At 41.8% G+C, this 57,671-nt stretch carries 62 protein-coding genes and 1 other RNA gene (2 of these 63 only partly in view); 46 read left to right on the forward strand and 17 right to left on the reverse strand.

All coding sequences use genetic code 11. The features are described 5' to 3' along the window. From ABDZ72_RS11225 to ABDZ72_RS11260, 8 genes are all read left to right on the forward strand, one after another. Nucleotides 1-291, forward strand: partial view of a ReoY family proteolytic degradation factor gene (locus tag ABDZ72_RS11225; RefSeq protein WP_343753096.1) — the 3' portion only. The gene continues 276 nt to the left of window position 1, outside the view; 291 of the gene's 567 nt are visible here — the last part of the coding sequence; its start codon lies beyond the left edge, outside the window; it ends in the stop codon at nucleotides 289-291. 97 nt (nucleotides 292-388) lie between these two features. Then, on the forward strand, nucleotides 389-865 hold the full coding sequence (locus ABDZ72_RS11230; RefSeq protein WP_343753099.1) for a DUF2487 family protein: 477 nt from the start codon (nucleotides 389-391) through the stop codon (nucleotides 863-865). Between the two features lie 125 nt (nucleotides 866-990). After that, complete coding sequence (locus ABDZ72_RS11235; RefSeq protein ID WP_343753101.1) at nucleotides 991-1,506, forward strand: QcrA and Rieske domain-containing protein; 516 nt, start codon at nucleotides 991-993, stop codon at nucleotides 1,504-1,506. Between the two features lie 6 nt (nucleotides 1,507-1,512). Next, complete coding sequence (qcrB, locus tag ABDZ72_RS11240) at nucleotides 1,513-2,187, forward strand: menaquinol-cytochrome c reductase cytochrome b subunit (RefSeq protein ID WP_343753104.1); 675 nt, start codon at nucleotides 1,513-1,515, stop codon at nucleotides 2,185-2,187. Between the two features lie 17 nt (nucleotides 2,188-2,204). Beyond that, a complete protein-coding gene (locus ABDZ72_RS11245) occupies nucleotides 2,205-2,975 on the forward strand; it encodes a menaquinol-cytochrome c reductase cytochrome b/c subunit (RefSeq protein ID WP_343753106.1) in 771 nt (256 codons plus the stop codon). A gap of 140 nt (nucleotides 2,976-3,115) precedes the next feature. Continuing rightward, nucleotides 3,116-3,706, forward strand: a complete 591-nt coding sequence (gene lhaT / locus ABDZ72_RS11250; protein WP_343753108.1) for a lipoprotein heptaprenylglyceryl N-acetyltransferase LhaT — start codon at nucleotides 3,116-3,118, stop codon at nucleotides 3,704-3,706. A gap of 62 nt (nucleotides 3,707-3,768) precedes the next feature. Then, nucleotides 3,769-4,029: a sporulation protein YpjB gene (locus ABDZ72_RS11255; RefSeq protein WP_343753110.1), complete on the forward strand. Its 261-nt coding sequence runs from the start codon at nucleotides 3,769-3,771 to the stop codon at nucleotides 4,027-4,029. A gap of 63 nt (nucleotides 4,030-4,092) precedes the next feature. After that, nucleotides 4,093-4,776, forward strand: coding sequence for a zinc metallopeptidase (locus ABDZ72_RS11260; protein ID WP_343753112.1), 684 nt, complete (start codon nucleotides 4,093-4,095; stop codon nucleotides 4,774-4,776). Between the two features lie 89 nt (nucleotides 4,777-4,865). Here ABDZ72_RS11260 and ABDZ72_RS11265 read toward each other — a convergent pair whose 3' ends face one another. Next, on the reverse strand, nucleotides 4,866-5,738 hold the full coding sequence (locus ABDZ72_RS11265; protein WP_343753114.1) for a YitT family protein: 873 nt from the start codon (nucleotides 5,736-5,738) through the stop codon (nucleotides 4,866-4,868). A gap of 182 nt (nucleotides 5,739-5,920) precedes the next feature. Here ABDZ72_RS11265 and ABDZ72_RS11270 point away from each other — a divergent pair, with 182 nt between their 5' ends. The 11 genes from ABDZ72_RS11270 to nth all read left to right on the forward strand — a co-directional run bounded on the left by ABDZ72_RS11270 (nucleotide 5,921) and on the right by nth (nucleotide 17,116). After that, nucleotides 5,921-6,265: a nucleotide pyrophosphohydrolase gene (locus ABDZ72_RS11270; RefSeq protein WP_343753116.1), complete on the forward strand. Its 345-nt coding sequence runs from the start codon at nucleotides 5,921-5,923 to the stop codon at nucleotides 6,263-6,265. 34 nt (nucleotides 6,266-6,299) lie between these two features. Then, a complete protein-coding gene (gene dapB / locus ABDZ72_RS11275) occupies nucleotides 6,300-7,106 on the forward strand; it encodes a 4-hydroxy-tetrahydrodipicolinate reductase (protein WP_343753118.1) in 807 nt (268 codons plus the stop codon). Nucleotides 7,107-7,117: 11 nt separating this feature from the next. Beyond that, nucleotides 7,118-7,540 carry a methylglyoxal synthase gene (locus ABDZ72_RS11280; protein ID WP_343753120.1) on the forward strand — a complete coding sequence of 141 codons (423 nt, stop codon included), beginning with the start codon at nucleotides 7,118-7,120 and terminating at the stop codon, nucleotides 7,538-7,540. Then, on the forward strand, nucleotides 7,537-8,658 hold the full coding sequence (gene bshA / locus ABDZ72_RS11285; RefSeq protein ID WP_343753122.1) for an N-acetyl-alpha-D-glucosaminyl L-malate synthase BshA: 1,122 nt from the start codon (nucleotides 7,537-7,539) through the stop codon (nucleotides 8,656-8,658). Before ABDZ72_RS11280 ends, bshA begins: the two co-directional genes overlap by 4 nt. 9 nt (nucleotides 8,659-8,667) lie before the next feature. Continuing rightward, nucleotides 8,668-9,882, forward strand: coding sequence for a CCA tRNA nucleotidyltransferase (locus ABDZ72_RS11290; RefSeq protein WP_343753124.1), 1,215 nt, complete (start codon nucleotides 8,668-8,670; stop codon nucleotides 9,880-9,882). After that, nucleotides 9,858-10,847, forward strand: coding sequence for a biotin--[acetyl-CoA-carboxylase] ligase (locus ABDZ72_RS11295; RefSeq protein ID WP_343753126.1), 990 nt, complete (start codon nucleotides 9,858-9,860; stop codon nucleotides 10,845-10,847). The genes ABDZ72_RS11290 and ABDZ72_RS11295 overlap by 25 nt, the downstream gene beginning before the upstream one ends. 49 nt (nucleotides 10,848-10,896) lie before the next feature. Continuing rightward, a complete protein-coding gene (dinG, locus tag ABDZ72_RS11300; RefSeq protein WP_343753128.1) occupies nucleotides 10,897-13,701 on the forward strand; it encodes an ATP-dependent DNA helicase DinG in 2,805 nt (934 codons plus the stop codon). Between the two features lie 233 nt (nucleotides 13,702-13,934). Further along, nucleotides 13,935-14,471, forward strand: a complete 537-nt coding sequence (locus ABDZ72_RS11305; RefSeq protein WP_343753130.1) for a cell wall elongation regulator TseB-like domain-containing protein — start codon at nucleotides 13,935-13,937, stop codon at nucleotides 14,469-14,471. An 11-nt stretch (nucleotides 14,472-14,482) separates the two neighbouring features. Further along, nucleotides 14,483-15,679: a pyridoxal phosphate-dependent aminotransferase gene (locus ABDZ72_RS11310; protein WP_343753132.1), complete on the forward strand. Its 1,197-nt coding sequence runs from the start codon at nucleotides 14,483-14,485 to the stop codon at nucleotides 15,677-15,679. 88 nt (nucleotides 15,680-15,767) lie between these two features. Further along, entirely contained in the window at nucleotides 15,768-16,448 is a 681-nt protein-coding gene (locus ABDZ72_RS11315) for a DnaD domain protein (protein ID WP_343753134.1), read from the forward strand. Nucleotides 16,449-16,453: 5 nt separating this feature from the next. Beyond that, nucleotides 16,454-17,116, forward strand: a complete 663-nt coding sequence (nth, locus tag ABDZ72_RS11320; RefSeq protein ID WP_343753136.1) for an endonuclease III — start codon at nucleotides 16,454-16,456, stop codon at nucleotides 17,114-17,116. A 42-nt stretch (nucleotides 17,117-17,158) separates the two neighbouring features. Here nth and ABDZ72_RS11325 read toward each other — a convergent pair whose 3' ends face one another. Then, a complete protein-coding gene (locus ABDZ72_RS11325) occupies nucleotides 17,159-19,921 on the reverse strand; it encodes a PBP1A family penicillin-binding protein (RefSeq protein WP_343753138.1) in 2,763 nt (920 codons plus the stop codon). An 18-nt stretch (nucleotides 19,922-19,939) separates the two neighbouring features. Further along, the gene (gene recU, locus ABDZ72_RS11330) at nucleotides 19,940-20,533 is read right to left on the reverse strand and encodes a Holliday junction resolvase RecU (protein ID WP_343753139.1); all 594 of its coding nucleotides are present in this window, start codon (nucleotides 20,531-20,533) and stop codon (nucleotides 19,940-19,942) included. 80 nt (nucleotides 20,534-20,613) lie between these two features. Here recU and ABDZ72_RS11335 point away from each other — a divergent pair, with 80 nt between their 5' ends. The 9 genes from ABDZ72_RS11335 (at nucleotide 20,614) to ABDZ72_RS11375 (ending at nucleotide 27,109) form a co-directional block, all read left to right on the forward strand. Beyond that, a complete protein-coding gene (locus ABDZ72_RS11335) occupies nucleotides 20,614-21,582 on the forward strand; it encodes a DUF2515 family protein (RefSeq protein WP_343753141.1) in 969 nt (322 codons plus the stop codon). Between the two features lie 314 nt (nucleotides 21,583-21,896). Next, entirely contained in the window at nucleotides 21,897-22,181 is a 285-nt protein-coding gene (locus tag ABDZ72_RS11340) for a hypothetical protein (protein ID WP_343753143.1), read from the forward strand. Nucleotides 22,182-22,255: 74 nt separating this feature from the next. Next, complete coding sequence (locus ABDZ72_RS11345; protein WP_343753145.1) at nucleotides 22,256-22,612, forward strand: DUF1798 family protein; 357 nt, start codon at nucleotides 22,256-22,258, stop codon at nucleotides 22,610-22,612. Between the two features lie 57 nt (nucleotides 22,613-22,669). Continuing rightward, complete coding sequence (gene cdd, locus ABDZ72_RS11350) at nucleotides 22,670-23,083, forward strand: cytidine deaminase (RefSeq protein ID WP_343753147.1); 414 nt, start codon at nucleotides 22,670-22,672, stop codon at nucleotides 23,081-23,083. Between the two features lie 188 nt (nucleotides 23,084-23,271). Beyond that, nucleotides 23,272-23,565 carry a cell division regulator GpsB gene (gene gpsB / locus ABDZ72_RS11355; RefSeq protein WP_343753149.1) on the forward strand — a complete coding sequence of 98 codons (294 nt, stop codon included), beginning with the start codon at nucleotides 23,272-23,274 and terminating at the stop codon, nucleotides 23,563-23,565. 70 nt (nucleotides 23,566-23,635) lie between these two features. Next, nucleotides 23,636-24,020, forward strand: an RNA gene (rnpB, locus tag ABDZ72_RS11360) — RNase P RNA component class B. A 153-nt stretch (nucleotides 24,021-24,173) separates the two neighbouring features. Continuing rightward, a complete protein-coding gene (locus ABDZ72_RS11365) occupies nucleotides 24,174-25,307 on the forward strand; it encodes a THUMP domain-containing class I SAM-dependent RNA methyltransferase (RefSeq protein WP_343753151.1) in 1,134 nt (377 codons plus the stop codon). Between the two features lie 195 nt (nucleotides 25,308-25,502). Then, complete coding sequence (locus tag ABDZ72_RS11370; protein ID WP_343753153.1) at nucleotides 25,503-26,603, forward strand: type III polyketide synthase; 1,101 nt, start codon at nucleotides 25,503-25,505, stop codon at nucleotides 26,601-26,603. Further along, nucleotides 26,600-27,109, forward strand: coding sequence for an isoprenylcysteine carboxyl methyltransferase family protein (locus ABDZ72_RS11375; protein ID WP_343753155.1), 510 nt, complete (start codon nucleotides 26,600-26,602; stop codon nucleotides 27,107-27,109). The genes ABDZ72_RS11370 and ABDZ72_RS11375 overlap by 4 nt, the downstream gene beginning before the upstream one ends. A 66-nt stretch (nucleotides 27,110-27,175) precedes the next feature. Here ABDZ72_RS11375 and ABDZ72_RS11380 read toward each other — a convergent pair whose 3' ends face one another. Next, nucleotides 27,176-27,376 (reverse strand): cold-shock protein, encoded by a 201-nt coding sequence (locus ABDZ72_RS11380; protein ID WP_343753157.1) that lies wholly within the window; start codon nucleotides 27,374-27,376, stop codon nucleotides 27,176-27,178. A gap of 347 nt (nucleotides 27,377-27,723) precedes the next feature. After that, nucleotides 27,724-28,776 (reverse strand): C40 family peptidase, encoded by a 1,053-nt coding sequence (locus tag ABDZ72_RS11385; RefSeq protein ID WP_343753159.1) that lies wholly within the window; start codon nucleotides 28,774-28,776, stop codon nucleotides 27,724-27,726. A 140-nt stretch (nucleotides 28,777-28,916) separates the two neighbouring features. Between ABDZ72_RS11385 and ABDZ72_RS11390 the strand changes: the two genes are divergently transcribed. The 9 genes from ABDZ72_RS11390 to ABDZ72_RS11430 all read left to right on the forward strand — a co-directional run bounded on the left by ABDZ72_RS11390 (nucleotide 28,917) and on the right by ABDZ72_RS11430 (nucleotide 34,390). After that, a complete protein-coding gene (locus tag ABDZ72_RS11390) occupies nucleotides 28,917-29,873 on the forward strand; it encodes a thymidylate synthase (RefSeq protein ID WP_343753161.1) in 957 nt (318 codons plus the stop codon). Between the two features lie 21 nt (nucleotides 29,874-29,894). Then, the gene (locus ABDZ72_RS11395) at nucleotides 29,895-30,386 is read left to right on the forward strand and encodes a dihydrofolate reductase (protein ID WP_343753163.1); all 492 of its coding nucleotides are present in this window, start codon (nucleotides 29,895-29,897) and stop codon (nucleotides 30,384-30,386) included. Between the two features lie 17 nt (nucleotides 30,387-30,403). Next, on the forward strand, nucleotides 30,404-30,982 hold the full coding sequence (mobA, locus tag ABDZ72_RS11400) for a molybdenum cofactor guanylyltransferase (protein WP_343753165.1): 579 nt from the start codon (nucleotides 30,404-30,406) through the stop codon (nucleotides 30,980-30,982). Nucleotides 30,983-31,111: 129 nt separating this feature from the next. Then, nucleotides 31,112-31,327 carry a twin-arginine translocase TatA/TatE family subunit gene (gene tatA / locus ABDZ72_RS11405; RefSeq protein ID WP_343753167.1) on the forward strand — a complete coding sequence of 72 codons (216 nt, stop codon included), beginning with the start codon at nucleotides 31,112-31,114 and terminating at the stop codon, nucleotides 31,325-31,327. An 18-nt stretch (nucleotides 31,328-31,345) separates the two neighbouring features. After that, nucleotides 31,346-31,540, forward strand: coding sequence for a twin-arginine translocase TatA/TatE family subunit (tatA, locus tag ABDZ72_RS11410; RefSeq protein WP_343753169.1), 195 nt, complete (start codon nucleotides 31,346-31,348; stop codon nucleotides 31,538-31,540). Nucleotides 31,541-31,606: 66 nt separating this feature from the next. Then, on the forward strand, nucleotides 31,607-32,371 hold the full coding sequence (gene tatC, locus ABDZ72_RS11415; RefSeq protein ID WP_343753171.1) for a twin-arginine translocase subunit TatC: 765 nt from the start codon (nucleotides 31,607-31,609) through the stop codon (nucleotides 32,369-32,371). Between the two features lie 262 nt (nucleotides 32,372-32,633). Then, on the forward strand, nucleotides 32,634-33,098 hold the full coding sequence (gene vrrA / locus ABDZ72_RS11420; protein ID WP_343753173.1) for a VrrA/YqfQ family protein: 465 nt from the start codon (nucleotides 32,634-32,636) through the stop codon (nucleotides 33,096-33,098). A gap of 89 nt (nucleotides 33,099-33,187) precedes the next feature. Beyond that, nucleotides 33,188-34,141, forward strand: a complete 954-nt coding sequence (msrA, locus tag ABDZ72_RS11425; protein WP_343753175.1) for a peptide-methionine (S)-S-oxide reductase MsrA — start codon at nucleotides 33,188-33,190, stop codon at nucleotides 34,139-34,141. A gap of 42 nt (nucleotides 34,142-34,183) precedes the next feature. Continuing rightward, nucleotides 34,184-34,390 (forward strand): DUF6501 family protein, encoded by a 207-nt coding sequence (locus ABDZ72_RS11430; RefSeq protein ID WP_343753177.1) that lies wholly within the window; start codon nucleotides 34,184-34,186, stop codon nucleotides 34,388-34,390. 42 nt (nucleotides 34,391-34,432) lie between these two features. On the opposite strand, the gene ABDZ72_RS11435 is transcribed toward ABDZ72_RS11430, so the two are convergent. Further along, complete coding sequence (locus tag ABDZ72_RS11435) at nucleotides 34,433-35,623, reverse strand: M14 family metallopeptidase (protein ID WP_343753178.1); 1,191 nt, start codon at nucleotides 35,621-35,623, stop codon at nucleotides 34,433-34,435. A 147-nt stretch (nucleotides 35,624-35,770) separates the two neighbouring features. On the opposite strand from ABDZ72_RS11435, the gene ABDZ72_RS11440 reads away from it, so the two are divergent. Beyond that, nucleotides 35,771-36,010 carry a 4Fe-4S dicluster domain-containing protein gene (locus ABDZ72_RS11440; protein ID WP_343753180.1) on the forward strand — a complete coding sequence of 80 codons (240 nt, stop codon included), beginning with the start codon at nucleotides 35,771-35,773 and terminating at the stop codon, nucleotides 36,008-36,010. 150 nt (nucleotides 36,011-36,160) lie between these two features. Here the strand turns inward: ABDZ72_RS11440 and ABDZ72_RS11445 are convergent, their stop codons facing one another. Then, complete coding sequence (locus ABDZ72_RS11445; RefSeq protein ID WP_343753182.1) at nucleotides 36,161-36,430, reverse strand: acylphosphatase; 270 nt, start codon at nucleotides 36,428-36,430, stop codon at nucleotides 36,161-36,163. Nucleotides 36,431-36,729: 299 nt separating this feature from the next. Here ABDZ72_RS11445 and ABDZ72_RS11450 point away from each other — a divergent pair, with 299 nt between their 5' ends. The 8 genes from ABDZ72_RS11450 to ABDZ72_RS11485 all read left to right on the forward strand — a co-directional run bounded on the left by ABDZ72_RS11450 (nucleotide 36,730) and on the right by ABDZ72_RS11485 (nucleotide 46,000). Then, nucleotides 36,730-37,146, forward strand: a complete 417-nt coding sequence (locus ABDZ72_RS11450; protein ID WP_343753184.1) for a hemerythrin domain-containing protein — start codon at nucleotides 36,730-36,732, stop codon at nucleotides 37,144-37,146. A gap of 32 nt (nucleotides 37,147-37,178) precedes the next feature. After that, complete coding sequence (locus ABDZ72_RS11455) at nucleotides 37,179-37,499, forward strand: hypothetical protein (RefSeq protein WP_343753186.1); 321 nt, start codon at nucleotides 37,179-37,181, stop codon at nucleotides 37,497-37,499. 21 nt (nucleotides 37,500-37,520) lie between these two features. Beyond that, complete coding sequence (locus ABDZ72_RS11460) at nucleotides 37,521-37,808, forward strand: hypothetical protein (RefSeq protein WP_343753188.1); 288 nt, start codon at nucleotides 37,521-37,523, stop codon at nucleotides 37,806-37,808. Then, nucleotides 37,795-41,478: a nitrate reductase subunit alpha gene (locus tag ABDZ72_RS11465; RefSeq protein WP_425542377.1), complete on the forward strand. Its 3,684-nt coding sequence runs from the start codon at nucleotides 37,795-37,797 to the stop codon at nucleotides 41,476-41,478. Before ABDZ72_RS11460 ends, ABDZ72_RS11465 begins: the two co-directional genes overlap by 14 nt. After that, complete coding sequence (gene narH / locus ABDZ72_RS11470; RefSeq protein ID WP_343753190.1) at nucleotides 41,468-43,006, forward strand: nitrate reductase subunit beta; 1,539 nt, start codon at nucleotides 41,468-41,470, stop codon at nucleotides 43,004-43,006. Before ABDZ72_RS11465 ends, narH begins: the two co-directional genes overlap by 11 nt. Next, on the forward strand, nucleotides 43,006-43,608 hold the full coding sequence (gene narJ, locus ABDZ72_RS11475) for a nitrate reductase molybdenum cofactor assembly chaperone (RefSeq protein ID WP_343753192.1): 603 nt from the start codon (nucleotides 43,006-43,008) through the stop codon (nucleotides 43,606-43,608). Before narH ends, narJ begins: the two co-directional genes overlap by 1 nt. A gap of 58 nt (nucleotides 43,609-43,666) precedes the next feature. Further along, nucleotides 43,667-44,365, forward strand: a complete 699-nt coding sequence (narI, locus tag ABDZ72_RS11480) for a respiratory nitrate reductase subunit gamma (protein ID WP_343753194.1) — start codon at nucleotides 43,667-43,669, stop codon at nucleotides 44,363-44,365. A gap of 108 nt (nucleotides 44,366-44,473) precedes the next feature. Then, nucleotides 44,474-46,000 (forward strand): FAD-dependent oxidoreductase, encoded by a 1,527-nt coding sequence (locus ABDZ72_RS11485; protein WP_343753196.1) that lies wholly within the window; start codon nucleotides 44,474-44,476, stop codon nucleotides 45,998-46,000. A gap of 345 nt (nucleotides 46,001-46,345) precedes the next feature. On the opposite strand, the gene ABDZ72_RS11490 is transcribed toward ABDZ72_RS11485, so the two are convergent. From ABDZ72_RS11490 to parC, 10 genes are all read right to left on the reverse strand, one after another. Further along, nucleotides 46,346-46,978, reverse strand: a complete 633-nt coding sequence (locus tag ABDZ72_RS11490) for a DUF3889 domain-containing protein (protein WP_343753198.1) — start codon at nucleotides 46,976-46,978, stop codon at nucleotides 46,346-46,348. A 103-nt stretch (nucleotides 46,979-47,081) separates the two neighbouring features. Then, nucleotides 47,082-48,002, reverse strand: a complete 921-nt coding sequence (cysK, locus tag ABDZ72_RS11495) for a cysteine synthase A (RefSeq protein ID WP_343753200.1) — start codon at nucleotides 48,000-48,002, stop codon at nucleotides 47,082-47,084. A gap of 128 nt (nucleotides 48,003-48,130) precedes the next feature. Next, nucleotides 48,131-49,018 carry a 5'-3' exonuclease gene (locus ABDZ72_RS11500; protein ID WP_343753202.1) on the reverse strand — a complete coding sequence of 296 codons (888 nt, stop codon included), beginning with the start codon at nucleotides 49,016-49,018 and terminating at the stop codon, nucleotides 48,131-48,133. Nucleotides 49,019-49,020: 2 nt separating this feature from the next. Further along, a complete protein-coding gene (locus tag ABDZ72_RS11505) occupies nucleotides 49,021-52,671 on the reverse strand; it encodes a dynamin family protein (protein ID WP_343753204.1) in 3,651 nt (1,216 codons plus the stop codon). A gap of 71 nt (nucleotides 52,672-52,742) precedes the next feature. Then, nucleotides 52,743-53,210 (reverse strand): CBS domain-containing protein, encoded by a 468-nt coding sequence (locus ABDZ72_RS11510; protein WP_343753206.1) that lies wholly within the window; start codon nucleotides 53,208-53,210, stop codon nucleotides 52,743-52,745. Between the two features lie 188 nt (nucleotides 53,211-53,398). Continuing rightward, the gene (locus ABDZ72_RS11515; protein ID WP_343753208.1) at nucleotides 53,399-54,928 is read right to left on the reverse strand and encodes an acyl-CoA carboxylase subunit beta; all 1,530 of its coding nucleotides are present in this window, start codon (nucleotides 54,926-54,928) and stop codon (nucleotides 53,399-53,401) included. Nucleotides 54,929-54,946: 18 nt separating this feature from the next. Continuing rightward, a complete protein-coding gene (locus ABDZ72_RS11520) occupies nucleotides 54,947-55,729 on the reverse strand; it encodes an enoyl-CoA hydratase (RefSeq protein ID WP_343753210.1) in 783 nt (260 codons plus the stop codon). 55 nt (nucleotides 55,730-55,784) lie between these two features. Further along, on the reverse strand, nucleotides 55,785-55,997 hold the full coding sequence (locus ABDZ72_RS11525) for an acetyl-CoA carboxylase biotin carboxyl carrier protein subunit (protein WP_343753212.1): 213 nt from the start codon (nucleotides 55,995-55,997) through the stop codon (nucleotides 55,785-55,787). A 47-nt stretch (nucleotides 55,998-56,044) separates the two neighbouring features. Then, on the reverse strand, nucleotides 56,045-57,187 hold the full coding sequence (locus ABDZ72_RS11530; protein ID WP_343753214.1) for an acyl-CoA dehydrogenase family protein: 1,143 nt from the start codon (nucleotides 57,185-57,187) through the stop codon (nucleotides 56,045-56,047). A gap of 247 nt (nucleotides 57,188-57,434) precedes the next feature. Continuing rightward, nucleotides 57,435-57,671, reverse strand: the final stretch of a protein-coding gene (gene parC, locus ABDZ72_RS11535; RefSeq protein ID WP_343753216.1) for a DNA topoisomerase IV subunit A. It continues 2,205 nt past the right edge of the window; 237 of the gene's 2,442 nt are visible here — the last part of the coding sequence; its start codon lies beyond the right edge, outside the window — the gene reads right to left on this strand; it ends in the stop codon at nucleotides 57,435-57,437.

The raw sequence follows: 57,671 nt of genomic DNA on the forward strand, positions 1-57,671 counted from the left end.
CGGCAAGATTCATTATATATTCAATTAAATTTCAAAAAATCCCATCAGAACAGTCGTTATGCGGCCGTTCTTGAGGAGAATCCGTTTATTTCGGATGACTATTTCATTACCAACCATGATAAAGATGCAGCGAAACAAATACTTGATTTCACCATATATACGTATCGACGCACAGTTTTGGAGAAAAGAATTGATTATGCACTTGATAAAAGAGACCGACATACGTTTTTCGACCTTGTCGACCAGCTTAATCATGTCGATAATAGCAGATTAAATCAGCCTGATTTCTGATTGGATAGGTTGATTTTTTTTTGGTTCCTTCGCATAATAGACAATAATGATCATTTTCCATGATGGAGAGAATAGATACTGAAGCAGGGAGGACACTATGGAATGGATGAAAAATGATTTGCAGCAATTTGTTCAGGCAAAGGAATATGTGGATACAGCCATTGTACCATTGCTTCCTTTTCAATTATCTTATGATGCAAGTCTTGAAAAGGATGCATTTCAATCTGAAGCACAGGCGGTGTTTTTACGCGAATTGGAAAGAGAACTTACCGGCAGAATAATGATGATACCTGGTTATCGGTATTTAAAATCCGCCGATAAAGAATCGGAATTGAATCGTCTGCGTACTTGGATTCGGGATATACAAGCTCAGCCGTTTTTCCATGTTTTTTTTATAACGTCCGATTCCGGTTGGAAAAAGCATGAACAAGCACTTCCTGGAACCTTGATCTGGTTGCCTTTAACAGCTGGTAATGATTCCGATCCTGAGAATATGCAACCAATTATTAAAGAGCAGGTGGGAGAGGTCAGTGATCTTATTAAAAGTTATTGGCATGACGATCTGAAAACATAGCTCAATCGTCATCCGTAACAATGAATTTATATTGACCCGCCACATCGTTTGCGCTATCATGGTAGTGTCCTAGTAAACTGATTTCATAATTTTGTCCGTGAAAAATGTATAGAGGGGGGAAAATCATGAGTGAAGACAAAAAATCGGTATCCCGCCGGCAGTTTCTGAACTATACACTTACTGGAGCAGGAGGCTTCATGGCTGCCGGATTGATTGTTTCACCACTTCGCATGGCGATTGACCCGGTACTTCAGAAAAGTTCCGCATCCGGTGACTACACAAACGTAAAACTGGCTGTTGAGGACATTACAAACGAACCGCAGCGTGTCGAGTGGAAGATCGATCAAGTGGATGGATGGTATGAATCCAAAGTGACGAAAGCCGCTTGGGTTTATAAGAAGGAAAATGGAGATATCGTTGCACTTTCCCCGATTTGTAAACATTTAGGCTGTTTTGTTTCATGGGAAGGCAGTGATGATTATCCCGATGAGTTTTATTGCCCTTGTCATGGCGGGCGCTATTACAAGAGCGGTGTGAACGTCCCGAATACGCCACCGACCGCAGGATTGGACATCTATGAACATAAAGTCGAAAACGGGATGTTATACCTTGGTAAAGCACAGCCAAGAGAGGAGGAGTAGAAAGCGATGCTGCAAAAGATCTATGACTGGATAGACGAGCGTGTTGACGTTACGCCCATATGGCGTGATATTGCGGACCACGAAGTTCCGGAACATGTTAATCCGGCCCACCACTTTTCTGCCTTTGTTTATTGCTTTGGAGGATTGACATTTTTCGTGGTAGTCATCCAAATTATATCAGGTATGTTTTTGACCATGTATTATGTACCGGATATTGAAAACGCATGGCGTTCTGTTTATTATTTACAGACAGAAGTTGCACATGGACAAATCGTTCGGGGCATGCATCATTGGGGAGCCAGTGTTGTTATCGTGATGCTCTTGTTACATACATTGCGTGTATTTTTCCAGGGAGCCTACAAAAAGCCGCGTGAATTGAATTGGATTGTAGGAGTACTTTTGTTCTTCATCATCCTCGGTCTTGGTTTTACGGGTTATCTGCTGCCTTGGGATAACAAAGCCTATTTCGCAACTGAAGTCGGTTTGAACATTGCAGAAGATGTTCCTATTGTTGGTCAAGAAATCAGGTCACTGTTGGCTGGAGATGAAGAAATTGTTGGCGCACAGACGCTTGCCCGATTCTTCGCCATTCATGTTTTCTTCCTGCCTGCAGCAATGTTCGTCCTGTTGGGCGCACACTTCATATTGATCCGCAGACAAGGAATATCCGGACCATTATAAATAAAGGAGGTTAAGCTGTGCATAAGGGTAAAGGAATGAAGTTTGTCGGGGATTCACGTATATCCTCTGAACGCAAATCAAATATACCAAAAGACTATTCAGAGTACCCTGGAAGAACGGAAGCGTTCTGGCCCAACTTTTTGTTAAAAGAATGGCTGGCAGGTTCTGTATTTTTGGTCGGTTTCTTGTGTATGACACTTGCCAATCCTCCTTCGTTGGAAGGTTTGGCGGACCCAACTGCTGCCGGATACATTCCATTACCGGACTGGTATTTTCTGTTTCTGTATGAATTGCTTAAGTTTGATTTTGCCAGTGGACCTTATGTTTTAATCGGTATTCTGGTTATACCCGGATTGGCATTTGGTGGACTGCTCCTGGCTCCATTTCTTGATAAAGGGCCGGGAAGAAGGCCGCATCAGCGACCGATTGCAGTCGGTATGATGCTTTTGGCACTCACCTCCGCCATGTGGCTAACATATAAATCAGCGGCGGATGTTGATTGGGAACAACGTGCCGAAGCTAACAAGCCGATCCCTCCATCCGAACAAGCTAAAATTGATAAAGATTCCGAAGGTTATGGCCTCTATAAAAACAATTGCATGAGTTGTCACGGTAAAGAACTTCAGGGAGGTATGGGACCCTCGCTTGTCGGTGTCGACCAATCCGCTGACGAAGTTGCTAAGATTGCACGAGATGGTATAGGTGATATGCCGCCCGGGCAATTCACAGGGTCGGATGAAGAACTGAAAAAATTGGCAGATTTCATTGTATCTGTCGGAAAAGAATAGAATGAACGGACGTATTATGATGGGAAACACCTTTGCCAAACTGATTGGTGAAGGTGTTTTTTAAGGTTGATCTGATCATTCATGAGAACGTTAGCAATGCTGTTTCTTATTATGCTTATCATAAAGAAGGGATTTGAAACATGATACGGTACATTACACGTTACATCCTCGTCGATAAACGTTTTTTGTTTACTCTGTTTTGGATAAATTTATTAGGCACTATTTATGGCTTTTACTGGTATCGTTATCAAGTATATGAAACACCGGACATCTTTGTTCCGTTTGTTCCGGATAGTCCGGCAGCCAGCCTATTTTTTACCATATTTTTGCTATTTTTTCTGTTTAACCGGAATATCCCCTATATCGAAGCCCTTGCAATGATAACGCTATTCAAATATGGCATTTGGGCTGTTCTCATGAATGGGTTGACATTAATTATTGACGGCTCACTTGAATGGACAGGTTATATGCTTATGGTTTCGCATGGAGCTATGGCTGTTCAAGGATTGCTCTATGCACCGTTTTATGCCATTAAATGGCGTCATATTGTTGTCGCCGCAATCTGGATACTGCACAACGATGTCATTGATTATGTGTTTGAACAAATGCCTGTTTATGAATCTATTCAAATGTATATGAATGAAATTGGCTATGTCACTTTTTGGCTTAGTATTTTGTCAATTGGGGTCGCTTACTGGCTCACCATTAAACGAAAAAATGTGTTGGCTTAACTGTTATATATTGGTGAATCCGCTCATACATTAGTGTTGAAGATGTTATGTGAGGTGACACCATGAATAGAATGTTTGTTGTCAGGTGCATACTGATTGCTGTTTCAGGCGTATACATCAGTTTGCTGTTACGTACACCATTACTTGTTTCTGCAGAGCATTCGTATACCGCATCGAAAGCAGCCGGCGATGTTAAGATGATCCCCTTTTACTGGATTGTCGGAATCGTTGGCGGGTCCATTGCTATCACATTAACCTATGTCGGCTGGAAAAAATATAAGGCAGAAGCAAAAAAGCAAACAGATGACGATGAAAATAGTTGACTTACGTTCATTGTTTGACTATAATTGACCATATAGAATTCGCATTACAATGGAGGAATGACAATGCTTGGTGGACTGGGTGGCTATTTAATATACATTGCACTATTGATGATTATACCTTTATGGGCGCAATCCAAGGTAAAAAGCACGTATAAAAAATACTCCAAAAAAGCGACATCATCCCATATGACCGGTGCAGAAGTTGCCCGTCAAATTCTTAATGATAATGGTATTTTTGATGTAACGGTAAAGGAAACAAAGGGGTTTCTTTCCGATCATTATGACCCAAGGAAAAAAACAGTGAACCTTTCACAGGATAATTATCATGGTCAGTCAATGGCATCTTCGGCCATCGCAGCGCACGAAGTTGGTCATGCTATTCAGGATGCACGGGATTACGCGTTTCTGCGTTTTCGATCTTCATTGGCTCCTATCGCGTCAACAGGGTCGAATATGGCTATTTTCCTGATTATTGCTGGAATGATTTTCAGTCAGGGACTCTTTCTATTGGGCATTGTGTTCTTTTCGGTTGCTGTGTTATTTCAATTGGTCACATTGCCAGTTGAATTTGATGCGTCCAATCGGGCCATGACACAACTTGTTTCCACAGGCATCATACGAAATAATGAAGAACGGGAAACGAAAAAAGTGCTTAATGCTGCAGCGATGACATATGTAGCTGCTGCACTTGTAGCTGTTGCTGAATTACTTCGGTTTATTTTACTTTACGCAGCAAGTGGTGAATAATCCCCTGCTAAACGTTATGGGTTATATATGCAACAAAGTGCCGTGTTCTGTTCAGGATTGCGGCACTTTTTAAATATAAGCGACCATTCTCAGTCGTTCAACGGATTTTTGTTTTCATCAAGCGTGAACCCTTCCCCTGCAACATCGTGTACGGAACTTATCGCAACAAACGCATGGGAATCGATATCCGTGATAATGTTCTTCAGCTTGACAATCTCATTTCTTCCGACGATGCAATACAGCACTTCCCGGTCTTTACCTGTGAAGCTTCCTTTGCCATTTAACACTGTTACACCGCGATCCATTTCTTTAAGAATATTCTCCGCTATTTGCTCACTTTTGCTGGAAATGATGGTAGCCCCGCGTGCTGCATACGCACCTTCTTGGATAAAATCAATGACCCTTGCACCAATATAGACCGCCACAAGCGTATACATCCCTTGTACCATATCAAGAAATGTAAAAATCGACGTAGCAATAACACAAAAGTCAAAAAGAAACATTGTCCGTCCCATGGTCCAGCCTGCGTACTTATGAACAATTCGGGCGATAATATCTACACCGCCTGTTGTTCCGCCATAACGGAATATGATACCAAGGCCTATGCCGATAAATACGCCTGCGAACAAAGCGACAAGTGTCATATCGGATTCCAAATCCATGTCAAATGGATTAATTTGAAAAATAGAGAGAAATAATGATACAGCCAACGTTCCAATAATTGTATACAAAAATGCGTTGCGTCCAAGATACTTCCAACCGATAAAAAAGATAGGCACGTTCAGGACGATATTTGAAATAGCAGGATCCCATCCCCAGAGAAAATAAAAGAGGAGTGTAATACCGGTGAAGCCGCCCTCACCAAGGCTATTTTGCATGTTAAAATGAACGATGCCAAATGCAAATATTGCTGAACCCAATAAAATAAAAGCAATATTTTTAACGTTTAAACCAAAAATCAATGGGTCATACCTCCGTTCAGCTGCGTTTCCATTAGGATTTACGTGCGCTTTTCCTATTATAGCCAATTTAAAGCAAAAGAACAACGCGATGCTGATCAAGTGTATGATTTGTCAAATGGACGCCTTTTAGCTACCATAATAGAAGATTGTATATCCAAAAAAACAGATGAGGAGCGATACAGATGTCATCGTCTGAGAAATCGTTATACCGTACCAATGACATACAGAATCGGGTTCATCAGTACATAGGACAATTCAAAGAGGGATATTTCTCACCGCTCAGTTTAATGGCACGACTGAGTGAAGAAACCGGAGAACTTGCCCGGGAAGTCAATCACTTGTATGGGGAAAAACCGAAAAAAGCGTCTGAGCATCCAAAAGCGATGGAAGAAGAACTTGGCGATGTTCTGTTTGTTCTTACATGTTTTGCCAATTCACTTGATATAGATATGTCAAACGCATTCGATCGGTCCATGCAAAAGTTCGAAACGAGGGACAGTGACCGGTGGACGAAAAAGGATTCATAAAGGCACGATATGCTGTTCAGCAGGAGGGTAATCAATGACTAAAAAAATAATTATAGCAGGACCAAGAGGGAAGATGGGAGCCGAGGCCGTCCAGATGGTTGATAAAGAACCATCCTACGATCTTATCGCCTGTATTGATCGCAAAAACGGTGGGAAAAGCATAAAGGATATTCAAGATACTAATGGACTTCCAGCACTGGATGTTCCTATATTTGAAAATCCGGAAACATGTTTTCAAGAAATGGATGCTGATGTGTTTGTTGATTTAACGGTTCCCGGCGCAGGTTTTGAACATACAAAACTGGCTTTATTGTACGGCATCCGCCCAGTTGTGGGCACATCAGGTTTTTCGGATGACCAATTGGCTGCGTTACAGGATTTATCAATGACACATGGGACGGGGTGTATCATCGCACCAAACTTTGCTGTTGGAGCGGTGTTAATGATGCAATTTGCCAAAACAGCCGCCAAGTATTTGCCTGATGTGGAAATTATCGAGAAACATCATGATCAAAAGCTGGATGCACCATCGGGAACGGCTGTTAAAACAGCTGCTATGATGCAGGAAAATCGGGAAAACAAGCAGCAGGGCCATCCCGATGAAAAAGAAACACTTGACGGTGCACGGGGTGCCGAAACAGACGGCATTCATATTCATAGCGTCCGTCTTCCAGGGCTTGTCGCTCATCAGGAGGTACTGTTCGGCAGTCCCGGGCAAGGGCTCACCATTAAGCATGATTCTTATAATCGTGCCTCATTTATGGAAGGGGTGAAACTTTGTATCCGAAAAGTGGAAGATTTGGACAGGCTGGTTTATGGATTGGAAAACATACTTGATTAGGCGGGATGCCCATGAATATTGCATTGATTGCACATGATAAAAAGAAAGAAGACATCATTCATTTTACTGTGGCGTACCGTGATGTACTATGGAACCACCGCCTTTTTGCCACCGGAACGACAGGCAAACGAATTGGTGAAGAAACCGGCCTTTCAGTACATTGTTTTCAGTCAGGTCCGCACGGTGGTGATCAGCAAATTGGAGCTAAAATTGCGAGCAAAGAAATGGATGCTGTTATTTTTTTCAGGGACCCGCTAACAGCACAGCCGCATGAGCCTGATGTCAGTGCATTAATGCGTCTTTGTGATGTTCATTTAATCCCACTGGCTACGAATCGTGCTGCGGGTGAGATTTTGATTGCTGCGTTAGAACGCGGTCAAATCGTTTCGTCTGAAGAAACAAATATAACTGAACGAGAAGGTAATGACCCATGAAAAAAATAGGAATAACGTGTTATCCGACGCTGGGGGGATCGGGTGTGATTGCCACAGAATTAGGGATGAAAATGGCTGAACTCGGTCATGAGATTCATTTTATCACAACGAGTCTACCATTTCGGTTGAATCATATTCATCCCAACATTTTTTACCATGAGGTGGAGGTCAGTCATTATCCTGTTTTTCAATACCCTCCGTTTGACCTTGTCCTGGCCAATAAGATGGCTGAGGTGATCGATCAGGAAAAACTGGATATTTTGCATGTTCACTATGCTATGCCGCATGCTATTTGTGCGATTTTAGCAAGAGACATTGCTGAACGTGATGTGAAAATTGTAACCACCTTGCATGGAACTGATATTACAGTTCTTGGTATTGACAACGCGCTTCAGAAAATGATTCAGCATGGCATTGAACAGTCTGATGGTGTCACAGCTGTTTCTAAAAGTCTTGTCAACCAAACAAAAGAGATGCTCGGAGTAAGTAAAGACATTGACGTTATTTATAATTTTGTCAATGAGGAAAACTATGAGAAAAAAACGTTGCCCGGAATACGCCGGCAATATGGCATACAACCGAATGAAAAAGTAATTATCCATACATCTAATTTCCGAAAAGTGAAACGTGTTCAGGATGTTATTTATACATTCCGCGATATCCATGATAAAATGAGTGCTAAGTTGCTTTTAGTTGGGGATGGTCCGGAATATTCATCCATGTACCAGTTAGTCCGTCAGTTGGGTTTAACAGAAAGTGTTCTGTTTTTAGGCAAACAAAAAAATGTCAGTGACTTATTTTCCATTTCCGATTTAAAATTGCTTATGTCTGAAAAGGAAAGTTTCGGTCTGGTTCTCCTGGAAGCGATGTCGTGTCAAGTACCCTGCATCGGAACCAACGTCGGCGGGATACCTGAAGTGATTAAACACAATGAAACCGGATTTGTTGTTGAATTAGGTGATACAAACAGCGCCGCTGATTATGCCGTTTATTTGCTTCGAAACGAAAGCGAACTGGAACGCTTTTCTCAAAATGCATTGCTACATGCCAGGGAAAACTTCTATTCACAATCAATTGTGCAGCAGTATGTTGATGTATATGATAGACTGATGGATTAAGAAAGAAAAATGGGTGATACGGTGATATTTCCTGAACGATTGACCCAAGCAATGGATATACTAATGATCTTACAAAACAATGGGTATAAAGCGTATTTTGTGGGTGGATGTGTCCGTGATTTATTGAATGGTCAGGATATAGGCGATATTGACATTGCGACTTCTGCTTCTCCGGAAAACGTTCGACAGATTTTTGATAAAGTGATCCCGGTCGGATTAGAACATGGCACAGTTATCGTTCGTTATGCCCATCAGTCCTATGAGGTGACCACATTCCGTACGGACGGTGATTATTCGGATCAGCGCCATCCCGACACCGTTCGGTTTATGCAAACAATTGATGCAGATCTAAAACGGCGAGATTTCACCATAAACGCACTTGCTATGGATATAGACGGCCATATTGTTGATTTATTTAACGGGCGTGAAGATATTCGGAAAGGGTTGATACGCACCGTTGGCAATGGAGTGGACCGATTCCGGGAAGATCCTTTGCGCATTATTCGTGCCATTCGCTTCTCCGGTCAACTCGGATTTTCGATTGCTCCGGAAACACGGGATGCCATGATAGCCGTTAAACAAGACATTGAAACAGTCGCTGTGGAACGGATTGCTGAAGAAATGGGAAAATTTTTTTCTGGTGCTTGTGTACAAATGGGAATGGACGATTTACGTGTAACCGCCATTCACAACCATATGCCCATTATTGGCGCTTACCCCAATCTAATAGATAAACTACCGGAACCGGTTATGCCATTACAAACGTTTGGTGCCGTTATTACGATGTTTTACAGACTGGAGCCCGATGTCTCCATTCACGAATGGGTTAAGAGATGGAAATGTTCCAATAAAGTGAAACACCAAGCGAGTGAACTGCATGAAGCGATGAGTCGTTTTGAGACTGACGGGCTGAGTCGGTGGCTTGTCTATTGTTTGCCTGCTGGTTGTTATAAAGATTTCACAGTATTGATAAGGATGTTTTTCGACTCAATTTATTGTCAGCAGGATATTACGGCTATCGAACACGAATTGCCAATTGACTCCAAACGTAATCTGGCAATAGATGGCACAGATATTCGAGCGCTTTTTCCAAATAAAGAACCAGGTTCCTGGATAGGCGATCTGTTGAACAAAATTGAAAAACATGTCGTTACCGGTCATTTGCACAATGATAAATATGGAATAAGGGACTGGATAAAATGGCATCAACACGTTATCGATTGATTGAATTGTTAAATATGAATGAACATCATTATATTTCCGGTCAAAAGCTATCCGAGGAATTGCATATTTCCCGCAGTGCCATTTGGAAACATATGAAGGAATTAGAAAAGGATGGCTATGTCATTGAAGGGGTTCGTCGAAAAGGGTACCGGATTGTCAGATCACCGGATAAAGTCAGTGAAAACACCATTTTTTGGGGTTTGAAAACACAATGGCTCGGAAAAAATATGACGCATAAAAAAGTCATGGATTCCACACAATCCGCTGCTCATCAAGAAGCACTCCATGGAGCGCCGAATGGAACAGTAGTCATAGCTGATGAACAGACATGGGGAAAAGGAAGAATGGACAGACAATGGCATTCCGCAAGCCATCAGGGCATTTGGATGAGTGTCATACTGCGGCCGGGAATCCCCCCTGTCCATGCTCCTCAGCTAACCTTGATGACAGCTGCTGCTATTGCCGATGTTCTGGCGTCATACACGGATGCAGAACCAAGCATTAAATGGCCGAATGATATTCTCATTAATCATAAAAAGGCAGCGGGCATATTGACTGAAATGCAGGCGGAAGAGGACAGAGTACAATATGTCGTTATCGGGATAGGTGTCAATGTGAATCACACACAGGGTGACTTCCCAGCGGAACTGAATGAAAAAGCAACATCAATTAAGCGGGAAACAGGGGACCATTACCAAGTCAAAGGCTTAATTCAACATATGTTACTGCGCTTGGAACAATTGTATGATACGTTTATGCAATCTGGGTTTCAACCGATCAGGGCCAAATGGGAATCTTACGGGTATAGGTTAGGGGAAACCATCCGCATCCGAACAGCACGGAATGTATGGACTGCAGTATTTTCCGGAATTGCGGATGATGGTGCGCTACTGGCACAGATGGATGATAATGAACCAAAAAAGATATATTCGGGTGAAATGGAATGGTTCCCCGATGACGCATAAATCATTCTAAATTAGCGGCAACATGTATGAAAGAGAGTAAGGTGGCGTTATGGATAATAGATACGTGGTAATGGACTTGGAAACGACAGGCCATTCACCGGCAAATGGTGATAAAATTATTGAAGTTGGCATCGTTGTTATTGAGGGGGATGTTATTTCAGACGAATTTTCTACATTTTTGAATCCAGATATGTCTATCCCACCTTTTATTACGAATCTAACAGGGATTACAGATCGGGATGTGGAACATGCCCCATTTTTTCAAAATAAAGCGTCCGACATAACGGCCCTTTTAAGCAGTAGTTGGCTGGTGGCACATAATGTGACTTTTGACTCGGGCTTTCTAAATGAGGAACTGGCAAACCATGGATTCTCCTGTCTCCAAAATCCGATCATTGATACAGTAGAACTGTCACGCATCCTTTATCCGGAGGCACCAAGCTATAAACTGGCACAATTGGCCGCTTATTTGGACATTGGACATGATGATCCTCATCGTGCTTTGATGGATGCCTATGTAACGGCTGAGCTGTTCCTTGCTTTAAAAAATAAACTGCAATCATTACCGTATGAAACGATTGCTCATCTATTTGAACTGGAAAAAGGGTTACATTCCGATTTATATCAGTTGTTGGACTGGCAAAAACAAAAACGGATGTTCTCCATTCACGAAGATAAAGCCATAGAAATAAATAGAGGATTGGCCATTAAAAAACAAACGAATGTCAAACAGGAAGCAATGCATCCGGATATGTCTTTCGGATTCTTTCTGGACGGGATTTATGAGACAGGCGGATCAATGCAGCAGCATATGCCCCATTATGAGAAACGAAGCGGTCAGCGTGACATGTCCGAAACCGTTTATGATGCATTTCAGTCGCACCATCATGCACTGATCGAAGCGCAAACAGGGACAGGCAAAACACTTGCATACATGCTCCCTGCCATATACGAAGCCATCAGCCAACGGAAGCGGCTAGTTATTAGTACATACACGACACAGTTGCAATCCCAACTTCTGGATGATGAAATTCCATTAATCAGGCATCTCGTGCCTTTTCCATTTCGTATTGCGCTGCTGAAAGGAAAACAACATTATATCAGCCTTGAAAAATTTGCACAGTCCTTAGTGATGGACCAGGGGGATAACTATGATATCATTCTGACCAAAGCAATGATCCTCATCTGGCTGACCGAGACGGATACAGGTGATATTGATGAAATTCAGCTCCCGTCCAATGGTTATTTGTTTTTTAAAAAAGTGTCCAGCGCCATGGAAGAGACAACGCATCGTTCATCACAGGAATTCACCAGATCTTATTATCAGCGGGCCCACCAAAAAGCACAGCAGGCCGATATTTTAATTACTAATCACGCGTTCTTATGCACTGATATCGTTAATAAATATCAGTTGCTTCCTGCATACAACAAAGCGATCATTGATGAGGCCCATCATTTGGAAGAAACGGCGGCCAAACATTATGGTGCTGCACTGGATTATGTATCTGTGCAAAATATATTGAACCAAGTGGGGGAGACATCCGATCATTCGTGGCTCGGACAATTGCTTAAGGGCAGGCCGGAATTATGGGATATGTTCGCAGCTGAATACTGGGATGATATGTTTATCAAGGCCAAGCATGAAACAGATGACGTATTCCGTATGCTATTTCAGTATGTATTGGATCGAAGACAAAAGGATAAATCGTTAAGCGACATTGGCCGGGTTCAATATCGATTTGAAAGTGAAAACGAACGATCAGATAAATGGACCGCTATTACCGAAATGGCAACAAGGCTTACCTATTATTTGCGCGATTTAATTCATGCACTTTCACCGCTCACACAGCTGAAAACATTCGATTCCGGGGAAGATGATGAATTAAACAAGCATATGGATGATATCCAGATGGTCATTGATAAGATGGAACACTTGTTTTTAACCGCTGAAACCGGTCAGGAAGTGAAATGGATTGAAATTGAGGCGTACGGTGCGAAAAATGCTGTATATCTTTACAGTGAACCCGTGTCGATGGCACCGTTGTTGAACAATGACTTTTTCCAGAAAAAGGAAAGCATCATTTTGACTAGTGCCACATTAACGATGAAAGATTCCTTCAATTTTATGCAACAGAGACTTGGTTTGTCGACAGAAAATGTGCTGACAGCTAATATTAAATCACCGTTTTCGTATCCATCTCAGGTTCAGCTTATGATACCGAATGATTTCCCTGATATTAAACACGGGAACCCAGATGATTTTGTTGAAGCTGTAAGTGAAGCTGTTATTTCCATGGCACATATAACAGGCGGACGAATGCTTGTGTTGTTTACATCTTATGATATGCTTAAGAAGTCTTATTATTTGCTAAAAGAATTGTTAGATGTGCATGAATATATGCTGATTGCCCAAGGTATTTCTAGTGGGAGCAGATCCCGACTGAAGAAAAATTTTCAAACCTTTGAAAAATCTATTTTGCTGGGCACAAGCTCCTTTTGGGAAGGAGTTGATATCCCCGGAGATGATCTGTCCTGTGTTATGATTGCGAGGCTCCCATTCCAGCCACCAAACCATCCTGTGTATGAAGCCAAATCCAATCATTTAAAACAGGAAGGGAGAAACCCTTTTGTGGAATTAGCTCTTCCGGATGCTGTTATCCGGTTTAAACAGGGGTTTGGCCGTTTGATTCGTTCAGCCGAGGATCGCGGTATTGTTTTTGTTTGTGATGCACGTATCAAAAAAGCACGCTACGGCCATTATTTTACGGCGTCCATACCGGACGTACCTGTGACATATGATTCCACACAAACCATTATGGAAAAAGCAGACGAATGGTTTAGAAATCATGATTGAGCAGACGTTTTCCAATTTATTCAATATGGAAAAAACTGATGCACCTTAGTGATGCATCAGTAAAATAATGGAATGAGGCTGGAATTTTTAGTTCATGAGTTATACGGTCCATTGCCGTATGCTTAGTATTGGATTGATTGGCGATACTATAAGCGGCAAAATGTGATAAAACATGAAGCTTCTGACTGGGAGCGGAAAAAGATGAGGCATCATGTTTCTGAATGGTGGTCGTTATGAACAAACGTCTTTTACGAATGACTGTTCCGGCATGGCTGAAATGGCTGACAGGTATAACATGTTTAATGACTGTTGTCTTACTTATTGCCGGCATCTATCTATACTCGGCTGTACAGGGAGAACGGACAGCTGAGTTTGATCAAATAAAGCAAAAAGTGGAGAATGAAACTGACATAACCAACGTCAATCGAATAGAACGATTTCACGGACGGAAAGCTTATTATGTTATTTATGGTGAAACAAACGATCAGCAGGACGCCATTATGTTTTACCCTTTTACTGAGAATAATGCGGAAACGAAACTGATTAAGCATTCTGAAATCGTACCGGAAAAAACGGTGCAGAAAAAATGGCGCAATGATTGCCATCATTGCACCCTTTTCTCCGTCAAACCAGCTCTTATTACCGAAAACAAGCTTCCTGCATGGGAAATGACTTATGAAAATGAAGACGGTCGTTATATCATGGAGTATGTCTCCATTTATGATGGTGAATTAATCGAAATGATTGGATTTAAACAAAAGTTTAACTAGGAGTTGATTGAATGGAACTGGCAAACAGAGTGAAAACACTTTCACCTTCATCAACATTGGCCATTACTGCCAAAGCGAATGAATTGAAAAAACAAGGACATGATGTGATTGGCCTTGGTGCCGGAGAGCCGGATTTCAACACACCGGATTATATTCTGGATGCAGCGATGAACGCCATGAAAAATGGCCACACCAAATATACACCATCCGGCGGGATCCCGGAGTTGAAGCAAGCCATTGCGGACAAATTTAAGACGGATAATGGTCTTTCTTATACACCGGAAGAACTCATCGTCACTACGGGAGCGAAACATGCTTTGTATACGCTTTTTCAAGTGTTATTGAATGAAGGAGATGATGTTATTGTTCCTGCTCCATATTGGGTAAGCTACACGGAACAAATCAAATTAGCCCAAGGCAACCCAGTGATTGCTCATGCAACAGAACAGACCAATTTTAAAATAACACCGGAACAACTTGAAGCCACTATAACACCAAATACAAAGGCATTAATTATTAATTCACCGAACAACCCGACCGGCATGGTTTATAGCAGAGAAGAATTGCAAAAACTAGGCGAGGTCTGTTTAAAGCATGGTGTTCTCATTGTATCTGACGAAATTTATGAAAAACTGATTTATACGGATGACAGTCATGTTTCCATTGCAGAACTTTCGCCATCATTGAAAGCCCAAACGATTATTATCAATGGGGTTTCCAAGTCCCACGCCATGACAGGATGGCGTATCGGATATGCCGCGGGTCCGATGGAGATTATAAAGCCAATGACCAATCTCGCATCTCATTCAACATCAAACCCGACATCGATCGCTCAGTATGCAGCGCTCGCCGCTTATCGTTCCAATAAAGATTCCAGCAAGGACATGCGACGCATTTTTGCCGAACGATTGGAATTATTGTATGACCTGTTAAACGATATTCCGGGCATCTCCTGTGTTAAACCAAAAGGAGCTTTTTATTTGTTTCCAAATGTGCGTGAAGCAATGAATATGAATGGGTTTAAGACAGTAGATGAATGGGTGAAAGCGTTGCTGGAAGAGGAGAAGGTAGCCCTTGTTCCCGGAACCGGATTTGGAGCACATGAAAATGTTCGCCTATCTTACGCAGTGTCCACTGACGCCTTGAAAGAGGCAAGTAAGCGCATCAAACGTTTTGTCATGAATCACCAATCGTCAACGCAACAATAATCAGTAAAATCCCTTGCGAATGCAAGGGGTTTTAACATCTCGGGAAAATGATGCGTTATAGATAGTAAGAAATGAGGTGTGCACGTATATGACAAAATTCATTTCATTTCAAAACATATTACAGAATCAGGTGCAAGTACCCGCCCGATTATTTGAACACTATGTATCACTCGGTTTGAATGAAACAGAGGTAATGGTCATTTTGCAGCTTATTCGATTTATGCAAGCCAATAACGAATTCCCGACGCCAGAAGAAATAGCCAAACGTATGAAAATTAATGAAAAAGACTGTGCCCATATACTTCGGAAGCTAATTCAAAATCATTTTTTATCTATTGAACAATTGAAAAATGATCAAGGTCAAATAACTGAGGCTTATAACTTGAACCCGCTCTGGGAGACATTATTCGCTGAACAACAGCAGGCCCCCGTTGCAGAACATGATGGCACCATTTTCGTTTTGTTTGAACAGGAATTTGGCAGGCCATTATCGCCATTTGAAATTGAGATGATTAATGCATGGCTCGATGAGGACGAACTTGCGCCAGCTTTGATCAAAGCCGCATTGCGAGAATCGGTTTTAATGGGCAAACTCAACTTCAAATACATTGATCGGATTCTTCGCGAATGGAAAAAGAAAGGCATCCACACTGTTGAAGAGGCCAGAGATGCCAGCAAGGCTTTTCATGAGGCGCAGACAGCAAAAAAAGATGATACAGATAAAAAACGGGATACATCGATTTATTATAATTGGCTTGAGGAGGAATAGGGGGCATGCTGAACAAAAAGCAAGTGTTACACTGCCTAGATGTTATGGAAGACATGTATCCGAATGCACAGTGCGAGTTGAATCATCGGAACCCATTCGAACTTGTCATTGCCGTCTTATTATCGGCCCAGTGCACCGATAACCTGGTCAATAAAGTGACACCGGGACTGTTTGAAAAATATAAAACACCCGAGGACTATCTGGCGGTAACTTTGGAAGAACTGGAACAAGACATTAAATCAATCGGACTTTACCGTAACAAGTCGAAAAATATTCGGAAATTGTGTCAAATGCTAATTGATGATTATGGTGGGGAAGTACCACGAACAAAAACAGAGTTGATGCATTTGGCCGGAGTTGGACGGAAAACAGCCAATGTCGTTGCTGCAGTGGCGTTTAACGAACCAGCGATTGCTGTTGATACGCATGTAGAACGTGTGGCAAAACGGCTAGGTATATGCCGTTGGAAAGATTCCACTCTGCAGGTGGAAGAGACACTGATGCAAAAGATTCCAAAAGACGTATGGGCAGACACGCACCACCGGATGATCTTTTTTGGCAGATACCATTGCAAAGCACGGAATCCGCAATGCGCGGAATGCCGATTGCTTGATCTTTGTCGGGAAGGGCAAAAACGGATGCGAAAACGAGAAACCGTGAAAAATTGATTAAAAAAAGCAGTCCTCCTTTTTGGAGGCTGCTTTTTTTGATCAGTCGGACGCTTCACCATCATGGTTATTGCTGGAATTTCCTTGGACTGAATCGGCTTCATCAGGTACGGATGTTTTAGTACTTTTTGTTAAGCCTTTAACACCTTTGTTTGCACCCTCTTGTCCAACAGGGGTGACGGTGATGGTATACGTTTGGCCAGGGCGGACACCGTCACCTTCTAAAACAATGCCCTTGGAACGTACGGTTTTTGTCTGAATGTCCGATCCCGATCGCGAAACAACTACTTCGTATTGAGCTGGGGGACCATTGTATTGCCAACTGACGTCAATGGAAGACGCAGTCGGTTTGGCTTGTAAGGAATCAACGGATGGTATGTTACCTTGTTCATTGTTGTTTTCCTCTTCATCTTCTTCCTCTTCCTCGTCATCCTCGTCATCTTCCATGTCCTCTGGAATACTTACTGTGGTTGTTACTGGTTCACTGGCATCAATAGCCGATTCATGACTTGAAGCGATGACTTCGATTTCATAATCAGAACCAGGTTCCACATTTGTTATTTCCATGGATGTTTCTTCGGTTGATGATAACTTTTGTTTCTCATCGCCATCAACACGAGCGCTCACTTCAAATGAGACACTCTGTTTTGAATTGTACTCCCATGTCACTTGAATTGCATTCGCCTCGTTGTCAAACGTTGCTTCCAAATTGTTCACAGGTTCGAGTTGATCATATTTTTCGGATGTTTCCGTTGGTGCTGTTCCTTTTACGAACAGTTCGGTGACAATCTGGGATTCTGGTGTATAATTACTTGGCAATTTAGCCGGTCTGGATCCTTTTTCAACGGCTTGTTCGACGACTGAATCAGGTTTTGTAAAGTCAGGTGTTTCGATGTTTTTGGATAGTTCCATCATGGTATGTTTGAATAATCTTTGTGATACGTTTTTAAACTTATCATCTATTGGTATATTGTTATTATCATAACCGGTCCAAATTGACATCGTATAGTTGGTGCTGTACCCGCTAAACCAGGAATCCGGCGAACCATTAACGTCAGGACGTGTCGTTGTTCCGGTTTTTCCTGCCACCTGAAGCCCAGAGATATTGGCTGACGTACCGGTTCCCTCAGTAACCACATTTTTGAGCATATCCGTAATCATGTAAGCCGTGGAATCAGCCATAACAGCTTCAGGTTCCGGTTTCAAGTTCACGGTTTTTCCACTTCCCGGGAATTCAACCTTCGTTACGGTGTACGGTTTATTGTAAATACCTCCGTTGGCAAAAGCCCGGTAAGCGCCGGCAAGTTCCAGTGGGTTTGTGCCAATATCTCCGCCGCCAATGGCATCTGTCAACTTAATTTTTTTGTCACCAAATGTTATACCCAATTTTTCAGCAAAGGCTTTCGCATTTTGACGGCCAACTTCTTCAAACGTTTTGATAGCGGGAACGTTTAACGATCGCTGAAGTGCATATCGCGCAGTTACCCAGCCGTAGTAGGTGCTATCCCATGTTTCAACTTGTTTGTCGGATCCTTTTATATCATACGGTCCGTCGTCATTGAGCTGATGATACGTGGACCATTGCATATTTTCAATGGCAGGACCGTAATCCACAATGGGTTTAAATGTTGAACCGGGCTGACGGTCTATTTGAGTTGCGTGATTAAAGCCTTGATTTTCCAGTCCGCCATGTGCACCGCCGATAGCACGAACCGCACCCGTTTTGGTATCCAAAACTGTCATACCAGCTTGCAAATCCACTTTTTTGCCTTCATCACTTTTCGGATTCACGACAGGTTCTGGATAGTTGATCGGATTATCGTCTTTGTCAGAGAGCAAAAATTCCACATATTTTTGTGCGTCTGTGTCAATGGTTGTGTAAATTTTTAATCCGTCCGTGTAAATATCGGCACCATCGACGTTCTTTTTGACTTCCTTTTCCACTTGCTGCAGAAATGCTTGATATGGCGTTGAATCCGGTTCATCTTCCGTAAGAAGCGAGGCGATCTCAACTTGTTTTGCTTCTTTGGCCTGTTTTTCCGAAATTTTGTCATGCTGCACCATTAATTGCAGAACGGTACTCATTCGGTCTTTCATTAATTCCGGGTTCTTAAACGGGTTATACGCCGATGGCCGCTGTGGTAATCCAGCAAGTATCGCAGCCTCAGGCAAAGTCAATTCGCTTAAATCTGTCTTTCCGAAATAAACTTCAGCAGCTTTTACGACACCATAGGCGCGTTTGCCGTAATAAATTTTATTCAGATACATCTCCATAATGCGTTCTTTATTATACTTCTGTTCCAACTGTAATGCGAGCCACATTTCCTGAACCTTAAGACTGATTTTTTTATCCGGTGGAAGGAATGATTTTTCCACCACTTGCTGAGTGATCGTACTGGCACCCTCGGAACCAAAACCGTCTGTAATATTGGCGACAATAGCACCGCCAATTCGCCATATGTCGATTCCAGGATGGTCAAAAAATCTCGCATCCTCGGTTGCAATCACTGCATCAATCAATACATCGGGCAATTCATCATATTCAACTTTTGTTCGCTGCTTCTTTCCTAAGTCAGCGAATTGTTCGCCATCTTTATCGTAAAATTTTGATGAAAACGGTGTATCCAATTTGGATGCATCAATATTCGGTGCGGTGGCAATATAATAAGTAAAAAGACCTCCAACACTTATTCCAATTGCCAAAATCGCAATAAGTGTCCATAATAATATCTTTTTCCATAATGGCTTTTTGGACGCTTTTTTTTGTTGTCTTCTTGCCGTACGTGACTGGCCATTTGTTGCCATTCGTCGTTCTCCTCCATTCTAAAAATAAAGCTTATCGATGATGGCTAGGTAGTGAACCCTTGCCTGGTAATGAAATGGTACGATGTGACCCTCGTTTGCAATGGTTTCATACCGGATGGACTTCTTACCGCCATTTATTTGGTCGTCCCAATAACGAAATAACGTTTCGGCGGGCATATAGAACGTTTCACCGTGTGCAGAGAACCGTATGATAAGAAAACAGATGCCGCCATGATTGATAATGGATTTCATATGCCTAATTTGGTGTTCATGAATATTGGCCAGTGGAAATCGCGTTTTATTTTTCGTTTCTTTCGCTTCAAAATCGATATGCCTTCCGTGATAAATACCATTGTAATCTGTTGTGGAAGGCTGTTTGAAATAACCTTCCGTAATGACAGCAGCACTCCGCTTCGGGTAATGGACATTTACCACCTGTATAGGTGTAGGTTTTTTATGAATGCTAGCTTTGCCTGTATCACGATAAAAAGCATTAGCCGCATTAATATCTTCTTCCAACGTCATGCCCCGATTGCTGAATGCATGTGATTTGCTAACATTTGCCAGTGTTTTTTGTGTCTGGTCGTTCTTTTTTCCATTCGGATAATGCATTGTATATTCCCCCCGCATGTTACTGTATCATATCAAAAAAAGCCGGCCTTGACCATTTGTTTTGAAAGGAGGAATTCTGCATGATTTATTTTTCAGAAAAGGATCTTCACCACTATATACGAATGAAAACAAATAAACATAACGTAGATAATATTTCCCGGACGAAAGCTTATCAAAACATATACATGTGTTATCCGAAAATAAAATGGGCATTTTTAGCCAGCATCGTTTCTCGTAATGCCGGTTGGAACATGACGGATCTGTATCTGTCATCGCTTAGGAATATATTATCTGAAAAACAACGATGTCGGTTCTTTATGACGTATGAACGGGCGAATTGGCTTATCTTTTCTGATGCCTATCCACAGCTTCTTCTTTATGAACTGTCCGTTCTATATAATCAGCCCATGTTTCATCTTTTACCACACATGGCTGTTTCACGTTTTATGAAGAAGGAATGGGATCATTTCTGGAAATATGGTGACCAAAACCGTCTCATGATTGCTATGATTATTAACGAACAAAACGTTATCCATTCTCCAGTTATTCAACAAGATTATTTCCAGCATCGTATTTTTAGGCGCTTGCCATACTTGATGCAGGACAAGCTTTGGCTTAATGCCGTTCTGCTTCCGACGAGGACTGGTAACGTATTCGGTGCATTTGTACACGACTTTACAAATATTCATAAACGCATCGAACTGGGAAAACGGATTGCTTCAATTATGTTTCATCCGCACGTTTATCATTTATTGTTTGATTTTGCGTTATCCATAGATCATACAGGATCACGTCGGGATTATGAACAGTTTTTAGAGAAACAGTTGGAAGGAACACCTTTTTTACGGACTGTTTATCCTGTCATAGCTCATCAGGATAATATTCGAAAGGATTGGTATCGTTTCAGGGGGGTGAAACGAAAATGGTTTCGAAATCGGATTGTTGAGCCTGATTCCAGCATAAAAAATGCATTTTATAATCGAAGAAAATTGCTTGGTGCTTATGGTTACTTCAGAGGCATGGCGACACAGAATAAATCATTATCCTGATCAAAACATCGGCATCCAAAAATCGTGTGAATGCCGATGTTTCGCATTTCGGCTTACGTGGACGGCTGATTGGGCCCATCCAATTTTTTATTTCGGCCGCGATTTTCACTTTTTTGATGATGTTTCTTTGTTTTTTGCTGGGATGGTCTACGTTCGTGTTCCAATCTGATACCCTCCTTTCTTTATTAGTTTGTCTGAGCAGGAGGGAATCTACACTATTTTTGCCATTATTCTTCTAGTTCTGTCGAGCGGGCAGGGACGTTCATGTTTTTGCCGAAATAGTGATATAACTCATGAATGGGAAGGTGAATCGGATGACAAACTTGCGATTAATCACGAAGTCGGTGGAGAGAACTAATAAACATGAATTTGAACATGCGATAGATTATGTCGCTAATCAGTTGCGTTTGATGGAGCAAAAAATGGCCATAACTGCCGAGAACAGTGTTAAGAAACAGTACCGCTCCAACAGGGATGACATAAGCCGGTCGACATACCAGGTTGAAGATCTTGCCAAAAAGTATAAACATGTCCAATATAACCCATCGTATCCAATGCCAGCTTCGTCATCGACAGATCAAAACAAAATCAGAGTCTGACAGATGTGTTCATCATACAAACGTGATATAGTGATCATACGGAGAAAGTATTGATGAAAAGGCAGGCTTAACATATGGAACTATTGGAACAAACGGAGCAATTAATAACCCATCTTGAAAATATGCAAACCATATATAGAGCAAATAATCCGCCCGAAAGCAAAAACGATAAAGCGTTTTTTCAAAAGGTCAAAACGTATACCGCTCCTATTTACGATCTTCTGAGCGAATGGGAAGATCAAGCTTTGCATATGGTAAAAGCACGTCAACTCAATCTTCATCCACAGCAGATAACATCCACCAAAGAAAACATGGAAACGTTGATGTTGCACAGTCTTTATGTAGACATAAAACGGAAGCCATATATGGAAATGGTACACTCAACGCGTTTTATTCTTGATAAAATGTTGGACGATTTGAGGAAACAATGAAAGGTTATACAGAGACATCATCCCTTTATCATTGGCTTTTAAAAGGAGGATTCCGATATGGAGCGTGAGAATCTGATTGCCAAAGCTAAAAACATGCGTGCAACAGCCTATGTTCCATATTCGCAATTCCCCGTCGGTGCAGCGATAAAAACCGCATCCGGCAACATTTATACAGGATGCAATATTGAAAATGCCGCGTATCCGGTAAGCTGCTGCGCGGAACGAGTAGCGATTTTCAAAGCCGTTGCCGATGGAGAACAATCGTTTCGTGAGATGGCTGTATCGGCTGGTACGGAACGTCCTGTTCCACCGTGCGGTTCTTGTCGTCAAGTAATGAGTGAGTTTTTTGGTAGCGACACGACCATTTATTTGACAAACACAGCGAATGAAATAAAAATAGTAACAATGAATGATTTGCTGCCGTTTTCTTTTCACTCAGACGATATCAATACAAGTCAAAAAAGAAGCTGATGTCTCAGCTTCTTTTTTATGCTGCCACGATTTCAATAAGACAAAGATCGTTTTCCATGTTATACTGACAATGAGCTGAAAAAGCCAGAAAAACAACATAATTGATAGATGATGCCAATAAAATAAAATAACGAATATTTCTCAAGTTTTAATTAAAAAACCAACTGTTATGTAGAGGTGACTGCGAAATGAATTCAAACCAACTGACAGGTAAAGACATATTGGATAAAGAATTTAAAACAACCATGCGTGGCTACAATCAGGAAGAAGTTGATGCATTTCTGGATACAATCATACAGGATTACGAAGCGTTTCAACAAGAAATTGATAAACTCCGTCAGGAAAATGAACGGATTCAAAAACAGTCTGAACAGACAAAAAACCGTGCAGCAGGACCTAATCGCCAAGTTAATTATGATATTTTGAAACGAGTGTCCAACTTGGAAAAAGCCGTATTCGGAAACAAGTATGCTGATACATAATGACAGACTGGCTTGTTTTACCAATGCAATAACATAAATAATATGTTATTCTATACTTAGAATGAAATTGATACTCACGTAATCGCTGTATAAGTTTTTTATGCAGAGGAAAGTCCATGCTCACACAGGCTGCGATGCCTGTAGTGTTCGTGCTTGACGAAATCATAAGTCAAGGTAGCCATGCGGCTAACGGCAGTGAAAAATCCTGATTCTGATGATATGGATGAGTACACTTGAAAGTGCCACAGTGACGGAGCCGGATTGGAAACGATCCGGGTGGAACGCGGTAAACCCCACGAGTGAGCAACCCAAAATTAGGTAGGGGCACCCTTGATCAGGGAAATGAACCGAAAAAGGGGTAAGTATGTTAAGTGTACTTGCAGATAGATGATTACGACCGTTGTACGAGGCTGACCACCGTTGAAGTACAACGGAACAGAACATGGCTTACTGAGTATTCAATGGTCCACTAAATAATAACTGAACAACCCCCTTTTCGTTTGTTATAAAATCGGAAAGGGGGTTTTTAATTTCATTTTTGTTTAAGAATACATAATGTGGTAAACTATGACTGCTTGTACAATGGATATGAAAGGAACGACCGCCATATGGTTCAGCAAATAACATTAATTGCCACAGCTGCTATGGGACTGGAATCAGTAGTGGCCAGTGAAGTGAAACAACTTGGTTACGACGTGCAAGTGGAAAATGGGAAAGTGACGTTTGAAGCACCGGTTAATGCTGTTCCCCGTTGCAATTTATGGTTGAGAAGTGCTGACCGTGTTAAATGGCAAGTGGGCCGTTTTCATGCTGTAACATTTGATGAATTATTCGAGAAAACAAAAGCGTTGCCATGGGAGAGTATTATTTCGGAGGATGGATCATTCCCGGTCACTGGTAAATCCATTAAATCAGGGTTGCATAGTGTTCCGGATTGTCAGGCCATTGTGAAAAAGTCCATCGCCGAACGTCTGAAATGGAAATACGGTGTCGCCGGTCATTTGGCGGAAACAGGAGCTCTTTTTAAAGTGGAGGTTGCCCTGCACAAAGATGAAGCTACACTCACCATTGATACTTCCGGTTCCGGATTGCATAAGCGCGGTTATCGCGTTAACCAAGGGGAAGCTCCACTGAAAGAGACAATGGCCGCAGCGCTTATTCTCCTGACCAACTGGAAACCGGACTACACGTTGATTGATCCATTTTGTGGCTCTGGAACCATTCCGATAGAAGCCGCACTTATTGGGCAAAACATTGCTCCCGGGTTTAATCGTTCGTTTGCCTCTGAAGAATGGGGATCGATTAAAAATAAATATTGGAAAGAAGCCTTTGAAGAAGTGGAAGATAAGGCAGATTATGACCGACCACTTGCCATCACTGGATCGGATATTGATGAGAATATGGTGCGATCAGCACATGACAATGCCATGGAAGCTGGGCTCAGCGATTTAATTACGTGGAAACAAATGCGCGTTCAGGACCTTTCCATCCAAAATAAAAATGGTTATTTAATAGGGAATCCACCATACGGTGAACGCGTTGGGAACCGGGATGAAATAGCGGATATATACCGGCAACTTGGACGTACTATGAACCATTATCCGTCTTGGAGCGTCTACTTAATGACAGCATTTGACGATTTTGAGAAAGAGTATGGACAACAAGCAACCAAAAAACGAAAATTGTTTAACGGGTTTATCGAGACAAATTATTACCAGTATTTTGGTGTAAAACAGCATTAATTAGAAAAAACAAAGCCAGGCATAAGCTTGGCTTTGTTTTTTGTTTATTCGCATATTTGATAAGCCAGTCAAAGGATGATACTCCCTGGGTGTTTTGGATGATATTAATGAATACAATGAAAAAATTATGTAATAGTTTTGTGAAAATCATCCAGACTAAACAAATAAAACGATATTTAAAAGAATTGAGGGGGGATGGATTTGATTGGGTCCATTGGTTTGGGGATTCCTTCGCATGACATGTCGCAGCAATTCATTAAATCATTTGTCGGCGATCTATTTCATAACTCGGCTTCCAAGCTGATACAGCGATTACTGCCGGTTTTTGATAATGCGCAGATAAATAGAAGGCAATTTGCTGTTGATCAGGAATGGTTGAAAAATGATCACTCCTTTGAGGAAAAGAACGATTGGTATCATCATTTTGCACAACTGTATTCGCTCCAGGCAGTAGATGCGTGTTTAAACAATGATCGTTTGTTAAGTGAACCAATACCATATGAAGCGATTGATATGATTATATTTGTTTCCAGTACAGGTATTGCTACCCCGTCCATAGATACCTATATTATGAACGAACGTCCATTTCGGGAAGATATGGTAAGGATGCCTCTATGGGGTCTTGGCTGTGCAGGAGGTTCGATCGGCTTATCCCATGCTTCCCATTGGATTCGAGCTCATCCGGATAAAACGGTACTTCTTGTGTGCTGTGAGTTGTGCAGCCTTACATTTCAAAAAGATGATCTCCGCAAAAGCAATATCGTTGGATCCGCTCTTTTTGGTGATGGTGCTGCCGCTGCTGTGATGATAGGAAATCAGTCCAAGTGGCGTGCGGCAGTAAAAAACGATAAAACAAAACCACAAATAGTCCGTACCGGTTCGGTCACGAAGAAAAACAGCAATTCCGTTATGGGATGGAACGTGACCGATCGAGGAATGGAGGTTATTTTTTCTAGAAGTATTCCAGCACAAGTCCGTACGTTTTGGAAACATCATATAAACAGATTCTTGGCCGAACAGAAATTATCCGAGCAGAGTATTCATTCTTTTGTTGCACATCCTGGAGGGCAAAAGGTGCTTGAATCCATGGAAAATGTGTTGATGGCATCCTGGGAAAAATTTAAGTATTCCCATTATGTTCTCCGTGATCATGGAAATATGTCTTCTGCAACAGTGCTCTATGTACTGTATGAATGGATGAAAGAGGGAGTTCCGGAAAACATGCTGAGTGTTGTATCGGCTTTGGGACCTGGATTCAGTTCAGAATTATTGCTATTGGAGTGGAATGAACAATGACGATATGGATGTGGCTATTTATTTTAGCAGTTATAGGGCAGCGTCTTGGTGAATTGTATATTGCCAAACGGAATGAAATTTGGATGAAAAGCCTGGGAGGGATTGAAAAAGGAGAGAAGCATTACAAATGGTTTGTCGTTCTTCATTGCCTGTTTTTCATATCCGTTATAACAGAAGCATCTTTAAATTCGCAGACAAATGCTCAGTTTAATTATTTTCTGCTTGGATTGTTTTTACTGACGCAGGTGGGGAGGATATGGTGTATACATACATTGGGCCGGTTCTGGAATACAAAAATTATTGTTCTTCCAGGAGTGAGTGTCATCAAAAAAGGACCTTACCGTCATGTGAAGCATCCGAACTATATCATCGTGGCAGTCGAATTATGTGTGATTCCATTGCTGTTTGGTGCGGTGTTAACTGCTTTTTTATTTCCGTTTTTCCATTTTCTATTATTAAGGGCACGGTTACCGCACGAAGAAAAAGCGCTGACGCGAGTGACGTGATTTAGGTATAACGTCATTAAAAAAGCGGCAACCCAATTGGGTTGCCGCTTTCAATTTATGGTTGCATTATACTTTGACTACGTTAGCAGCTTGTGGCCCACGGTCGCCTTCCACGATATCAAATGTAACGTTTTGACCGTCTTCAAGTGTTTTGAATCCTTCTTCCTGAATAGCAGAATAGTGGACGAATACATCATTTCCTTCTTCTACTTGAATAAAGCCATAGCCTTTTTCTGCGTTAAACCATTTTACTACGCCGTTTTCCATTTGTAAATTTCCTCCTAAAACCTTTCACGTAAAACGTGTTAATACAAATCAGATAGGTGGAATATAAAAAGGCAACTTGCCAGCGAAGTCATGGATCATTTAATGCATCCTTCCACTGGAAGCTGCCTGTTCTTCATGATTCCATACATCTTCATTGCTTGTTTCTAATATAGCTTATTTCCCACCCTCAGTCAATAAATTACCCGATTTAATTGTTTTTATACGGATATGTCATTTTTAAGATGGAAGAGGATGTATAAAACAGACAATCAACAGCCATCCGGTGAGTTTATTGCGGGGATAAAGAGACGTGATCATGGGGAAGAACCAATTGATAATAAGGGTTGCTATTGCACTCTTCTGGCTCCCAAATATCGCTCCTTCCAGTATGAATTTCCCAATTTGCTTTTTTCTACACCACGCGATTCACCGGCATGAATAAATTTGTTATCACCAACATAAACCCCCATATGGGATGGCCCTGATTGATACGTTTCAAAAAACACGAGATCACCAACGGATGGTTTGCTGATAGGTTCTGTGGCATTCCATACATCACTGACAGTACGGGGAAGTTTAATATCTTCCAATTGAAAAATGTATTGAATAAATCCGCTGCAGTCAAAACCGGATGGCGATTCCCCTCCCCAGACGTATGGTGTACCGATTTGGGCATAGGCAGCTTCAACAGCTCCGGAATAAGAGGGTTTGCTTACCTTGACTTGTTTTGTCTTTTTCTTGGTTTCATTTTTAGTTGATTCTGTATTATTTTTTTTCGTTTCTGATTGGGAAGTTGTTTGGAGTTTTGATTCGGAAGGTGCATTGGCCGTTTGTGTTTCTTTCTGGTTTCTTCGTTCGGCTTGTTTTTCTGCATACATTGCTTTCAATGCATTATCATCAACAAGTTCCAAGTCCAGTTTATCTTCGGCTGTTTCCAGTGCCTTCTGTGTCAGTGGGCCATAGAGGCCATCCACTTCACCTTCGTAATAACCGAAATATTGCAAGGACCGCTGAACTGTTTTAACGTCATCATGGTTCATTTCCGGTTGAATCGTGTCTGCCATATCTTTCAACTGATTGGAATGGTGTTTTATTTTCTCAACCATTCCTCCCCCTGATATCTGATTTGACATATCAATGTTATGATCTTTTTTAAACTGCTGGAGGGCACGTTCTGTTAAAAGATTATCATTATGGTCGACCTTTTTATACAAATCAGATTTATGTTGTTGAATTCGGACGGCTTCACTATGTTTCCCGGAATGCGGCTGGTCAACCTCCGTCAATGGATCATTTTGAAGATCAGGGTATGCATTCGCATAAACAGCAAACGACTGACTTAACATGTAACTGTACAAAAACGATTGTTTTATGACATGTTGAATGGAACTATTCAGCATGCAATCATCCCCTTTCGTGAGTGACTTACTTTTAAAAGATTATTAAATGGGGTATCAATTTATGTGTGCCGGGAGTTAACGATTGTGTTACAATAGCAGGAAATATATCTTTAGCAGAACGGATGATGGGAGGGTAGACCATGTTAAAAGGCGAACGAGGGTATTTGGATCTATGCAAATACATATTGGAATATGGAACGAAAAAAATGGACAGAACGAATACAGGTACCTATTCGGTTTTTGGATCTCAAATACGATTTAAACTGAACGAAGGATTTCCGCTTCTAACAACAAAGAAAGTGCCGTTCCGATTGATCACGAGTGAGCTTCTATGGTTTATTAGGGGTGATACGAACATACGTTATTTGCTTCAACACAATAACAATATTTGGAACGAATGGGCATTTAAACAATGGGTTCATAGTGATGCTTATGACGGACCCGACATGACCGATTTCGGTAATCGAAGCCAGCGTGACGCTTCCTTTCGAAAACAGTATGAAGAACAGATGGAACGATTTAAGCAAAATATTCTTTATGACGATTCGTTTTCCGAGACCTTTGGAAACCTGGGCAATGTTTATGGAAAACAATGGCGCGCTTGGGAAACATCCCGTTATGAAACCATTGATCAATTGAAAGAAACAGTCAAGTCCATTCGCAATAACCCGGATTCCCGCAGGCATATCGTATCGGCGTGGAATCCGGAAGATGTGCCGCATATGGCTTTGCCGCCCTGTCATACACTGTTTCAATTCTATGTGGCTGATGGCCAATTGTCATGTCAATTGTATCAACGCAGTGGTGATATATTTCTTGGGGTTCCATTTAATATAGCCAGCTATGCATTACTTACTCTGTTGATGGCGCATGAGTGTAATCTTGAGCCGGGCGAATTCATTCTTACGCTTGGAGATGCACACATATACACCAATCATGCAGAACAGATGAAAACACAACTTGGGCGCGATCCAAGGCCTTTCCCGTCGCTTGAAATGAATAAAGAAAAGGAATCCATGTTTGCTTTTGATGTAACCGATTTTCAATTAATGGATTATCATCCGCATCCTGCCATCAAAGCCCCAATTGCAGTATGATTGAAAGGAGGGTTGGAACGAATGATTTCGTTACTGGCTGCAATGGACCAAAATCGGGTGATTGGCTATAAAAACGATCTGCCATGGCGCCTCCCGAACGACTTGAAGTTTTTCAAACAAAAAACAACCGGAAACACCATCTTTATGGGACGCAAAACATTTGAAGCCATTGGAAAGCCGCTTCCCAACCGTGAAAATGTCGTTATTACACGAAAACAGAAGGCCCATTTTCCGGAAGGCGTTGAGGTTGTTCATGATGTGAACACGGTACTTCAATGGAATGATGAGCATCCCGATGACGAACTGTTTATTATTGGCGGTTCGACCATTTTTGAACAATTTCTTGCGCACGCAGACCGCCTGTATATTACGTTTATTGATGACAGTTTTCCTGGAGATACGTATTTCCCTCTTTTTACAGAAAAATATTGGCAATTGACCGCAGAAGAAAAAGGGGAGCGAAATGACAAAAATCCTTACGATTATTACTTCCGTCAGTATGACCGGAGATAGTAAGGGGGATGATGCAGATGCAAGGAACTGGAGTAATTCTTGCGGGTGGTAAATCATCTCGTATGGGGACCGATAAATCATTATTGACCATCTATGGAAAATCAGCAATTACACACGTCACAGAAGAACTGAAAAAATGCAGCAGCCAGACAACGGTTATCACTAATAACCCTGCATCACACACGTTTCTTGGAATCGATATGTATACAGACCGATATAAAGACATGGGGCCGCTTGCCGGTATAGAATCCGGGTTGTATCATTCAAATTCGGATGTTTGTCTATTCGCCGCATGTGACATGCCGTTTATTGATCAGAGCATATACCATTTGCTGTATCAGTCACTCGAAAATGTTGATGCTGTTATTCCGGTATATAATGAGCGAATGCATCCACTTGCAGGTATTTATAAAAAACAGGTTCTTCCACAGGTTCAGTGCCTGCTTCATCATGATGAGCGGAAAGTGCGCACATTATTTAAGTATATTAACGTCCGATATGTGTCACATTATAAAAACATACCCGATCAAAAACTTGAAAAACATTTTTTTAACATGAACGATCCCGCTCAATACGAAAAATCAAAACAATTATAAGTTCAGTTGTACGCTGGTTGTGTCCCGTGTTACAATGGCAAGGAGATAAATTACTGTCAGACGGTGTTGCGATACGTTTTATTGTATGGACTGTCTATAAGATTGTGGAAAAAATAATCACACGGGGTGATGATAGTGGGAATAGGCAGTATTGGTATTCTGGGATTAATTTTAATTCTGATAGTGGCACTAATTATTTTTGGCCCTAATAAATTGCCAGAGATTGGTAAAGCGGCAGGGACTACATTAAAAGAGTTCAAAACATCAGCACAAGATTTAACTGGTGATGTTTCCAAAGAAGTTAATGAGGCCAAACAGGTTTTTAAAGAGGATGACAACAAATAATCATATGGAGTGATGATAATGGGAATAGGCAGTATTGGTATTCCAGGATTAATTTTAATTCTGGTCATTGCGCTGATTGTTTTCGGCCCATCAAAACTACCCGAAATTGGTAAGTCTTTTGGCAATTCATTAAAAGAATTCAAAAATGCAACTAAGGACATTGTTTCAGACGATGAGGATTCCAGAAATAATGATCATTCATCTAATCAATAACCGGATGGGCAAAGGGTGTAGGGGAAACCTTACATCTTTTTTCTGCCATAGTGGGAGCGTGAACGCATGGTTGAAGGACACGAATTTGACCAGGACAAAGACATGAATGTCGTTGGCCATTTATCTGAATTGCGCAACCGGCTAATCGTTACAGCCGTTTTTTTCATCCTGTTTTTTGTGGCGGGATTTGTGTATGTCGAGGAAATTTATGATTTTATAGCTGCGGATTTACCTTTTAAGTTAAGTGTTACAGGGCTTACTGATTTAATATCGGTTTATATAACGCTTGCAGGATTGGTTGCCATCATAGGGACATTGCCGATATTGTGTCTGCAAATCTGGCTATTTATTAAACCTGGGTTGACAAAACCGGAACGCAAAGCGACATTATGGTATATACCGATTATATTTCTTTTGTTTCTTATTGGCATTGTATTTGGATATATCATTTTTGTTCAATTGATTGTCCCATTTTTATTATCTCTTAATAATGACATGTTCAATGAAATTTTTACATATGACCGTTATTTTAAATTACTGTTCCGAATTGTTATACCGTTTGCCTTGTTCTTTGAAATACCTATTATAGCTATGTTTTTGACGCGTCTCGGTGTGCTTACGCCAGACTTTATGCGTAAAACGAGGAAATATGCCTATTTAATTATTGTTATCATCGGTGCTGTCATTACACCACCGGATTTTACGCTGCAACTTGTCGTTGCTGTTCCACTTATTATTATTTATGAAATCAGTATTTATTTGGCAGCTGTTGTGTACCGTAAAAAACTGAAAAAGCACCGTGAATTTATGGATAACAATAATAGTGACTAGCTGCTCATTGATCATTGCGTCCTGATTCACAAAGATGAAAACAGATAGAATAGGGGATTCCCGTCTACAACAAAATAGGCGCGTTTTCACCATATTCTGTCATTTCTGTGTTAAAAAATGCTGTTTTGTGCGGTTTCCCGGGAAATAGTTTGGGTGTAAGTAAAGGCTCTATCAGAACAGTGGATGTGTATCGGCCATGCACTTTTTCAGCATTTGTCACGTACAATACGATACGTAACAATCATGGAAGGGGAGGATCATAATGGTATGGCCGATGCAACAGGGTCCCAATTATCCATTTTACCAGCCACAGGGATTTTTTCCCCCTGGATTGCCTCAGCAACATTCCCCAGGTGGTTTGCAACAATTGTTTACATCCCATAACATGCAGCGTTTATTATCGCCGGATCGGATAAATAATTTTTCACAAAAACTGGGAAGCTTGCAGCAAATATTAAAAACGGTTCAATCAACGGCTCCTATCATACAACAATACGGACCGATGGTAAAAAATCTGCCAATGATGCTGCAATTAATGAAAGCATTGAACGAAAACGATGATGAAGAAGAATCAGAAAATCAGACAGCCTCTGAGACGTCTTTAGAAAGTAATGAGGAAAATGATGAACAGGATATGACGACACCGTCCATGGAAAACACGTCGGACGATAATACAAGTGATACGTCGCATCATTCAGGTGTATCAACGCCAAAATTGTTTGTTTGATTGTTTGCTACTCAGGCAAAATATTTGATTTTCATAGCTGAAAACGAAAAAATGGAACCAATGAAACCAGAACAAATGGGAGGCATTCTATGACGACCGAACTGGCAACATTTGCAGGCGGATGTTTTTGGTGTATGGTGGAACCGTTTGATGAGCGTCCGGGTGTACTGAATATCGTCTCAGGTTATACCGGCGGGCACACCGAAAATCCAACTTATGAAGACGTTTGTTCAGATCAGACCGGGCATGTAGAAGCGGTTCAAATCACATTTGATCCTGAAAAAATGCCTTATAAGGAACTTCTCAACACTTTTTGGCAACAAATTGATCCAACAGATACCGGTGGACAGTTCAATGATCGAGGCGAGTCCTACCAAACAGCTATTTTTTATCATAATGAAAAACAAAAACAACTTGCAGAACAATCCAAACAGGATTTGGAAAAAAGCGGAAAATTCTCGAAATCGATTGTAACGCCAATTATAGCCGCCAAACCTTTTTACAGAGCTGAAGAAGAACACCAGGATTATTACAAAAAACAATCATTCCATTATAGCCTGTATAAGAAAGGGTCCGGACGTGAGGCCTTTATTAAGGAGTATTGGCAGCAGAAACCGGAAAAGTCAGAACTGAAGGAAAGGCTGACCCCTGTGCAGTACAACGTGACACAGGAGAATGGAACGGAAAAACCGTTTGATAATGAATATTGGGATAAAGATGACGAAGGGATATATGTGGATCTGATCTCCGGTGAGGTTTTGTTTAGCTCACAGAATAAATTTGATGCGCAATGCGGCTGGCCAAGCTTTACAAAACCTGTTGATTCTTACCGACTGAAGGAAAATACCGATACCAGCCACGGAATGGTTCGCACTGAAGTCAGAAGCAAAACAGCCGATTCTCACTTAGGTCATGTTTTTCCTGATGGACCAGCCGATCAAGGCGGATTGCGCTACTGTATGAATTCTGCTGCTATGACATTCATACCGAAGGAAGAAATGAACGAACGAGGATATGGACAATACTTATCGCTTTTTGAATAAACCTTTTAATAATTATAGGCATTGGAACAGGAGCGTTGAAACGTGATACATTTAAACTGGCAAAATCGGGAAACCATGAAAATAGTGGAATGTGTTCATGCTGATGCTGAAAAATTTATAGTTCATCATAAGCTGACCCCTGGGCGACAGTATGATGTTAAGAATGAAACAGATGAATTTTATTTCATTGTTGATAACAGCGAACGTATTGGTGGTTTTTATAAAAATTACTTCCAAGAGATAAAATAACAGCAGAAAGATCCTGCTGTTATTTTATCTATCGGTTGCCCGTTACATATAAAGATTCGCTAACATGATTCCGAGCGATGCTTGATATATTTCATCAAACTGGGTGAAAGGAAGTGGATTGACACCCGAGCCCAATTCAACCGTAAAACCAGGGCGTTGATAATTTTTTATGAACCAATCTTTGAAACCGGCATAATTATCAACATAACGAACAGGGGTATAACCGCTCACACGACCGTATTCGTCGACTATAGTCTGTGCGGATGATGGCTCGATCCCTTCATAGCCCCAATAAATGACGTCGCCTTGTGTATGAAAAGCACTAACTCGCGAAAATTCGCGGGTATTGGCCAATGTAGCCATGGCCATTGATTCCGGTTCCGATAATGGATAGGGCCCTGGGTAGTCCCTTGGTTGCGGCGAATCGGGCTTTCTTGCGGTTTCTGTTTCCCGGCGTGCCGGATATTGATTGTTTAAATCCACGCCCGCGATATTTGCTTTCCAATTGGAAAAATCGGTGTCGTGATTATTGAGTGAAAGAACGTTTCTTCTGCGGTTACCAGCTGCCGACGCGCCATTTAATACAAGATCGACACCATCTGGATTAACCATTGGAACAACCGACAAATTCGTGTCTGTTAAGAGAGGAAGTGTGGATAGCGATCGTAATGGAAGGTTATTTGTCAATGCACGCGCGTATTCGTTTATAAAACGCATAATAACAGGAGTTGTAATCCATTCATTGGCATGAAACGATCCGTTCAAATGAACTTGTTTGTTGCCATTGCCCACTTGTATTTCAATGATATCCTTCCCCATAACAGAATGGCCGATCACCTGTTGCGTGATGAATGGATAGATTGTCGTCAGCTTTTGTATGTCGTTTATCATGGTATCAAATGTATAATGATGAAAATCCGTTAAAATCCGTTCGTTCACTCGTTCGGGAATCGCAATTGTGTCATTGATTGGCAGATGATCAGCAATTATGGATGGGTTGACTGATTGAAGCATATCAACGGACAAACGTTTTTCCTTGGCTATTTTCTTTAATGTATCATTCGGTGCCGTTGACTGATAATGAAGGGTATAACCGGGAATGTGTATGTTTCGCCCCGCTGTTAATGGTTGACCATTAATCTCTGAATTTGATTGGTCAATCAATGCAAACGGGATATCAAATAGCTCACTGTAATATTGTAATGAATCACCGGGCCGAATGGTGACTTTCAATGGTATCTCTCCTTCCCGTACTTCCGATAGTACATGATATGCATGAGTGCCTAGAAATGTGTTTTAATGCTTGAATCACGAGAAAAAATTATGTAATATTTATAATGAGATATTTAATCTTGCCTCTCATTGGAAGGAGGAAATAGCTTGGCTTTTGTTATTACATCACCATGTATTAATGAAAAATCAGGAGAATGTGTGGAAGTTTGTCCTGTTGATTGTATAGAAGAAGGCAAGGATATGTTTTATATTGATCCCGATATTTGTATCGATTGCGGTGCATGTGAGGCTGTCTGTCCGGTAGAAGCCATTTATATGGAAGATGACGTACCGGAAGAGGAAAGTAAATTTATAACAACGAACCGCGAGTTTTTTGAGAACCGCTGAGATATAAAGCACCTTGATGAAGCAAGAATCGCTTTTTACTGATGGCGGTTCTTTCTTTATAAACAACGAAGGGGGCTGTCATATCCGGCCTCTAAATAAGAATTGAAACGGACGATCAGCAGGAGATAAAATGCCTACTGATCGTCCGTTTCATTTTATGGAAAAATCCGTATACCCTTTATTATTCTGATCGAAATTTACATCCACATTTTCCACATGAATAAACGGACTGAATCCTTTTTTTAATATTTGTATAAATGAACGAACTTGTTCTGCGTCGCCTTCCGCTTCAAGTTCAACTGTGCCGTCTGTCTTGTTCTGCACCCATCCTGCCAATCGATGGCTTCTTGCCTGCTGTTGTGCAGAGTATCGGAATCCCACGCCTTGAACGCGTCCGCTGACGACGATATGTGCCAGCATCGTGACCTCTCCTTTGTCTATCATTGTATCGTTGCATACTGTTATCTTAAACATATTTTTTCCCTTTTTCCAATCATCAACTGCTGTTAAAAACATTTCACATTAATTGTCATAATCTTTTCGTGACAATAATCACACTTTCGCCATATGTTTCCATGAATAAATTGTTAGAGACCAGGTTGCGTGATATGCTGTAAAAAATCGATATTATTTTCAAAGAACACGTCGGTATCAAAAATACGAAAAGGAAAGCCCCAATGGTCGTATATCACGCTTAATAGGCTGTAAGGAGTGATAAAATGTCAGGTCCTGCTCTGAAAAATGCTGATAGCCACGCAGCTATACATGAAGCAGCATTAAACGAAGCTATCGAGTTAACGGAAATGCTCGAAAAACTCGCGGATGACAGCCAACAGGAAAAAGCGATGGAATTAGCTTATGTTCTTGTCGAGCAATGGGAGACGAGAACTCTCGCACATGCTGAATCGGAGGAAGAGGGGTTATATAAAGACCTGGTGGACGAAAATCCAGATGTAAAAGATGACATCGTGGCATTAACACGTGATCATGATTTGTTACGACTATTGATGGCTGAAATTAAGCAGTTATTGCCGGAATACGGCGTGACTAATGATGTGGTGCAACGGTTTCATTCCATGATTATCGTTGACCAGCTTCATAATCAAAAGGAATTGGATGTGCTTCCGAAGCACTGAATGATTACTTATTGTATGAGAGGTGACGTTATTTGGATTCCAATCAGACAGCATCCGGCAACGAACGGTCGCTCCGTATTATACTCCCGGAGTTATATCATTTTATAACAACTGAACTGGAAAACCGTTATAACATTCATAAATATGATATTCAGGCTAATGCAATTAAAGAAGAATCTGGATACAAGGTGATCCTTTATTACGGGGATGGATTTGCCCATCAGATGTCCCGGTCTTTGACAAATGACGTTCTTCATAACAAAAGGGAAGCATTGACGGAATTTTTGGAAGAAGCAGGCGAATCCTGCAAAGAAGTCATGATTGCTGATTATTTCCGAATGATGAAACCGTGAATCGGAAAGGATGTTTGACCCATGTTTATGTTTGAAGATGAAGCAAATATAGTAGACGATCGTGAAGATTTGCTAGCGATTTTGAAGATGAGATTTGGTGACATACCGCCAAAAATGATCGAGTCGATTTATGACATTAATGATTATGATACATTGGAACGGTTAATACTGGTTGCATCAAATGCACCAAGTTTAAAAATATTCATTGAAGAATTGAATGAGGGCAGTGGTAGTTTCCGTATATTGGGTGAACGGTTTAATCCAGTTGAAGCAACCCATGAGAGGGGTGACAAGGGTGAAAAAGAATAGAAATAAATTATTTGAAAGCTTAAGACATATTAAATCCGGAAATCATATCAATGAAGGATGGACTGAAGAAAGTACCCGCCCCCGTGATTCAGAGGATATATACAGAAGACGGTGGCAACATGACAAAGTGGTCCGTTCAACTCATGGTGTTAATTGTACAGGTTCTTGCAGCTGGAAAATTTACGTAAAAGACGGCATTATCACATCGGAAACTCAGCAGACCGATTATCCAAGCACCGGAGATGATTTTCCGGAATATGAGCCGCGCGGCTGTCCAAGGGGCGCCAGCTTTTCATGGTACACATACAGCCCAATCCGAGTGAAATACCCATACGTCCGCAGTGATTTATATTCATTATGGAAAGAAGAACGTGAAGCAGGCTTTGATCCAGTCGAAGCATGGCAGAATATTGTAAATACGCCAGAAAAACGTGCCAAATATGTACAAGCACGCGGAAAAGGCGGTTTTGTACGCGCGACATGGCGGGATATGAGTGAAATGATTGCGAGCGCGTCCATTCACACGATTAAACAATATGGACCGGATCGTGTGGCTGGATTCAGCCCAATACCGGCCATGTCGATGGTTAGCTATTCTTCTGGTACCCGGTTTCTTTCACTGATCGGAGGGACGATTTTAAGCTTTTATGATTGGTATGCTGATTTGCCTCCAGCATCACCCCAAGTATGGGGCGAACAGACAGACGTTCCGGAAAGCGCCGACTGGTATAATTCGAAGTACTTCATCATTTGGGGAACGAATCTCCCGCAGACCCGCACACCGGATGCGCATTTTATGGTCGAAGCACGCTACAATGGCACCAAAATTGTTGGTGTAAGCCCAGACTATGCGGAATATGAGAAATTCGCGGATATTTGGCTTCCGGCACGTGCCGGTACGGATGCTGCATTGGCAATGGCCATGACTCACGTTATTTTAAAGGAATTTTACGTTGATAAAGAGACACCATACTTCACCGATTACGCCAAAACGTTTACTGATTTGCCATACTTGGTCACTCTGAATGAACAGGATGGAGATTATCGCAGTGACCGCTTCCTTCGTGCGTCGGATCTAAATAATGACCACGACCTTGGCGAATGGAAAACGATCGTTTGGAATTCCGGCACAAATACGCTGGAGGCACCGAATGGCAGTATCGGCTTTCGATGGGATGGTGGAAGCAATTGGAACCTTCAGCTTGATAAGGACAATGGAACAACCATTGATCCAGAACTTAGTTTCATTGATCACTATGACGACACGGCAAACGTCAGTTTTCCCTACTTTGCCGAAAAAGAAGGAGATATTGTCAAGCGCGGTGTGCCTTACAGGGAAATACAGGATGTTGACGGAAACCATTTGAAAGTAACGACGGTTTATGATCTGATGATGGCTCATACCGGTATTGACCGTGGTTTGCCGGGCGACTATCCATCCGATTATCATGACCCGAAACCATATACACCGGCATGGCAGGAATCAATAACAGGTGTAAACCAAAATCACGTTATTAAGGTCGCCCGTGAATTCGCTGATAATGCTGAACGCACCAATGGAAAATCCATGATTGCCATGGGCGGAGGAACCAATCACTGGTTCCACAGTGATCAGATTTACCGTGCTATTTTAAACCTGGTGCTTCTGACAGGCTCACAAGGGGTCAACGGCGGTGGCTGGGCTCATTATGTCGGACAGGAAAAAGTGCGCCCGCAGGAAGGTTGGCAGCAGGTAGCTTTTGCTGGTGACTGGCAAAAACCACCGCGTCACCAGAACGGAACATCCTATTTCTATTTTGTAACCGACCAATTCCGTTATGAGAGCATTCCGGACGAATATGAAACAGAGTGGGGCGGTAAATACAGTGACATGCATCCGGCTGATTTGAACGCATTGGCAGCAAGACTAGGTTGGCTTCCATCCTTTCCGCAGTTCTCACAAAACTCCATTGACTTGGTTAAAGAAAGCCGTGACAGAGGTGCACAATCAGAACAGGAAATTATTGATGATGTTGTCGGCCAAATAAAAAATAATGAGATCGATTGGTCCATCGAGCATCCGGATGATCCGAGAAACTTCCCGCGCGTCTTTTTCAATTGGCGTTCCAATTTGCTGGGCGACAGCGGCAAAGGCCACGAATTTTTCGTTAAACATTTGGTAGGTGGAGATAACCAAGTACTCGCGGAGCCGGAAAATTCATGGCAACCAGAAACGATCAATACTGAAGGAGATGCGCCAACAGGAAAAGCCGATCTGCTGGTCAGTGTTGATTTCCGTATGACAAGTTCTGGGTTGTTCTCCGATATTGTACTTCCGGCAGCAACATGGTACGAAAAGAATGACATCAGCAGTACGGATCTGCATCCATTTGTTCACCCGTTCAACGCAGCTATTTCGCCGCCATGGGAAGCAAAAAATGATTGGAATACGTTCCGGGAGATAAGTAAAGTGTTTTCTGAACTGGCGGAAAAACACCTTCCACCAACAGAAGAACTGGTTATGTCGCCACTTGGTCATGATTCACCGGGTGAAATTTCTCAAGCCATGGGGAAGGTGAAAGATTGGCGCAAAGGTGAGACCGAAGCAATACCCGGAAAAACGATGCCAAACTTTAAGGTGGTTGAACGGGATTACCCAAATGTTTATCAACAGATGACGACGATTGGTCCGCTTATTAAAAATGGTTATGGCGGCAAAGGTGTAACTATTCCCGGCGAAGAAGTCTATGACGAGTTGGGCGGACGTCTCGGTAAATCCAAACGGGAAGGAATTGGTAAAGGAAATCCTGATCTGTACACGGATGAACAGGCTGCCAATGCCATTCTGTTAATGTCGGGAGCCACCAATGGGAAACGGGCGGTTGCCGGGTGGAAATCGCTTGAATCCAAAACCGGACAAAATCTTGAGGATATCGCCCAGCCACGTGCAGAAGAGGATCACACGTTGCGTGATTTGAGCATTCAACCACGCAATGCTATATCCACACCGGTATGGAGCGGTTTGGAAAAAGATCATCGGCGTTATTCACCGTTCACCTTAAATGTGGAATACAACATCCCATGGCGAACACTGACAGGTAGACAGAGTTTTTATCTCGATCATGAAATGATGCTTGATTACGGTGAAGGATTGCCACTTTACTTGCCGCCGCTACGATATGGACCATTCCTGAAAAAAGAATTGGGTGTGGAGGAAAACGAAAATAAATCTATTACTGTACGATATTTGACACCACACCAGAAATGGGGCATCCATACGATGTTTACGGATACGACCCATATGTCCCAACTGTTCAGAGGGTGGCAGACGATCTGGATGAACGAAGACGATGCAGCTTCCATTGACTTGAAAGACAATGACTTTGTCGAGGCTTACAATCGTAATGGAGCTATTGCTGCACGCGTCGTTGTCACGTACCGAATACCAAAAGGAACGGCTTATATGTATCATGCGCAGGATCGTACATTGGGTGTTCCTGCCACTTCCATTAATAAAAAACGGGGTGGAACCCACAACAGTGTAACGAGGGTTACATTGAAAGGAACGCATATGATCGGCGGATATTCCCAGTTAAGTTATGGATTTAACTATTATGGGCCGACCGGGCATCAGCGGGATACCATCGCAGTTATCAGAGCGCTGAAGGAGGTAGATTGGCTTGAGAATTAAAGCACAGGTAGCAATGGTGATGCACTTGGATAAATGCATCGGGTGTCACACCTGTTCCGTCACATGTAAAAACACATGGACCAACCGGCCTGGAACGGAATATATGTGGTTCAACAATGTGGAGACTCGGCCCGGAACCGGTTATCCTAAGCGCTGGGAGGATACGGAACGCTTTAAAGGCGGATGGGTTTTGAAAAACGGTAAATTACAGTTGAAAGCAGGCGGGCCTATTTCCAAGCTGATGAACATCTTTTACAACCCGGACATGGCCACAATGGATGATTATTATGAACCGTGGACCTATGATTATCAACACTTGATTAACAGTCCTAAAAGTGACAATCTGCCTGTAGCACGTCCGAAGTCCATGATTACAGGTAAATATATCGACAAACCTGAGTGGGGATCCAATTGGGATGATGATTTGGCAGGGGGAACAGAAGTCGTTTCACAGGATCCCACCGTTGAAAAACTGCAGGAGCATATTTCACTTGAATATGAAAAGACGTTTATGATGTATCTGCCAAGAATCTGTGAACACTGCTTGAATCCTTCGTGTGTAGCATCCTGTCCGTCCGGCGCCCTTTATAAGCGGGATGAAGACGGTATTGTTCTTGTGGATCAGGAAGCATGCCGCGGTTGGCGTTTTTGCATGAGTGGATGTCCGTATCATAAAGTGTATTACAATTGGAATACTCATAAAGCGGAAAAATGTAATTTCTGCTATCCACGGACAGAAGCGGGGTTGCCAACGATTTGTTCGGAAACCTGTGTTGGCCGGATCCGCTATATCGGTGTTGTACTGTACGACGCGGACAGAGTCAAAGAAGCGGCATCCGTTGAAGATCCGCAAGACCTATACGAATCACAGTTGTCCGTCTTTCTTGATCCATTTGATCCCGACGTCATTAACGAGGCACAAAAAGCAGGAATCACTGATGAATGGATTGAAGGGGCGCAAAATTCACCGGTCTACAAAATGGCTATGAAATGGAAAATTGCGTTGCCCTTACACCCGGAATACCGGACATTGCCGATGGTTTGGTATGTACCGCCGTTAAGTCCAATTATGAATCATATTACCAATGAAGAGGATTTGAGTACTGATGGCTATATACCGGCTGTTGATCAAATGCGCATACCTGTGCAGTATTTAGCATCCATTCTTTCCGCAGGTGACACGACAGTCATTCGGAACGTATTGTTGAAATTAACAGCCATGCGGGTATACATGCGGGGAAAAACAGTTGGTGGTGTGGATGAATTCAGACAAAGCGAATTGCTGAAAGAAGCCAACACGGATCCGGAAGAAATAGAGGATATGGCACGATTACTCGGAGTAGCCAAATATAATGAACGATTCGTCATTCCAACCGGACGCCGGGAAATGGATGATGATCTGTATTATGAACAAGGTGCTTGCAGCCTGGAAGATCTGGCACCACCTGAAGGCCTTACCGACTATTCATCTGAAAGAAAAACATCGCCAGGTGAAATGGTGACATTCACCTCAGGAGGCAAGAAGTAATGGAACAACAAGAACGCCTATTGCTCATTGTTGGCGCCCGTTTGCTGGCATACCCTGACGAAACATTTTTTGATGATATTGAAGACATGAAGGATGAAATGAAAAACGATAGCACGTCAATGGACACGCAGCAAAAAGCAACTGATGCTCTCCAGGCATTCAATCCTTATGCCATCGACGAATTGCAAACGGAATATGTGTCCACATTTGATCTCCGGGCAAAAAATGGGCTGTATTTGACAGCTCATGAACTCGGAGACAGCAATAAACGTGGTGCAGCATTGATTAAAATGCAAAAGATTATTAATCAAGCGGGATATGAACGGATTGACAACGATTTGTCTGACTATATCCCTATGCTTCTGGAGTTTCTTTCTGTTGCGCCGGACAGTCGTGATAATGAACGACTGATTCGCAGACTCTCGGTAGCCATTCATCGCATATGGAGCAATCTTCCAGAGGGCAATCCGTATCGTCCATTTCTGCAATTATTAATGGAAACGGTTTTCCCTGAACCAACAAAGAAAGAAATAGAACAATTAGAGTATGAACGGGAAGAAGCTGATTTGGAAGAATTGCCATTTCCTATTACGTACCAATAACAATTACTATTTGTGTTTTAGCTGTACTCTAACATTAACATTCAGGGAGGAATGGGATATGGGTGAAATCTTCTGGTGGGTCATTATTCCATATATTACCGGTCTGATTATGATCCTCGGATTAATATACCGTTTCGCTTACTTGCAATTGACTTGGGCTGCTCCTTCAACAGAGTTTTTTGAGAAAAAATGGCTGCGGCTCGGCTCCCCGTTATTCCATTGGGGTATTGTGTTTGCGTTTATCGGGCATGTTATGGGAATGGTCGTACCAATTGAGTTTTATCATGCGTTTGGTATACCGGATCATTTATATCATTTTGGCGCCATTTATGGTGGCGGTTTAGCCGGATTGATGGTTGTTGCAGGCCTTATCATTCTTCTGATCCGGAAGATAGTTATCGATCCTGTACGGGTACATGCAACGTTTGCTGATTTCTTTTCCATCATTGCATTGCTCGTCGTTTCCGGCTTGGGCGTTTACATGTCCATTGTTTACAATTTAACGGTTGTAGAATATGAATACCGGACAACCATTGGGCCTTGGTTCAGAAGTTTATTTATCCTTCAGCCAAAATATGAATTGATGGGCAGCGTTCCATTTATATTTAAGGTGCATGTTATCGCCGCTTTCGGGTTATTTGCAAGCATACCGTTTACGCAGCTGGTTCATTTTTATAGTCTGCCGGTCAACTATCCGGGCAGAGCACCACAGCAATACCGGTCCAGATCCCAATACAAACATTTAAAAATTAAATAATAGCTTATAAAAGAACTGAATGTCTTTTTCAATTCTTTTATTTTTGCATAAGATAGCGTGTCTGTATCAATCCTAGAAGTGACTGCGATTACGAAAGGACTGATACACATGGCAAGCAGTCTGCACGTACCACAATTTCCTAAAACCTATTGGCGGGCATCGGTATCATTGCCTGAATTTTCTTCATTGGATACGTCTATTAAGACGGATGTCGCAATTGTTGGCGGGGGTATAACTGGAATAACAGCGGCTTACATGTTGACAAAACAGGGCATGAAAGTCACGTTAATCGATGCTGGAAACATCTTGAACGGTGTTACCGGTCACACAACTGCCAAAATAACCGCACAGCACGGCATTATTTACGATGAACTGATGCAACATTTCGGGGCTGATAACGCATCGCTGTATTATCAGGCATGCAGCGACGCGAAACAATGGATAGAAGAAACCATCTCTAAACATGATATAAACTGTCATTATCAAAACGAAGACGCCTACATTTTCACGAATAAGGATGACTCTATATCAAAACTGGAAACGGAACGAAAAGCCTATGAGCAGCTAGACATTCCCGGGGAACAATTAGACAGTATCCCTTTAAATATCCCTGTCCAATCCGCTTTGAAAATGAAAAACCAGGCGCAATTTCATCCACTGATGTATTTAAAACAGTTGGTGGAAGAGGCGGTCAATGACGGTCTGGAGATATACGAACATACGACTGCAACGGATATCGAATATAACAAGCATCCAGCCATTATCACGAGAGATGAACACCGCATTACATGCAAATACGTCATTCAAGCATCTCACTATCCTTTTTATGACGGCCAGGGGTTTTATCCGACACGAATGTATCCGGAACGAGCCTATATTATTGCTGTTAAAACACCGGAAACATTCCCGGGTGGTATGTATATCAGTGCCGATTCCCCGACACGATCCATACGATCCACATCAATGGATGGCGAGGATTTATGGCTGATCAGTGGTGAGAATCATAAACCGGGGCAAGGCGAATCAACAATGAATCATTACGATGCCTTAATGAACTATGCGGAAAACACATTCGGTATATCTGAGTATGTATACCGATGGTCGGCGCAGGATCTGACCACTGTTGATAACCTTCCTTACATTGGACCGGTCACGAAAAAAGAGGACAATATTTTTGTTGCAACCGGTTACCGTAAATGGGGAATGACAAACGGGACCATTGCAGCAAAAATCCTTAGTGATCGCATTTTAAATAAAGATAATCCATATGCAGCGTTATTTTTACCATCACGTTTTCATGCTGACCCGGCCATACGTAAATTTACGAGCATGAATACTGACGTTGCTAAACATTTAATCAAAGGAAAACTTGAATATACGATTGACAATATAAAGGATCTCGCGCCGGATGATGCAGCTGTAACACGTATTAACGGTAAACGTACCGGTGTTTATAAAGATAGTGAAAATAATTTATACGCTGTTGATACAACCTGCAAGCATCTTGGGTGTGAGGTAAATTGGAATGCAGGTGACCGGACTTGGGACTGTCCGTGCCACGGATCGAGATATGCCTATACAGGTGACGTTATCGAAGGACCTGCGAAAGAACCATTAAATAAAGTGGAATTGTAATAAAATGAATCATTGATGGATGTAGCAGAATGAAATGCAATATATGAAATCACGTTGCACACAGCACACACTATAGGTTGTTAACGTGCAGCGTGATTTTTGTTTCATCTCACTATCACAAGTAAACTTAGGATTGACACATGACAACCTCCTTTTTAAATAAAACTTCCTATAATATATATTATGTAAACCCGTTTATAAAAGAACCGAGGGAAGCTTGTGCCCCGGATTGCCAATGCCTCCCTCGTTTTCAATTCATGGCACATATATACGTTATCATTCTTATATCTTTTTGTCCATTTCAATTTCAGGCGTAATGTTTTTGAAAAAAAGCATTATTGTTACTCACGTTTCCTGAATATAAATGGATATAATCCGGTCAGTTTCAGAATTATAAATAACTGTTCCTTGAACGGTCATGCGCTCTTGGTTCGCTTGGAGTCTAAACTGGTATGTTTCTTTATTTTTTTCCGGTGATACTTGTGTTTCATCGGTAAGTTGATACTCGGTTACTTGATAGGACGGATAAGCTGTTTGGGTGATCTTGAGTAAATATTCCCCCCATTTTTGCTGAGAGGTCCCATTCGTTGGAGTTATTTCAACATTGGCAACGCCTTGCTGTGGATTGATCCCCAGTGTCTGGAACGCCCGTCTGTGCAAATTAATTTGATTCTTTGAATACCCGGGCACTTCATCAACGACTGTCACCATAATGTCTCTTCCAGTAGCGGGGTTATGAATTTTCAATGTTTGCCCGCATTCGTACGGGGAATTAGTGCCGACCGCTGCCGTCATATATTGATTCGTAGACCATGGTATGCCGCATTTGGTAAGCTGTCCGCCTTCTGTCCAAGTTGCCTGCCCGCTGATTGTCTGTTGACGAAAATCGTTACCCTGCGTCGTTGGTATATAGCTGTGCCAATTCGAATAAATGTAATCATCATACGCTGGATAAAAATTTGGATATTGCCTATACATGGTTTTCCTCCTGTCAGAATGAATTCCCTGTTATGATATGCGCCTTTCACAGGTTCGTGACAGGTGTCTTCAACGGGAAAACCATGGACTCCAGATGAGAATATCATTCATCAAACAGATTCATGCTCAAATACCGTTCGCCGGTATCCGGAGATATACATAATACATGTTTGTCCGGTCCTAGGCGTTTGGCGGTCTTTATGGCTGCTATAACAGCCGCGGCACCGGATAAACCAGTAAATATACCTTCTTTCTGTGGCAGTAATTGAAACATGTCAATGGATTCATCGTCTCCGACTTGGATAATCTCATCATAAATGGATGTATTTAAAATATCAGGAATAAATCCAGGACTGGTGCCTACTAATTTATGTTTGCCCGGTTCACCGCCTGACAATACTGGTGATCCCTTAGGTTCGGCAACAGCAATATACAGACCAGGAATTTTTTCTTTCAGCACTTCACCTGTACCGGTTATTGTGCCACCGGTTCCGGCAGTGGCGACAAATGCGTCCAATTGTCCATCCATCTGATCATAAATTTCGAGTGCTGTTGTTGTCCGATGAATGTCGGGGTTGGCATTATTTTCAAATTGTTGTGGAATAAAACTATTAGGTATTTCCTGGTGCAATTCTTCAGCTTTCCGAATGGCACCAGGCATTTTTTCATCACTTGGTGTTAACACGACCTTGGCACCAAATCCCTGCAGAATGTTTCTCCGTTCCGCGGTGCTGTTATCCGGCATGACGAAAATCGCGTGATATCCCTTGGCTGCAGCACTCATCGCAAGGCCGATACCGGTATTCCCGCTCGTCGGTTCGATAATGGTGGCACCGGGTTCAATCAGACCTTCCTCCTCTGCTTTATCAATCATACTGTATGCCGCACGATCTTTCACACTTTTGCTCGGATTAAATGATTCCAGTTTAATAAACACTTCAGCAGCATCTTGCGGAACAATGTGATTTAATCGGACCACCGGGGTTTCCCCGATCAATGACGTCATATTTTCAACTGATTTCATTAATAGTCACCTTTCTATTCCAACGTTTTTCATTATGATCATATTATAGAACTTTTCCTGACATTTTTTCAGGTACAAGCGATAACCAGTCGCTCAAGCCATATGAATGATATAGGAACTGCTGTTGATCAAATGTTTGCAGTCGACCGGTTTAACAGATTAATAAGATCAGAAAATTCCAACTTTGTAAATGTTTCTTCGACTACCGAGGCGTCATAGCACCATGACGCCTCTTCCGGCGTGCACTTTATCGTAAGATCACACTTGATTTCTGCGAGTTTTCGCGATAAATGAAGCATTTCCAGATTGTCTTTTATTTTGTTCTGTGATCCATGAGACAAATATTCCATATTAGCAAGAAGGCTGTCAATTGTCCCGTATTCCTGCAGTAATTTTAGTGCCGTTTTCTCGCCAATTCCCTTTACACCGGGGTAGTTATCCGAAGCATCCCCCATTAATCCCTTTAAGTCTATTATTTGTTGCGGGTGAATCCCTTTTTTATCGTAAAACGTTTCATTGTTGAACACGTCATAGTTGCCGATCCCTTTTTTCATGATTGCGACAGTGATCCCAGTATCAACGAGTTGCAGCATATCTTGATCACCCGTTAAGATTAACACGTCGTGATCAACAGAGAATTGACCCGCCAATGAACCAATGCAGTCATCGGCTTCATACAAATCCTGTCCAACGTTTGGTATGCTAAACGCACTTGTAACCTCTTTGATCAATTCAAATTGAGGCACAAGCTCTTCGGGTGGCTCAGACCTGTTTGCCTTGTAGTCGGGGAACAACTCTGTGCGGAATGTTTTGCTTCCCATATCCCAGCAGCAAATGACATGGGTTGGTTCAAACCGATGCAGTGCATCAAGGAAATACCGCAAGAATTGATAAACAGCGTTTGTTGGAACCCCGTCTTTCGTGTATCTATAATGGCCGGATAATGCTGTTGCATAAAAACCGCGAAAAAGCAACGCCATGCCATCCACAAGTAAAATCTTCTGTTGCTTAGTCATATTTATACCTCCGCCATTTCGTATTTTTCCAACATGGATGTAAGAACATGGGCATTTTCCTTCAACGTTTGCATATCGGCCGGTTTTTCTGTCAACATTGCTGTTTGTCGGTTTGCATAGCTGTCAATATGATCATAAATCCACTGTTGTAAATCACTTATCATTCGGTACCATTGATTCGTATAAGTTTCTCTCATCACCTCATGATAATCATCAATATATTGCTTCGCATATGCGTATAAACGATTTAGCAGCGCGTCTTTCATAATTTCTTTTTCATTTTTAGCGAAGAATGCTTTGGTTCCTTTAAATTGTTTCAATTCATACGGAAAGCTTTGAGCATCAAGTTGCTGAAACGCCTGTTCATACTCCGGGGTGTTCAACACAGGCTGGTCGGCATCCGGCAGCATAAATGCACTGTCCATATCTCGGACCTTGTTCACATAATGGCGATGAACATCTTGTTTGAGCTCGGTAATAAAGGATTCTATTCGCAACGAGACAGCCCGAAGCTCCTGCATCAAGTCGTAACCCGAGTACTCAAGCAGATTGGCCAAGCAATTTTCCAGCTGACGTTGAGCCTCTTTGCCGGAAGCCGTGATTGTTGCTGGGTTGAATGTTTCCTTGAACATATCATGAAAACGGATGGAAAAACGTTCGAGTACATAGTGTAACTGTTTTTCCAGTTTTTGATCGATTTTTTTCGTGTACGTGGATGCATGTAATTCATCCGTCCATTTTTTCAGCGATGCCACCTCCGTTTTCAATGAGGCCTGAAATTGCTCTTTTTCTTTTGCTCCCCACTGAAGTGCATCAACATAGTGGCGCATTTCGTTAAGCGTTCGTTGCATATCCCATACAGCTGCTTGTTTTGTGATGGATGTCAAATCTTCGTGAATAAAATGATTCAATGATTCTTCAATAGCCAACACTTCGTTGTTAAGCGGTTTTCCGTCTCTTTTTTCCTGAATGGTTTGTCTGCTGGATAAAGGAAACAATTTCGGAAAGCGGATACCATACGAAATTAAGTATTCTTCAATATATTGGCGGACTGTTTCTAATTCGCTTTTATCCTCAGCAAGATCGGAAGCATTCATAATAAAGAACATTTTGTCCATCTGAAATGATTCCTTGACCCGCCCCAGTTGCACAAGAAAATCCTTATCCGCTCTTGAGAAAGCATGATTGTAATAGGTGACATAACATATAGCGTCCGCGTATTTAATATAATCAAAAGCAACCGTTGTGTGCCGCGCGTTCACCGAGTCAGCCCCAGGTGTATCCACTAATGTAATCCCTTGACGTGTTAATGGACAGTCGTAGTAGAGATCGACGGATGCAATGAAACATGCTTTTCTTTCATCAGTAACATAATCGTTTAACTCACCAACTGGAACAGTCTTTTGTTGAGCCATGTTGGAACGCATATTGTCGTATCCATCAAGTACAGCTTGGAGATAATTTTGACTGGTTTTCTCCAAGTCGGCAGAATGAACGAGATTGGTTTGTCTTATCCAAGTCAACAACTCGTTTAAATAGTCAAAAGCAGGTACTGTAAAATGGTTAATCAGTTTTTGAATATCTGCGATTAGTGTGCTCTCATCTTTTATCGTGACGATGGCCGTGCCATGCTTGTATGTGTCATTGATCGGATTGATTCGATTAATGACAGCTGTTGTCGGATTAGGAGATGAAGGCAATACAGATTCTCCCAGCAACGCATTGGCAACAGAAGATTTGCCCGCACTGAATGCACCGAACAACGCTATGGTATAGGATCGATGCTGAAGGCGTTCATATTTTTGGGTCAAATCATGGATAAGCGTTTCAAAACTTGGCAAACCGGAAATCATGTCGATTGTTTTTGTTAGCTCGCTGAGGAGTGTATTTATTTGTAAGTCTGTCGTTTCAGGTGATGGTTTCGTTTGTTCCTTTTTCTGGTCAGCTTGCCCGCCATCAGTAACCGTTGCAACAGAAGCAACATTCTCCGGCCATTTCGTTTCATAGGTTGTGTCTAAAGCGTTGTCTAATTGTTCTAGGGATGACTTAGATGCATCCGGATGTTCAAGTATTTGATCCATATGTCTGTACTGTTCTGCTAAATATTCCTGCAGCTTCTGCAAAGTTTTCTGCTTTTCATTAGCTTCTTCCAATTGCTGATATTGAGTTTCATATGCCACCAGTTTTTTATTGAGTTGTTCTTTTGCTTTATTGTTGATTAAATCCAATAGATGCAACGCTTTCTGTTTGAATTTCCGCTTAATATCTTCACTGACATCATTCGTGTAAACCAGAACATAATCTCCGGTAATTTTTGCGCCCGGTTTGATTAAATCACGCAGCATTTCTGTATCGTAAGAAACCATCACTGTTTGAATTTGTTCAGTCATATGTGGATCATCGAGTTCATAATAGGCAAGTAATTCTGTCCATTTGTCTCTTAACTTCCATTGGATGGATGTTTCCAAATTTTTCTGAAGGTCGTCAAGGAAATCATTTGACCGTTTGGTTCGCTCCACATCTGTCTTTTTCTTTGATCCGAATAATCCGACTTTAAAATCGTTTTGTTGAGCTTCCAGGAATAGATGAGCCTTGTCTCTCAGCTTCGCCGGCATTAAATACGCATTTTTTAACGTTGTATTCAATTCGTGAAGAAATGCGTCTTCTATTTGCTTTGGTTTGTTTTTTAATTGAATCAATTTCTCATTCACTTGTTCTATACGCTCATTGAAGTCGTCAATTTCTTCTATATCCTGAAGTCCATGATTAGACACGTCATTTTCATACGACGCGAGCAGATAGTGTTGATGGTCATCCCGTATTTGTCTTACCGAACGTTCAATATTATAAAGTGTTGGTTTCTCGTCGGTCATGAGAGAAAACAGTCTGGACTTAATGGCCGAAGCTTGGTTAACCTCCATATTGTCGTCCTTTATAGAAGAGTAATAAATAGACTTAGGATAAACTTCCCATTGATCAAACGTTTGTTTAACTTTTTTGAAGAAGTCCTCAAACGTCAATTCATCAGGATTATGTTTATCAATTTGATTGATAATAATAAAAACAGGTATTCCGTATTTCTGAACTTTTTTCAGGAACTCAAGATTCACTTCCGACTGTACATGGTTATAATCCATAACATAAAACAGCACATCCATCAGATGCAACGATGATTCCGTGATCATTCCATCGGTGTCATCAGCCGCATCTACACCGGGAGTATCAATAATAGTGGACCCTTCCGGCAAAATAGAATTCTGCAAATGGATATCTATTTTTTTAATAGTCCCTTTTGTCTTGGCAAACGTCTTAATATCATCAATATTATAAGCTTCTTCGTCATACGTGCATATAGTACCGTCCTCTAAATAAAGTTGCGCGCCCCCGTTGCCGGATTGAATCATTACGATATTGGCACTGGTTGGTATCGGACTTTTCGGCAGGATGGACGTTTCCAGAAGATAATCAATCATAGACGATTTCCCAGCGGAAAAGTGCCCGGAAAAACCAATCATCAAGCTCGAACGATTCCATTTTTCATAGACATCCAATAATTTTTCAGCGTTTTTCGTATCACCATTTTTTAGTATAAATTGATAAAAGGAAGCAAAGTGCTGCTTGGTTAGTTGGTTTTCTTCTGTTTTCATAGGCATAAGACTGTTTCCCCTTTTGTTAACACTTATTGCCTTCCATTATACGTGGATAACCACAGCATTTCCACCTGTCAGTCCGTTATTTCTGCAATGATATTCGTGGAAATAGAACGAATGATATCTCCACGACTGACAACACCTATGACTTGTTTGTGTTCATTGATGACCGGAATTTTTTTGAAATGGTATCCAGAAAAAATAGATATAACTTCTTCAATATCATCATCGGGATGAACCGTAAAAATATTTTTCTTCATGATATTTTTTGCACGATGTTCAATGCTGGATTTAAGTTTGTTTTTGAAATCTTCATGTTCGTTAACGATGACAAGCGAAAACATGTCATAAATGGTTCTTCCTTTTGGCTGTAAATGACGGATGATATCACCATCACTAATCATTCCTTTTAAGTGGTCTGTTTCATCAATAACTGGAAGCCCACCGATTTTATTATTCACAAGAATTTTCAATAGTTGTTCAATGGTTGTATCCTCGTGAACAAAAATTACATCAGTGATCATGATTTCGTTTATTTTCATTGTTTTTCACTCCAAAATTTCGGTTGGTTTGTCACGACTAATTCCAAACGGTCACATTATTATCCTACCACCAAGTAATAAATTTTAAAACAAAACTAGGTAAAATTGAGATTACATAACTTAATTATGGTAAACTCAATATAAAAAATGTATCCTCAACCATTATGGTACGGCTGAGGCATAGTTTGTCACACTGGATAAATACCATGTTTTCTTTCTGTGAATGTTACGTTTTTGGAATCGTATATCCGAAAGCGTTCAACCAATTCGTCCCGTAATTTGTCCGGATCCACGATAGCATCAATGACCATTTCTGAGGCTAATCGATAAATATCAATATTATCTTGGTATTCGTCTTGTTTTTCTTTAATAAAACTAGAACGTTCTTCTTCCGGCAATTCAGCTATTTTATTGGCATATACAGCATTCACTGCCGCTTCCGGCCCCATGACGGCAATTTGTGCAGTCGGTAGAGCTAAACAGGCATCAGGTTCGAAGGCAGGCCCTGCCATGGCATAGAGTCCGGCTCCATATGCTTTCCGGACAACAACCGATATTTTGGGAACGGTAGTCTCACTCATTGTTGCCAACATTTTTGCGCCATGGCGAATAATGCCTTCACGTTCCACTTTCGTCCCAATCATAAATCCTGGGATATCCATAAGAAATAGAAGTGGGATATTAAACGCATCACAAAGTTGAATGAACTTGGCGGCTTTATCGGCTGAATCCGGAAATAGAACACCGCCTTTCATGCGTGGCTGATTGGCAATAATGCCTATTGTTTTTCCATTCATTCTTGCCATACCAGTAATCAGTTCTGGCGCAAATGTCTTCTTAACTTCACAGAAACTGTCCGCGTCAATGATCCGTTTAATCAGATCGTGCATATTAAACGGGATGTTTTGATTGTCAGGAATAAGCTCTGTTAAAGATTTACCATAGTCTTTTGCTTCTTTAGGCTCAGATGCAGCCGGTTTATTTCTGAAATTGGCCGGAAAATAGTCCAAGTATCGTCGTGTATAGTCAATAGCTTCCTCTTCTGTTTTAACAAGGACATCACCAACACCGGAAACTGAACAGTGCATCTCAGCACCACCCATTTCCTCCAAGCTAGCCTCTTCTCCAATCACTTTTTCGGCCATTCTCGGGGATCCAAGATACATTGATGCATTTCCTTCGACCATGACAACGATATCACAGAAGGCCGGGATATACGCTCCTCCTGCAGCTGATGGTCCGAACAGCAGACACACTTGCGGGACCCGGCCAGACAATTGAATTTGATTGTGAAAAATACGCCCCGCACCACGGCGCCCGGGAAACATATCAACCTGATCCGTTATTCGTGCACCGGCGGAATCGACCAAATAAAGCATGGGGATCTCCAGTTTTTTGGCCGTTTCCTGAATACGTATGATTTTCTCCACAGTATGCTTCCCCCATGATCCGGCTTTAACCGTTGAATCATTGGCCATGACACATATATTTTGCCCGTTTATTTGTCCAACTCCAGTGATAACGCCATCAGCAGGCAATGAACCATCCATACAATTGGCGAAAAACGCATCTTCTATATTCATATCTGCATCGAACAAAAGCTCAAGTCGTTTACGGACAAACATTTTTCCTTTTTCTTCATTTTTTTGATGGTATTTGTCTCTACCGCCTTTTTTTATTTTTTCCGTTTGCTTTTTTAATTCGTTCTGGTCCGTCATCATATGCCCTCCCCAGCGTCACTTTCCTTTATAGACAGGTGCCCGTTTTTCTTTAAACGCTTGCAGTCCCTCTTTGCGATCCTCGGTCGGGATGGTTTCGTTATAACATAATCGTTCCACGTGTAGACCGGTGGAAATATCAGCCTGGATTCCTTTATCCACGGCAAATTTTGCCTGTTGTATGGCGAACGGCCCATTTTTAGCTATTTGTAAAGCCATCGTATAAGCGTCATCCAATAAGGCGTTCGACTCAGTAATCTCTTCAACCATTCCCAGTTGCCATGCTTCGTCAGCAAGCACTGGTTTGGCAGTGAATATTAACTTTTTAGCCTGACCTGTTCCGATCAGCCTGCTTAATCGTTGAGTACCGCCGGCACCAGGAATGATGGCGAGAGATGTTTCGGTCAGTCCCATTTTGGCATTATTGGCAGCCAGACGCATGTCACAACCAAGAGCCAGTTCAAGTCCTCCACCCAATGCAGCACCATTAATAGCTGCAATGACCGGCATGTTCATGTTTTCCACCGTTCTGACCGTTTCACCGATGGTATACGCAGCATCGACAACCTGTTTTTTTGTCATTTGCTTACGTTCTTTCAGGTCGGCTCCGGCACAAAACGCTTTTGACCCCGCTCCGGTTAGAATGGTCGTACGGATGTCGTCATTACTATCAATCTGTTTCATACAATCATTCAGCTCATCAAGAAGCGCCCCAGACAAAGCGTTCATTGCTTCCGGTCTGTTTAATGTCACCACCGCAATACGATCATCTGTTATGCTGCAGTCAACCAGTGACGTCACAAGTACCACCCTTTTATACTGAAGTTATAAAGACTGATTCCGAATAAACTGATGATTATTCTATGATTGCAATAATATCCCCTTCATTGACAAAATCACCTTCCGCTACCTTGAATTCCTTGACTGTACCATCTGATTCAGCAGGGATTGGAATTTCCATTTTCATAGATTCCATAATAACGATATCCTGGTCTTGTTCAATGGTGTCGCCCTCGCTGACAGAGAATTTCCATACACTTCCCGCTATTGATGCCTTGATTTCTGTCACGTATATGACCTCCTTGGTTATTCGTTTCAAATGTATTTCCGTATGTTTTAGCAACCCAATTGTCTGGCAATAACTAGACGCTGTATTTCCGACGTCCCTTCACCAATTTCAAGCAATTTGGCATCACGCAAATATCGTTCCACTTCATATTCCCGCATGTAGCCATACCCTCCATGGATTTGGACGGCCTGATTGGCTGTGCGGAAGGCGGTTTCTGTTGCATATAATTTGGCATATGCGGCTTCCATGGAAAAAGGTTTATCATTATCTTTCAACCAAGCAGCTTTATAAACCATATTGCGGGCAAGTTCGACTTCCATGGACATATCAGCCAGCTTGAATTGGATGGTCTGCAATTTTGAAATGGGGATACCGAACTGAGTTCGCTCCCGGGCATAACGAAGGGATTTATCGAGTGATGATTGCGCAATGCCCAATCCCAGTGCAGCAATGGAAATTCGTCCACCATCAAGGGTATGCAGAAATTGATTAAACCCTTTGTCAGGGTCACCGAGAAGATTGTCTTTTGGAACACGTACATTTTCCAGTACGATTTCCGCTGTATTGGAGCCTCGTACCCCCATCTTGTCGTAATTGTCTGTTATGGTCAGTCCTTCCGAATCAGCAGGGACGATTATGGCGGAAATGATATGTTTCCCTTTTTCATTCGTGCCGGTGATAGCGGTGACGATAATAGTTTCAGCATAGTTGGCGTTGGTAATGAAACATTTTTCGCCATTAATAACGACATCGTTGCCATCTTCAACCGCTGTTGTCGTGGTGCCTTGTGCATCTGATCCTGCATTCGGTTCCGTCAGACCAAACGCTCCAAGTGCTTTTCCTTCAGCCATAGGTCTCAAGTACGTTTCCTTCTGTTCTTTCGTTCCAAAGTAGTAAATGGGACTCGCCCCAAGAGACACCGTTGCAGCAAAACTGAGCCCCGTGCTCCCGCATACTTTCCCGATTTCCTCCACAGCGATGATATAGGACATGGTATCACCGCCAGAGCCACCGTATTCTTCTGGAAAAGGAATACCCAGAAGCCCAAGTTCCCCCATTTGCTTGAATGTGTCGTGCGGAAACGCAGCGTCTCTATCAATTTGCATCGCTCGTGGTTGAATAACGTCCTGCGCAAAATCCCGCACCATTTTTTGAATCATGGCTTGCTCTTTGGTCCATTCAAAGTCCATGTCAAACCTCCTGTGTTGACGTAAAAGACCGACTGGTTGATGTCAGTCATTGCGCAATAATTCCAAATAACAGTTGGTTTCAAACGATATTTTATGGCGGTTTATTGTGTCATTTAATGTCCTCCTTACTCCTTCTTCGTTAATCTAAATTTTATCACACTATTCTGGCAATAGAAAGCGTTTCCTTAAGTAATTAAACAATACAAACAGACAACCGCTAAAAAGCAGACTGTCTGTTTTGTTTCGTTCATTCCTTGAATGGTTTATCGTATGTGGCCTGTTTCCAAACGTCTGTTACTTCTCCTTGATTCTCACTGTCAATCACAAATGATCCGTTGCTGAGGCGATCACTGATGGAGAGTTTGCTTGGATATACACATTCTTTTTCGCCTTGGGAAGTCTGGAAGCATACGGTGTCATTTTCGGTGACGACGAATAATCCCCTCAGATGATGAGTCCTTGTTTTTAGTTCTCGCAGCATAAG

Source organism: Lentibacillus halophilus (genome assembly GCF_039522485.1).
Classification (GTDB): domain Bacteria; phylum Bacillota; class Bacilli; order Bacillales; family Amphibacillaceae; genus Lentibacillus; species Lentibacillus halophilus.

What these genes read in the sequence shown, in the direction of transcription:
- ABDZ72_RS11235 (WP_343753101.1), top strand. Translation starts at nt 991, where the DNA reads ATGAGTGAAGACAAAAAATCGGTATCCCGCCGGCAGTTTCTGAACTAT.
- ABDZ72_RS11485 (WP_343753196.1), top strand. Translation starts at nt 44,474, where the DNA reads ATGGCAAGCAGTCTGCACGTACCACAATTTCCTAAAACCTATTGGCGG.
- ABDZ72_RS11230 (WP_343753099.1), top strand. Translation starts at nt 389, where the DNA reads ATGGAATGGATGAAAAATGATTTGCAGCAATTTGTTCAGGCAAAGGAA.
- ABDZ72_RS11340 (WP_343753143.1), top strand. Translation starts at nt 21,897, where the DNA reads ATGACAAACTTGCGATTAATCACGAAGTCGGTGGAGAGAACTAATAAA.
- ABDZ72_RS11345 (WP_343753145.1), top strand. Translation starts at nt 22,256, where the DNA reads ATGGAACTATTGGAACAAACGGAGCAATTAATAACCCATCTTGAAAAT.
- ABDZ72_RS11390 (WP_343753161.1), top strand. Translation starts at nt 28,917, where the DNA reads ATGTTAAAAGGCGAACGAGGGTATTTGGATCTATGCAAATACATATTG.
- narJ (WP_343753192.1), top strand. Translation starts at nt 43,006, where the DNA reads ATGGAACAACAAGAACGCCTATTGCTCATTGTTGGCGCCCGTTTGCTG.
- ABDZ72_RS11505 (WP_343753204.1), bottom strand. Translation starts at nt 52,671, where the DNA reads ATGCCTATGAAAACAGAAGAAAACCAACTAACCAAGCAGCACTTTGCT.
- ABDZ72_RS11295 (WP_343753126.1), top strand. Translation starts at nt 9,858, where the DNA reads ATGGCATCAACACGTTATCGATTGATTGAATTGTTAAATATGAATGAA.
- qcrB (WP_343753104.1), top strand. Translation starts at nt 1,513, where the DNA reads ATGCTGCAAAAGATCTATGACTGGATAGACGAGCGTGTTGACGTTACG.
- msrA (WP_343753175.1), top strand. Translation starts at nt 33,188, where the DNA reads ATGACGACCGAACTGGCAACATTTGCAGGCGGATGTTTTTGGTGTATG.
- ABDZ72_RS11325 (WP_343753138.1), bottom strand. Translation starts at nt 19,921, where the DNA reads ATGGCAACAAATGGCCAGTCACGTACGGCAAGAAGACAACAAAAAAAA.
- ABDZ72_RS11375 (WP_343753155.1), top strand. Translation starts at nt 26,600, where the DNA reads ATGACGATATGGATGTGGCTATTTATTTTAGCAGTTATAGGGCAGCGT.
- ABDZ72_RS11315 (WP_343753134.1), top strand. Translation starts at nt 15,768, where the DNA reads ATGACAAAATTCATTTCATTTCAAAACATATTACAGAATCAGGTGCAA.
- ABDZ72_RS11450 (WP_343753184.1), top strand. Translation starts at nt 36,730, where the DNA reads ATGTCAGGTCCTGCTCTGAAAAATGCTGATAGCCACGCAGCTATACAT.
- ABDZ72_RS11370 (WP_343753153.1), top strand. Translation starts at nt 25,503, where the DNA reads ATGGATTTGATTGGGTCCATTGGTTTGGGGATTCCTTCGCATGACATG.
- ABDZ72_RS11335 (WP_343753141.1), top strand. Translation starts at nt 20,614, where the DNA reads ATGATTTATTTTTCAGAAAAGGATCTTCACCACTATATACGAATGAAA.
- bshA (WP_343753122.1), top strand. Translation starts at nt 7,537, where the DNA reads ATGAAAAAAATAGGAATAACGTGTTATCCGACGCTGGGGGGATCGGGT.
- ABDZ72_RS11385 (WP_343753159.1), bottom strand. Translation starts at nt 28,776, where the DNA reads ATGCTGAATAGTTCCATTCAACATGTCATAAAACAATCGTTTTTGTAC.
- dinG (WP_343753128.1), top strand. Translation starts at nt 10,897, where the DNA reads ATGGATAATAGATACGTGGTAATGGACTTGGAAACGACAGGCCATTCA.
- ABDZ72_RS11310 (WP_343753132.1), top strand. Translation starts at nt 14,483, where the DNA reads ATGGAACTGGCAAACAGAGTGAAAACACTTTCACCTTCATCAACATTG.
- nth (WP_343753136.1), top strand. Translation starts at nt 16,454, where the DNA reads ATGCTGAACAAAAAGCAAGTGTTACACTGCCTAGATGTTATGGAAGAC.
- tatA (WP_343753169.1), top strand. Translation starts at nt 31,346, where the DNA reads ATGGGAATAGGCAGTATTGGTATTCCAGGATTAATTTTAATTCTGGTC.
- ABDZ72_RS11290 (WP_343753124.1), top strand. Translation starts at nt 8,668, where the DNA reads ATGGGTGATACGGTGATATTTCCTGAACGATTGACCCAAGCAATGGAT.
- ABDZ72_RS11490 (WP_343753198.1), bottom strand. Translation starts at nt 46,978, where the DNA reads ATGTATAGGCAATATCCAAATTTTTATCCAGCGTATGATGATTACATT.
- ABDZ72_RS11260 (WP_343753112.1), top strand. Translation starts at nt 4,093, where the DNA reads ATGCTTGGTGGACTGGGTGGCTATTTAATATACATTGCACTATTGATG.
- ABDZ72_RS11460 (WP_343753188.1), top strand. Translation starts at nt 37,521, where the DNA reads ATGTTTATGTTTGAAGATGAAGCAAATATAGTAGACGATCGTGAAGAT.
- narI (WP_343753194.1), top strand. Translation starts at nt 43,667, where the DNA reads ATGGGTGAAATCTTCTGGTGGGTCATTATTCCATATATTACCGGTCTG.
- cysK (WP_343753200.1), bottom strand. Translation starts at nt 48,002, where the DNA reads ATGAAATCAGTTGAAAATATGACGTCATTGATCGGGGAAACCCCGGTG.
- dapB (WP_343753118.1), top strand. Translation starts at nt 6,300, where the DNA reads ATGACTAAAAAAATAATTATAGCAGGACCAAGAGGGAAGATGGGAGCC.
- tatC (WP_343753171.1), top strand. Translation starts at nt 31,607, where the DNA reads ATGGTTGAAGGACACGAATTTGACCAGGACAAAGACATGAATGTCGTT.
- ABDZ72_RS11445 (WP_343753182.1), bottom strand. Translation starts at nt 36,430, where the DNA reads ATGCTGGCACATATCGTCGTCAGCGGACGCGTTCAAGGCGTGGGATTC.
- ABDZ72_RS11255 (WP_343753110.1), top strand. Translation starts at nt 3,769, where the DNA reads ATGAATAGAATGTTTGTTGTCAGGTGCATACTGATTGCTGTTTCAGGC.
- ABDZ72_RS11395 (WP_343753163.1), top strand. Translation starts at nt 29,895, where the DNA reads ATGATTTCGTTACTGGCTGCAATGGACCAAAATCGGGTGATTGGCTAT.
- mobA (WP_343753165.1), top strand. Translation starts at nt 30,404, where the DNA reads ATGCAAGGAACTGGAGTAATTCTTGCGGGTGGTAAATCATCTCGTATG.
- gpsB (WP_343753149.1), top strand. Translation starts at nt 23,272, where the DNA reads ATGAATTCAAACCAACTGACAGGTAAAGACATATTGGATAAAGAATTT.
- ABDZ72_RS11365 (WP_343753151.1), top strand. Translation starts at nt 24,174, where the DNA reads ATGGTTCAGCAAATAACATTAATTGCCACAGCTGCTATGGGACTGGAA.
- vrrA (WP_343753173.1), top strand. Translation starts at nt 32,634, where the DNA reads ATGGTATGGCCGATGCAACAGGGTCCCAATTATCCATTTTACCAGCCA.
- lhaT (WP_343753108.1), top strand. Translation starts at nt 3,116, where the DNA reads ATGATACGGTACATTACACGTTACATCCTCGTCGATAAACGTTTTTTG.
- ABDZ72_RS11305 (WP_343753130.1), top strand. Translation starts at nt 13,935, where the DNA reads ATGAACAAACGTCTTTTACGAATGACTGTTCCGGCATGGCTGAAATGG.
- ABDZ72_RS11515 (WP_343753208.1), bottom strand. Translation starts at nt 54,928, where the DNA reads ATGACGGACCAGAACGAATTAAAAAAGCAAACGGAAAAAATAAAAAAA.
- ABDZ72_RS11280 (WP_343753120.1), top strand. Translation starts at nt 7,118, where the DNA reads ATGAATATTGCATTGATTGCACATGATAAAAAGAAAGAAGACATCATT.
- ABDZ72_RS11270 (WP_343753116.1), top strand. Translation starts at nt 5,921, where the DNA reads ATGTCATCGTCTGAGAAATCGTTATACCGTACCAATGACATACAGAAT.
- ABDZ72_RS11380 (WP_343753157.1), bottom strand. Translation starts at nt 27,376, where the DNA reads ATGGAAAACGGCGTAGTAAAATGGTTTAACGCAGAAAAAGGCTATGGC.
- ABDZ72_RS11510 (WP_343753206.1), bottom strand. Translation starts at nt 53,210, where the DNA reads ATGAAAATAAACGAAATCATGATCACTGATGTAATTTTTGTTCACGAG.
- recU (WP_343753139.1), bottom strand. Translation starts at nt 20,533, where the DNA reads ATGCATTATCCGAATGGAAAAAAGAACGACCAGACACAAAAAACACTG.
- ABDZ72_RS11530 (WP_343753214.1), bottom strand. Translation starts at nt 57,187, where the DNA reads ATGGACTTTGAATGGACCAAAGAGCAAGCCATGATTCAAAAAATGGTG.
- ABDZ72_RS11500 (WP_343753202.1), bottom strand. Translation starts at nt 49,018, where the DNA reads ATGACTAAGCAACAGAAGATTTTACTTGTGGATGGCATGGCGTTGCTT.
- cdd (WP_343753147.1), top strand. Translation starts at nt 22,670, where the DNA reads ATGGAGCGTGAGAATCTGATTGCCAAAGCTAAAAACATGCGTGCAACA.
- tatA (WP_343753167.1), top strand. Translation starts at nt 31,112, where the DNA reads ATGATAGTGGGAATAGGCAGTATTGGTATTCTGGGATTAATTTTAATT.